The organism is Geobacter metallireducens GS-15, from assembly GCF_000012925.1.
Lineage (GTDB): Bacteria > Desulfobacterota > Desulfuromonadia > Geobacterales > Geobacteraceae > Geobacter > Geobacter metallireducens.
The window spans coordinates 2,864,971-2,921,826 of the sequence record NC_007517.1 but is presented as its reverse complement, the minus strand read 5'-3'; the positions used below and the strand labels follow the sequence as shown (position 1 = coordinate 2,921,826).

The 56,856-nt window shown below is 60.2% G+C and carries 51 protein-coding genes and 2 pseudogenes (2 of these 53 cut by a window edge); 33 read left to right on the top strand and 20 right to left on the bottom strand.

What is annotated here, in order from left to right:
- Positions 1-218, top strand: the end of a protein-coding gene (locus tag GMET_RS12920; protein WP_004513461.1) for a DEAD/DEAH box helicase. Its footprint begins 1,138 nt before the window's first position; the window shows 218 of its 1,356 coding nt (coding positions 1,139-1,356); its start codon lies beyond the left edge, outside the window; the stop codon is at positions 216-218.
- A gap of 217 nt (positions 219-435) precedes the next feature.
- Here GMET_RS12920 and GMET_RS12915 read toward each other — a convergent pair whose 3' ends face one another.
- The 3 genes from GMET_RS12915 to GMET_RS12905 form a co-directional block, all read right to left on the bottom strand.
- A complete protein-coding gene (locus GMET_RS12915) occupies positions 436-1,377 on the bottom strand; it encodes a methyltransferase domain-containing protein (RefSeq protein ID WP_004513462.1) in 942 nt (313 codons plus the stop codon).
- A gap of 13 nt (positions 1,378-1,390) precedes the next feature.
- A complete protein-coding gene (locus tag GMET_RS12910; protein ID WP_004513463.1) occupies positions 1,391-2,284 on the bottom strand; it encodes an ATP-binding protein in 894 nt (297 codons plus the stop codon).
- A 269-nt stretch (positions 2,285-2,553) separates the two neighbouring features.
- Positions 2,554-4,179, bottom strand: coding sequence for a fumarate hydratase (locus tag GMET_RS12905; protein ID WP_004513464.1), 1,626 nt, complete (start codon positions 4,177-4,179; stop codon positions 2,554-2,556).
- A gap of 175 nt (positions 4,180-4,354) precedes the next feature.
- On the opposite strand from GMET_RS12905, the gene GMET_RS12900 reads away from it, so the two are divergent.
- From GMET_RS12900 to GMET_RS12885, 4 genes are all read left to right on the top strand, one after another.
- Positions 4,355-4,597: an SAP domain-containing protein gene (locus GMET_RS12900; RefSeq protein WP_390139390.1), complete on the top strand. Its 243-nt coding sequence runs from the start codon at positions 4,355-4,357 to the stop codon at positions 4,595-4,597.
- A gap of 177 nt (positions 4,598-4,774) precedes the next feature.
- Positions 4,775-6,145 carry a replicative DNA helicase gene (dnaB, locus tag GMET_RS12895; protein ID WP_004513466.1) on the top strand — a complete coding sequence of 457 codons (1,371 nt, stop codon included), beginning with the start codon at positions 4,775-4,777 and terminating at the stop codon, positions 6,143-6,145.
- Positions 6,135-6,944, top strand: coding sequence for an acyl-ACP--UDP-N-acetylglucosamine O-acyltransferase (gene lpxA, locus GMET_RS12890; RefSeq protein WP_004513467.1), 810 nt, complete (start codon positions 6,135-6,137; stop codon positions 6,942-6,944). Before dnaB ends, lpxA begins: the two co-directional genes overlap by 11 nt.
- 17 nt (positions 6,945-6,961) lie before the next feature.
- Positions 6,962-8,269, top strand: coding sequence for an enoyl ACP reductase FabMG family protein (locus tag GMET_RS12885; protein ID WP_004513468.1), 1,308 nt, complete (start codon positions 6,962-6,964; stop codon positions 8,267-8,269).
- 334 nt (positions 8,270-8,603) lie between these two features.
- On the opposite strand, the gene GMET_RS12880 is transcribed toward GMET_RS12885, so the two are convergent.
- The 5 genes from GMET_RS12880 to dusB all read right to left on the bottom strand — a co-directional run bounded on the left by GMET_RS12880 (position 8,604) and on the right by dusB (position 14,101).
- The gene (locus tag GMET_RS12880) at positions 8,604-9,680 is read right to left on the bottom strand and encodes an IS110 family transposase (protein ID WP_004513469.1); all 1,077 of its coding nucleotides are present in this window, start codon (positions 9,678-9,680) and stop codon (positions 8,604-8,606) included.
- A 97-nt stretch (positions 9,681-9,777) separates the two neighbouring features.
- Positions 9,778-10,341: a hydrolase gene (locus tag GMET_RS12875; RefSeq protein WP_004513470.1), complete on the bottom strand. Its 564-nt coding sequence runs from the start codon at positions 10,339-10,341 to the stop codon at positions 9,778-9,780.
- 157 nt (positions 10,342-10,498) lie between these two features.
- Positions 10,499-11,941 (bottom strand): sigma-54-dependent transcriptional regulator, encoded by a 1,443-nt coding sequence (locus GMET_RS12870; RefSeq protein ID WP_004513471.1) that lies wholly within the window; start codon positions 11,939-11,941, stop codon positions 10,499-10,501.
- A gap of 97 nt (positions 11,942-12,038) precedes the next feature.
- Positions 12,039-13,130, bottom strand: a complete 1,092-nt coding sequence (locus tag GMET_RS12865; protein WP_004513472.1) for a two-component system sensor histidine kinase NtrB — start codon at positions 13,128-13,130, stop codon at positions 12,039-12,041.
- Positions 13,127-14,101 (bottom strand): tRNA dihydrouridine synthase DusB, encoded by a 975-nt coding sequence (gene dusB, locus GMET_RS12860; protein WP_004513473.1) that lies wholly within the window; start codon positions 14,099-14,101, stop codon positions 13,127-13,129. Before dusB ends, GMET_RS12865 begins: the two co-directional genes overlap by 4 nt.
- Positions 14,102-14,279: 178 nt before the next feature.
- Here dusB and GMET_RS12855 point away from each other — a divergent pair, with 178 nt between their 5' ends.
- Positions 14,280-14,471 (top strand): hypothetical protein, encoded by a 192-nt coding sequence (locus tag GMET_RS12855; protein WP_004513474.1) that lies wholly within the window; start codon positions 14,280-14,282, stop codon positions 14,469-14,471.
- Between the two features lie 10 nt (positions 14,472-14,481).
- On the opposite strand, the gene GMET_RS12850 is transcribed toward GMET_RS12855, so the two are convergent.
- Positions 14,482-16,143 (bottom strand): HD domain-containing phosphohydrolase, encoded by a 1,662-nt coding sequence (locus GMET_RS12850; protein WP_004513475.1) that lies wholly within the window; start codon positions 16,141-16,143, stop codon positions 14,482-14,484.
- 234 nt (positions 16,144-16,377) lie between these two features.
- Here GMET_RS12850 and GMET_RS12845 point away from each other — a divergent pair, with 234 nt between their 5' ends.
- The 9 genes from GMET_RS12845 (at position 16,378) to GMET_RS12805 (ending at position 26,243) form a co-directional block, all read left to right on the top strand.
- Positions 16,378-17,148 carry an enoyl-ACP reductase FabI gene (locus GMET_RS12845; protein ID WP_004513476.1) on the top strand — a complete coding sequence of 257 codons (771 nt, stop codon included), beginning with the start codon at positions 16,378-16,380 and terminating at the stop codon, positions 17,146-17,148.
- Between the two features lie 151 nt (positions 17,149-17,299).
- Positions 17,300-18,850, top strand: a complete 1,551-nt coding sequence (gene hflX, locus GMET_RS12840; RefSeq protein WP_004513477.1) for a GTPase HflX — start codon at positions 17,300-17,302, stop codon at positions 18,848-18,850.
- 88 nt (positions 18,851-18,938) lie between these two features.
- Positions 18,939-20,438 carry a lytic transglycosylase domain-containing protein gene (locus GMET_RS12835; RefSeq protein ID WP_004513478.1) on the top strand — a complete coding sequence of 500 codons (1,500 nt, stop codon included), beginning with the start codon at positions 18,939-18,941 and terminating at the stop codon, positions 20,436-20,438.
- 41 nt (positions 20,439-20,479) lie between these two features.
- Positions 20,480-21,211 (top strand): tetratricopeptide repeat protein, encoded by a 732-nt coding sequence (locus GMET_RS12830; protein ID WP_004513479.1) that lies wholly within the window; start codon positions 20,480-20,482, stop codon positions 21,209-21,211.
- Between the two features lie 80 nt (positions 21,212-21,291).
- Positions 21,292-22,506 (top strand): DUF401 family protein, encoded by a 1,215-nt coding sequence (locus GMET_RS12825; RefSeq protein ID WP_004513480.1) that lies wholly within the window; start codon positions 21,292-21,294, stop codon positions 22,504-22,506.
- A 54-nt stretch (positions 22,507-22,560) separates the two neighbouring features.
- A complete protein-coding gene (locus GMET_RS12820) occupies positions 22,561-23,439 on the top strand; it encodes an OmpA/MotB family protein (RefSeq protein ID WP_004513481.1) in 879 nt (292 codons plus the stop codon).
- Complete coding sequence (locus GMET_RS12815; protein WP_004513482.1) at positions 23,436-24,164, top strand: Smr/MutS family protein; 729 nt, start codon at positions 23,436-23,438, stop codon at positions 24,162-24,164. The genes GMET_RS12820 and GMET_RS12815 overlap by 4 nt, the downstream gene beginning before the upstream one ends.
- Positions 24,165-24,173: 9 nt before the next feature.
- Positions 24,174-24,596, top strand: a complete 423-nt coding sequence (locus GMET_RS12810; RefSeq protein WP_004513483.1) for a hypothetical protein — start codon at positions 24,174-24,176, stop codon at positions 24,594-24,596.
- Positions 24,597-24,602: 6 nt separating this feature from the next.
- Positions 24,603-26,243, top strand: coding sequence for an aspartate:alanine exchanger family transporter (locus GMET_RS12805; protein ID WP_004513484.1), 1,641 nt, complete (start codon positions 24,603-24,605; stop codon positions 26,241-26,243).
- 6 nt (positions 26,244-26,249) lie between these two features.
- On the opposite strand, the gene GMET_RS12800 is transcribed toward GMET_RS12805, so the two are convergent.
- The 4 genes from GMET_RS12800 to GMET_RS12785 all read right to left on the bottom strand — a co-directional run bounded on the left by GMET_RS12800 (position 26,250) and on the right by GMET_RS12785 (position 31,436).
- On the bottom strand, positions 26,250-27,452 hold the full coding sequence (locus tag GMET_RS12800; RefSeq protein WP_004513485.1) for a methionine adenosyltransferase: 1,203 nt from the start codon (positions 27,450-27,452) through the stop codon (positions 26,250-26,252).
- A 133-nt stretch (positions 27,453-27,585) separates the two neighbouring features.
- Entirely contained in the window at positions 27,586-27,879 is a 294-nt protein-coding gene (locus GMET_RS12795; protein ID WP_238378926.1) for a hypothetical protein, read from the bottom strand.
- Between the two features lie 282 nt (positions 27,880-28,161).
- Positions 28,162-28,989: a hypothetical protein gene (locus GMET_RS12790; RefSeq protein ID WP_004513487.1), complete on the bottom strand. Its 828-nt coding sequence runs from the start codon at positions 28,987-28,989 to the stop codon at positions 28,162-28,164.
- 26 nt (positions 28,990-29,015) lie between these two features.
- The gene (locus tag GMET_RS12785; RefSeq protein ID WP_004513488.1) at positions 29,016-31,436 is read right to left on the bottom strand and encodes an Rne/Rng family ribonuclease; all 2,421 of its coding nucleotides are present in this window, start codon (positions 31,434-31,436) and stop codon (positions 29,016-29,018) included.
- A 289-nt stretch (positions 31,437-31,725) separates the two neighbouring features.
- Here GMET_RS12785 and GMET_RS12780 point away from each other — a divergent pair, with 289 nt between their 5' ends.
- From GMET_RS12780 to GMET_RS18430, 11 genes and pseudogenes are all read left to right on the top strand, one after another.
- On the top strand, positions 31,726-33,651 hold the full coding sequence (locus GMET_RS12780; protein ID WP_004513489.1) for an ABC-F family ATP-binding cassette domain-containing protein: 1,926 nt from the start codon (positions 31,726-31,728) through the stop codon (positions 33,649-33,651).
- A 136-nt stretch (positions 33,652-33,787) separates the two neighbouring features.
- Entirely contained in the window at positions 33,788-36,112 is a 2,325-nt protein-coding gene (gene lon, locus GMET_RS12775; protein ID WP_004513490.1) for an endopeptidase La, read from the top strand.
- Positions 36,109-36,870 (top strand): MlaE family ABC transporter permease, encoded by a 762-nt coding sequence (locus GMET_RS12770; RefSeq protein WP_004513491.1) that lies wholly within the window; start codon positions 36,109-36,111, stop codon positions 36,868-36,870. Before lon ends, GMET_RS12770 begins: the two co-directional genes overlap by 4 nt.
- Before the next feature lie 4 nt (positions 36,871-36,874).
- Complete coding sequence (locus GMET_RS12765; RefSeq protein WP_004513492.1) at positions 36,875-37,663, top strand: ABC transporter ATP-binding protein; 789 nt, start codon at positions 36,875-36,877, stop codon at positions 37,661-37,663.
- Positions 37,660-38,742, top strand: a complete 1,083-nt coding sequence (locus tag GMET_RS12760) for an MlaD family protein (RefSeq protein WP_004513493.1) — start codon at positions 37,660-37,662, stop codon at positions 38,740-38,742. The genes GMET_RS12765 and GMET_RS12760 overlap by 4 nt, the downstream gene beginning before the upstream one ends.
- A gap of 342 nt (positions 38,743-39,084) precedes the next feature.
- On the top strand, positions 39,085-40,113 hold the full coding sequence (locus GMET_RS18435; protein WP_004513494.1) for a HAMP domain-containing histidine kinase: 1,029 nt from the start codon (positions 39,085-39,087) through the stop codon (positions 40,111-40,113).
- 172 nt (positions 40,114-40,285) lie between these two features.
- A pseudogene (locus tag GMET_RS12755) lies at positions 40,286-40,888 on the top strand (IS5 family transposase); the annotation flags it as partial.
- A gap of 77 nt (positions 40,889-40,965) precedes the next feature.
- Positions 40,966-41,991: an IS21-like element ISGme4 family transposase gene (gene istA, locus GMET_RS12750; protein ID WP_004514801.1), complete on the top strand. Its 1,026-nt coding sequence runs from the start codon at positions 40,966-40,968 to the stop codon at positions 41,989-41,991.
- On the top strand, positions 41,988-42,782 hold the full coding sequence (istB, locus tag GMET_RS12745) for an IS21-like element ISGme4 family helper ATPase IstB (protein WP_004514800.1): 795 nt from the start codon (positions 41,988-41,990) through the stop codon (positions 42,780-42,782). Before istA ends, istB begins: the two co-directional genes overlap by 4 nt.
- A 78-nt stretch (positions 42,783-42,860) precedes the next feature.
- Positions 42,861-43,343: pseudogene (locus tag GMET_RS12740) on the top strand (transposase); the annotation flags it as partial.
- A gap of 216 nt (positions 43,344-43,559) precedes the next feature.
- Positions 43,560-45,167: a hypothetical protein gene (locus GMET_RS18430; protein ID WP_004514517.1), complete on the top strand. Its 1,608-nt coding sequence runs from the start codon at positions 43,560-43,562 to the stop codon at positions 45,165-45,167.
- Positions 45,168-45,577: 410 nt separating this feature from the next.
- On the opposite strand, the gene GMET_RS12735 is transcribed toward GMET_RS18430, so the two are convergent.
- Together GMET_RS12735 and GMET_RS12730 are read right to left on the bottom strand one after the other, a co-directional pair.
- Positions 45,578-45,874, bottom strand: coding sequence for an addiction module antidote protein (locus tag GMET_RS12735; protein ID WP_004514518.1), 297 nt, complete (start codon positions 45,872-45,874; stop codon positions 45,578-45,580).
- 9 nt (positions 45,875-45,883) lie between these two features.
- Positions 45,884-46,174, bottom strand: coding sequence for a type II toxin-antitoxin system RelE/ParE family toxin (locus tag GMET_RS12730; RefSeq protein WP_011366069.1), 291 nt, complete (start codon positions 46,172-46,174; stop codon positions 45,884-45,886).
- 195 nt (positions 46,175-46,369) lie between these two features.
- Here GMET_RS12730 and cmoA point away from each other — a divergent pair, with 195 nt between their 5' ends.
- From cmoA to GMET_RS12695, 7 genes are all read left to right on the top strand, one after another.
- Positions 46,370-47,104 carry a carboxy-S-adenosyl-L-methionine synthase CmoA gene (cmoA, locus tag GMET_RS12725; protein WP_011366068.1) on the top strand — a complete coding sequence of 245 codons (735 nt, stop codon included), beginning with the start codon at positions 46,370-46,372 and terminating at the stop codon, positions 47,102-47,104.
- Positions 47,101-48,072 (top strand): tRNA 5-methoxyuridine(34)/uridine 5-oxyacetic acid(34) synthase CmoB, encoded by a 972-nt coding sequence (gene cmoB / locus GMET_RS12720; RefSeq protein ID WP_004514520.1) that lies wholly within the window; start codon positions 47,101-47,103, stop codon positions 48,070-48,072. The genes cmoA and cmoB overlap by 4 nt, the downstream gene beginning before the upstream one ends.
- A gap of 155 nt (positions 48,073-48,227) precedes the next feature.
- The gene (locus GMET_RS12715) at positions 48,228-49,712 is read left to right on the top strand and encodes a M16 family metallopeptidase (RefSeq protein ID WP_004514521.1); all 1,485 of its coding nucleotides are present in this window, start codon (positions 48,228-48,230) and stop codon (positions 49,710-49,712) included.
- An 18-nt stretch (positions 49,713-49,730) separates the two neighbouring features.
- Complete coding sequence (locus GMET_RS12710) at positions 49,731-51,170, top strand: M16 family metallopeptidase (protein WP_004514522.1); 1,440 nt, start codon at positions 49,731-49,733, stop codon at positions 51,168-51,170.
- Positions 51,170-51,277, top strand: a complete 108-nt coding sequence (locus tag GMET_RS12705) for an RCKP-type rubredoxin-like domain-containing protein (protein WP_004514523.1) — start codon at positions 51,170-51,172, stop codon at positions 51,275-51,277. Before GMET_RS12710 ends, GMET_RS12705 begins: the two co-directional genes overlap by 1 nt.
- A 223-nt stretch (positions 51,278-51,500) precedes the next feature.
- Positions 51,501-51,746: a hypothetical protein gene (locus tag GMET_RS12700; protein WP_004514524.1), complete on the top strand. Its 246-nt coding sequence runs from the start codon at positions 51,501-51,503 to the stop codon at positions 51,744-51,746.
- Positions 51,747-51,892: 146 nt separating this feature from the next.
- A complete protein-coding gene (locus tag GMET_RS12695) occupies positions 51,893-52,408 on the top strand; it encodes a thermonuclease family protein (protein ID WP_004514525.1) in 516 nt (171 codons plus the stop codon).
- A gap of 128 nt (positions 52,409-52,536) precedes the next feature.
- Here the strand turns inward: GMET_RS12695 and GMET_RS12690 are convergent, their stop codons facing one another.
- The 5 genes from GMET_RS12690 to fusA all read right to left on the bottom strand — a co-directional run.
- Positions 52,537-52,725 (bottom strand): hypothetical protein, encoded by a 189-nt coding sequence (locus GMET_RS12690; protein WP_004514526.1) that lies wholly within the window; start codon positions 52,723-52,725, stop codon positions 52,537-52,539.
- Between the two features lie 130 nt (positions 52,726-52,855).
- Positions 52,856-54,490, bottom strand: a complete 1,635-nt coding sequence (locus tag GMET_RS12685) for an ABC-F family ATP-binding cassette domain-containing protein (RefSeq protein WP_004514527.1) — start codon at positions 54,488-54,490, stop codon at positions 52,856-52,858.
- A 107-nt stretch (positions 54,491-54,597) separates the two neighbouring features.
- Complete coding sequence (locus tag GMET_RS12680) at positions 54,598-54,966, bottom strand: PilZ domain-containing protein (RefSeq protein ID WP_004514528.1); 369 nt, start codon at positions 54,964-54,966, stop codon at positions 54,598-54,600.
- 134 nt (positions 54,967-55,100) lie between these two features.
- Positions 55,101-55,538: a large conductance mechanosensitive channel protein MscL gene (gene mscL / locus GMET_RS12675; protein ID WP_004514529.1), complete on the bottom strand. Its 438-nt coding sequence runs from the start codon at positions 55,536-55,538 to the stop codon at positions 55,101-55,103.
- 113 nt (positions 55,539-55,651) lie between these two features.
- A protein-coding gene (fusA, locus tag GMET_RS12670; RefSeq protein ID WP_004514530.1) for an elongation factor G crosses the window boundary here: on the bottom strand, positions 55,652-56,856 show its 3' portion. It continues 862 nt past the right edge of the window; the window shows 1,205 of its 2,067 coding nt (coding positions 863-2,067); its start codon lies off the right edge, out of view — the gene reads right to left on this strand; its stop codon occupies positions 55,652-55,654.

Sequence of the window (56,856 nt, the reverse complement as noted above, 5' to 3'; positions counted from 1 at the left end):
ACACCGAGTTCGCTCGTCCCCCCCGGCAGCCCATGCCGTCCCGCCGTCCCACGGAGGCGAAGAAGGGGGGAGCCCGTCAAGGTGCATCCCATCAGCCGGGAAGCGCCAAACCCGCCGAGGGGAGGCGTTCCCAGCCCCAAGCTGCGAAGGCAAATCCAGCCCGCACCGCCGGAACCGGTGGCCAGCGCACCGGCCAGCAGCGCCGTCAGCCCCGCTGACCTGCACTGCTGTCACGGAAACGAAAGAGGGGGAAGCTGCGCTGGCGGCTTCCCCCTTTCTATTAAAAAGTCAGTTGAATAACACGGAGAGACGGAGAACACGGAGAAAATAAAATAGATTGAAATGCTACAGAGGCGAGAACATTGCTTTCAACGGGATTGGCTTGAAAGGGTTTTACTCCGTGCTCTCCGTTTCTCCGTGTTATTTGATGTCTTATTACCGCTCCGCCACCAGGAACTCGCTCCTGATCAGCTCGAAGTGGTTGCGGTGGGAGCGGATCTTCCACCAGACGCTCCCCTCCCGGGCGACGGTCCAGGGGGGGGCGATGATCGCCTCCTTCCCCCCCAGGATTGCCTTGACGTTGTCCATTCCCCGCCCCGAGTAGGGGCCCGACTCGGTTCCCCCAAGCCATTTCTCTTCCGGCGCGTTGGCCGTGGACCAGGAAAAGGGATCGGACAAGAGGAACGATGCACCAGACAGTCGGGCGACCCGGTTCATCTCGTAGAGGTGGGCCAGGGGGTAGGAGACCCGGTCGATGAGGTTCAGGGAGGCGGTCCGGTCGAAGGTCTCCCGGGCGAAGGGGATGGCCAGGGCGTCGGCCACGACGAACTCCACTTCGTCGGTCCGCCAGCAATCGGGGAGGGTAAGGCGGAATTCATCCCGCAGGTTCCCCTCCCGGGGAAGGGAGAAACGGATCTGTCTCTCCCGGGCAAGTTGCCGCGCCGCCCGGATGAAGGTGAGGGAGAGATCGAAGCCCACCGCGAGCCCGCTCCGCTGCCCCAGTTCGAAGGTGAGCCTCCCCACGGCGCAGCCGGCATCGAGGGAGGTTTCGGCGTTTCCGGCAAGGGCTGACGCCCAGGAGGCGTAGGCGTCACCCGCCTCCGGGTCCCCGGCCAGGTCCGCGAAGTGGCTCCAGAGATAGGTGGCCAGCGTCCCCTGCTCCTCGTACTTCCACTGTCCCCCCGACGGCCCCGTGTCCGGATCGGGAAGGAGCACGGCAATACCGTCCCGGATCGGGAACCGGCGCCGGCATCCCTTGCAGGAGAGGTGGCCCGCCGTGATGTCGCCGTCCGCTTCGGCGGTGGCCGTGAGCTCCAGGGGGCGCTCCTTGGGGAGGCAGGCGGGACAGACGAGGAGGGGGGCAATGCTCCGCTTCATGGGAGTCGGCGCCTCACGCGGCCTGTCTGGCCAGGAGGTACTTGCCGACCCAGTGCTTGGAGAACTGGTAGGCGGTGCGGCCGCAGCGCTTTTTCTTGTCGTGGGACCACTGGATGGCGTCGAGCCTTAGTTGCTCCGACCAGGGGATATCCACCTCCCGGGTGCGGGCCTCGCGCTCCACGCAGAGGCGCACCGCTTCCAGGTAGCGGTCCTGGGTGAAGACGTGGAACGGCACCCAGAGGCCGAACCGGTCCGAGAGGGCGATTTTTTCCTCCGTGGCCTCGCTCTCCTGCAGTTCGCCGTTGACCAGCTTCCAGCCGATGTTGTCTGATTCGTACTCGGGAAGGAGGTGACGGCGGTTGGACGTGACGTAAATCAGGACATTCTCGGGAGGGGAGTAGACCGACCCGTCCAGGGCGCTCTTGAGGATTTTGTAGGTCAGCTCCCCCGGCTCGAAGGTGAGGTCGTCGCAGAGGAGGATGAAGCGGTAGGGCTCGCCCTCCACGGCGGAGAAGATGTCCGAGAGATAGATGAGGTCTTCCTTCTCCACCTGGATGACCCGGAGCCCCTCGCAGGCGTACTCGTTGAGGAGCGCCTTCACCAGTGACGACTTCCCTGTCCCCCGGGATCCCCAGAGGAGGGCGTTGTTGGCTGGGAGCCCCTTCAGGAACTGGCGCGTGTTGCTGATCATGATCTCCTTCTGCTTCTCCACTCCCAGCAGTTCATGGAGGGAGGTGGTATCGGTCACCCTGACCGCCTGGAGAAAGCCGGAAAAGGAATGGCGGCGCCAGTTGGCGGCGTAGCAGGTGGACCAGTTGACCGGCTTTACGGCCCGGGGGAGGAGCATCTCCACGGAGCTGAGGACGCGTTCCAGCTGGGCAACGAATTCGGGTTTCATGGTAAGCATGGTTTTTCTCTTTTCGTGATGTTGATTATGCAAGTTTGTGAGACTGTAGCGACGTGTTCGCGGTAAAGCGGCTAACGGTTCGAAAAAACAAGATAAAACAGTGGTTGTTTTTGGTATACGTCATCCCAGCGCCCTCTGTCAAGTCCAAACCCCGGGCCTGTGGCCGTAAACGCGCTCCCCGCGCGGGTAGGGAGAATTCCCTTCCGCACACGGAAAAGCCCCCGGCCGCGAGATACGACCGGGGGCTTTTGCCACTTTCATGGGGGATACTACAGACCCAACTGCTTGAAGAAGTCATTCCCCTTGTCATCCACCAGGATGAAGGCCGGGAAGTTCTCGACCTCGATCTTCCAGACCGCTTCCATCCCCAGTTCGGGGAAGTCGATGCACTCGACCTTCTTGATGTTCTCCTCGGCCAGGACCGCGGCAGGGCCGCCGATGGAGCCCAGGTAGAAGCCGCCGTGCTTCTTGCAGGCATCGGTCACCTGCTGGCTCCGGTTCCCCTTGGCGATCATGATCATGGAGCCGCCGTTCGCCTGGAGAAGATCCACGTAGGAGTCCATGCGGCCGGCAGTGGTGGGGCCGAAGGAGCCGGAAGGCTTGCCAGCCGGGGTCTTGGCCGGTCCGGCGTAGTAGATCGGATGATTCTTGAGATAGTCGGGGAGCGGTTTGCCGCTGTCGAGAATCTCTTTGAACTTGGCGTGGGCGATGTCGCGCCCCACCACGATGGTGCCATTCAGCAGCAGCGGCGTGGAAACCGGGTGCTTGCTCAGTTCGGCCAGGATCTCCTTCATGGGGCGGTTCAGGTCGATCTTGACCCCGTGCTCATGCTTGCCGCGGTACTGCTCGGGAATGAGTCGGCTCGGATTGCGGTCCAGTTCCTCGACGAAGAGGCCGTTTTGGGTGATCTTGGCCTTGATGTTGCGGTCGGCGGAACAGGAGACCGCCATCCCCACGGGGCAGGAGGCGCCGTGGCGGGGAAGCCGGATGACCCGTACGTCATGGGCGAAGTACTTGCCGCCGAACTGGGCGCCGATGCCGAGCTTGTAGGCCTCTTGGAGAAGCTTCTCCTCCAGTTCCACGTCGCGGAAGGCCCGGCCGTGCTCGTTCCCCGTGGTGGGGAGGGCGTCAAGGTACTTGGCGGAGGCGAGCTTGACCGCCTTCATGCAGGCGTCGGCCGAGGTACCGCCGACCACGACGGCGATGTGGTACGGCGGGCAGGCGGCGGTTCCCAGGTACTTCATCTTGCCCACCAGGAACTTGAGCAGGCTGTCCGGGGTAAGGAGTGCCTTGGTCTCCTGGTAGAGCATGGTCTTGTTGGCGGAGCCCCCCCCTTTGGCCATGAAGAGGAACTTGTAGTAATCGCCGTCCACAGCCTGGATGTCGATCTGGGCCGGCAGGTTGGTGCCGGTGTTGACTTCCTTGTACATGTCCAGGGCCACGGTCTGGGAGTAGCGGAGATTTTCCTCGGTGTAGGTCTTGTAGACCCCCTTGGAGAGAAACTCCTCGTCCTTTCCGCCGGTCCAAACCTGCTGCCCTTTCTTGGCCACGACGGTGGCGGTGCCGGTGTCCTGGCAGAGGGGGAGCTCGAAGTTGGCGGCGATCTCGGCGTTCCGCAGGAATGCCAGGGCAACCCCCTTGTCGTTCTGGGAGGCTTCCGGATCCCGGAGGATCTTGGCCACCGACTCGTTGTGCTCGGGGCGGAGCAGGAAGGAGACGTCCCTCATGGCCGTGTTGGCCAGGACGGTGAGTGCCTCGGGATCGACCTTGAGGACCTCTTTCCCTTCGAAAGTTGCGACGCTGACATACTTCTCCGAGTCGGGAATCTTGTAGTACGACGTCTCATCTTTCTCGAGGGGGAAGGGTTCCTGGTAAACGAACGGCTTGGTGGACATACATGCTCTCCTTTCGCGTGGGTTTATGAGGAGTTTTCTGTATACAGTATGCAGGTCGCAATCTTATGTAATATTTTTCATTTTGTCGAGAGGGAAGTTGAACATAACCGGGAGATTGCAGTTGCGAACAGCCGATCTTCTGGTACATGTTGTAAGAACGTCATAACGCGGTAACATGACGATGATAATCGGAACAACAGAGGCCTCAGCAGAAAAGCTCATTCGGGAGGAAAGCACCATGAAGATGCAGGAGATCAAGGAAATTGCCAAGCAGCGGGGGGTCAAGGCCGGCACCCTGAAAAAGGCCGAGCTGATCAAGGCCATCCAGCGCATGGAAGGGAATTCCGACTGCTATGCCGAGGGAAAGGCCGCAAACTGTGGTCAGGACCAGTGCCTGTGGCGGGAGGACTGTGACTGAAACCCGGTGCTGCGCGGAGGAATGAAGGGCGGGGCGGGCTGTTTGGTCGCCCCGCCTTTGCTTTTGTGCCGATGGGGAGGCGGGTCAAAATCGTTGACCGGGTAGGCGGCGCGAGTTATAGTACCCCCTTCCCCCACTTGCTTCCGGCATTCGTTTTAAACATTCCCAAGGCAGGCCATGTCCGCAGTAGACCTGAGAAAAGTTCCTCCCCAGAGCATTGAGGCCGAGATGTCGATCCTCGGCGGGATTCTCCTCGAAAACGAGGCGATCAACCGCGCCCTGGAGATCATCGAGGCCGACGACCTCTACCGGGAGACCCACCGGAAGATTTTTCGGGCCATGGTGGACCTCTCCACCCGCAACGAACCCTGCGACCTCATTACACTCACCGACGTGCTCAAACGCTTCGGGGAGCTGGAGGAAGTGGGAGGGGCCGCGTACCTGGCCACCCTGGTCGATTACGTCCCCACTGCCGCCAACATCGCCTACTACTGCCGGATGGTGAAGGAGAAGTCCATCACCCGCCGTCTCATCACCGCGGCCACCGACATCGTCACCAAGGGGTACGACGTGGAGACCGGGGTGGAGGAGCTTCTCGACACGGCCCAGAAGAACATCTTCGAAATTGCCGACAACAAGCTTCGCCCCGCGTTCACGCTGGTCGGCACCATCCTCAAGGATACCTTCAAGCACATAGAGACCCTCTACGAGAAGAAGGAGCATGTCACCGGCGTCCCCACCGGTTTCTACGACCTGGACGAGATGACTGCAGGCTTCCAGCGGGGGGACCTCATCATCATCGCCGGTCGCCCCTCCATGGGGAAGACCGCCTTTGCCCTCAACATCGCTCAGCATGCCGCGGCCCACGCCAGCACGCCGGCGCCGGCGGCCATCTTCTCCCTGGAGATGAGCAAGGAGCAGCTGGTGATGCGGCTTCTCTGCTCCGAGTCCCGAGTCGACGCGAGCCGCCTGCGGACCGGCCATCTGGTGGATACCGACTGGCACAAGCTGACCAGCGGGGCCGACAAGCTGGCCAAGGCGAAGATGTTCATCGATGATACTCCGGCCATCCCGGTGCTGGAGATGCGGGCCAAGTGCCGGCGTCTCAAGGCGGAGCACGGTCTGGGGCTCATCGTGGTCGACTATCTGCAGCTCATGCGGGGGTCGAGCACCGAGTCGCGCCAGCAGGAGATCTCGGAGATATCCCGCTCCCTCAAGGCCCTGGCCAAGGAACTGGACGTGCCGGTGGTGGCCCTGTCGCAGCTGAACCGCTCCCTGGAGAGCCGCACCGACAAGCGCCCCATCATGAGCGACCTGCGGGAATCGGGCGCCATCGAGCAGGACGCCGACGTGATCATGTTCGTCTACCGGGACGCCGTCTACTGCGACGACTGCAAGAAGCGGGACGGCTCCTGCACCAAGGAGCACGACAAGGACGCCGAGATCATCATCGGCAAGCAGCGTAACGGCCCCATCGGAACGGTAAAGCTCCTGTTCAACGGCCAGTACACCAAGTTCGAAAACCTGGAGAAACGTCATGACTACTAGCATCCATCCTTCAGCACAGATAAGCCCCTCCGCCACCATCGCCGACGGCGTTGAGATCGGCGCCAACGTCATCGTGGGGGACCATTCCTCCATCGGCGCCGGCACGAAGGTGATGGCCAACGCCGTCATCGGCCCCTGGACGAAGATCGGCGAGAACAACACGATCCATTACGGAGCCATCGTTGGCCATGACCCCCAGGACTTCGGCTACAAAGGGGAGGAGAGCTGGACCATCATCGGCAACGGCAACATCATCCGCGAGGGTGCCACCATCCACCGGGGGAACCGGCCCGGGACGAACACGGTGGTCGGCGACAACAACTTCTTCATGGTCAACTCCCACGTGGGGCACAACTGCGTGCTGGGGAACAATATCATCCTGGTGAACGGGGTGCTCCTGGCCGGCCACGTGGTGGTGGAGGACCGGGCCATCGTCTCCGGCAACTGCGTGGTGCATCAGTTCTGCCGGATCGGAAAATTTGCCATGATGCGGGGGCTTTCCCGCACCTCCCGCGACGTGCCCCCCTTCTGCATCATGGACGACACCCACACGGTTAAGGCTCTGAACCTCGTGGGACTGCGCCGCAACGGCTTTGACCAGGCCCGCATCCGCGCCATCAAGAATGCCTTCAAACTCCTCTTCCTTTCGGGGCTCAATATGCAAAACGCCCTGGCCGAGGCGGAGCGCACTCTCACCATTACCGACGATGTCCGCTACCTTCTGGACTTCATCAAGAGCGCCAAGCGGGGGGTCTGCTTCGGACACGGCGTGATCGTGGACGTGGAAGAGAAAGACTAAAAAGAGGAGTTTCCCCAATGACCCAATACAATCCTTTGAAACAGATTCCTGCGACCGCCGGTTATGGTAAGGGCGACGTCTTCGTCCTATTCGGCGAACTCTTCGGCCGGGGGTACGCCAACGGCATCGTCGACGAGGCAAAAAAAGCCGGCATGACCATCATCGGTGCCACCGTGGGGCGCCGCGACAACAACGGACCGCTCCGTCCCCTCACTCCCGAGGAGCTTGCCGAGGCCGAGGCGAACCTTGGTGGGAAGATCATCAACGTGCCGCTGGAAGCCGGGTTCGACCTGGAGCCGGCCGCCGACGGCCTCACCCCCGCTGACCGCCTCAAGGGGGTAAAGCCCGACACGGTGGTGGAGACGCGGCTCGACATGGCCGCCATCGAGGAGTCGCGGCAGAAGGGGCTCGCCCGCTTCCGGGAGAATCTTGCTCTCTTCGCCAAAGATCTGGACGGACTCATCCCGGCCGGGGCCAACGTTCTCATTGCGCACACCATGGCTGGTGGCATCCCCCGGGCCAGGACCCTCATGCCAATCCTGAACCGGGTCTTCAAGGGGCAGGGAGACCGCTACCTGGCGTCAGGACCCTTCTGGAAATCCGATGTGGGGCAGCTCTGCTCCCTCTCCTTCGACGAGGTGACCGCCGACACCTTCGGCGCCCTCATCGCCGCCACCGCTGGGCTCCGGAGTCGGGTGGAGGGGGCCGGTTCCCGCATTTCCTATTCGGCCTTCGGCTACCACGGCTGCGCGGTGCTCATCGGCGGAGAATACCGGTGGCAGTCCTACACCCCCTACCTCCAGGGATGGGCCAAGATTCGCCTGGAGGAGGTCGCCACGAAGGCCTGGCAGGAGGGGGTGAAGGCCACGGTTTACAATTCCCCCGAGATCCAGACCAACTCCAGCGCCCTCTTTCTGGGGGTGGAAATATCCCTCTACCCGCTGCTGGCGGCCCTGCGGAAGGAAGGGGACGGACCCGCGGCCACGGCCATATGGGATGCCTGCCAGGGGCTCCTGAAGGAAGGGGAGACCCTTGACGCTCTCCTAGCCAAGGCCGATGCCTACCTCTCGTCGCCGGTCCTGAACCCCTTCGGGACCTATGAGCAGTGGCCCCACCACAATACCGCGGAGCAGGCGAGCCTCATGCTCACCGTCTCCGACGAGCTTATGACCATGAGCGCCGACCCCAAGAACGTGGTCTGCGCTGAACTCTCGAAATCGGTCTTCCAGGCGGTGGGACGCCTCATGTTCGATCATTCCTGGAGCCCCCAGGCGCCGGTAGTCTGGCTGAACCACGATACCATCGCCCGCCGGCTTATTAACTGACCGGCACCCGGATAGAAAACGCAAAAAAAGAGCCGTCCCCTCGGGGCGGCTCTTTCTTATGTGGCCATCTGTCAAATGATTTCAAAGATCGAAGGTGATGCAACCTTCTCAGGGGGCATTTTCCGTTATGGAAGATGCCTTTTCCTTATGTGGCCATCTGTCAAGATATTTTCAAAGAGCGTTCTTTCCAACCTTCTCTCCGGGCATTCTTTTTTATGAGAATGCCTTTTCTTATTCGCGCCTTAGGTGCGCCGAGTACCGATCCGGTACCTAGAGAAGGTTTCGCCATTTTTATTCCGCCACCACAGTGGCAAAAGAGCCGTCGCGACACCAATTAAGAAATGACTATTCGATACGGCCGCTGCTCAACGTATAGACGCCATAGAATGATTGCAAGTCGGCGGGCTACGACAGCTATTGCTTTTTGAGCGATACCCGTCTTGCCGAGCAGGCGGCGATACAAGTTTTCGGCGTATGAATCTCTGCTCCTCCACATCCAAGCCGCCTCAATCAATAGGCTGCGCAATCTGGTTTGTCCGGCCGGAACCAGTCTGCCTGATGATGACTTGTTGCCGCTTTGCCGAACTACCGGAGCCAAGCCGAGATAACTGGCGACCTCTTCCGGTCTTTTGAATCGTTCTGGGCGAAACAGCTCCATAGCGAAAGTTGTGGCAACTACCGGTCCGACGCCGGGGATCGACTGCAGGCATGTCATGGTGTTGGCTAGTTCCTCTGTTTTTGTCAGCGACTTTAACTGGTGTTCGATCCTGCGCAGCTCTTCCTGGTTAAACGTCAGCTCGCGCAGGTAGCTTTGCAGAGTCATGTGTGCAGCTGAGTCTATCGGCAGAGCAAGCAGCACTGCATCAACACCAATTTGCCAGTGTTCCAGCTCTTTAGGTTCATCGACGCCCAGGAACAGCAGAAGCCCCTTGATCCGCTGTTTGCAGCGTCTGACGTCATCGACAAGCATATGGCGGCGGCGCAGCAGGGTTCGGCGTGCTTCTTCCTGTTGTGTTGGGATGGCGATAGATTTGAGCATCCCCTTGGCGGCATAGTTGGCCAGCTTCAGGCAGTCAAGCCGGTCACATTTGGCGCCAGGAGTTACGGAGCGGGGGATTTTACTTGGAGCCGCAACAATAACCGGGAACCCGGCAGCAAAGAGCATTCTGGCGAGGGAGAACCCGGTTGGGCCGGATTCATAGGCTACAGCACCAACCCGGATGTTCAACCCGGTAAGTAGTTCGATTATGGCTTGAGGTGATGCCGGACTGACCAAGCTCAATGCTCGACCGTCGCAACGGTGCAAGGCAATGTGATAACTGCGTTTATGCACGTCGATGCCGACGTGGAAAGTCTCATCTTCAAACCCAACAACAAACTGCTGCAGACCTGCTAAACTGATCTTTGCCATGTTGGCCTCCTTCTCACTGATGGTATGAAGCGGTCACTTCAAGACTACCAGTAGATGGCCAGCATGGTATTTTTTGTGACAGCTGTGGACCGTTCGCCTATCGTACCAGCTTCGACAGCTTCTTGAACTCCTCGGTCCCTGCCACCCGCAGGAGCTGGAACAGGGCCGCCTCGGTGGAGGTGATGGCCGCGCCGGCCGCTGCTGCGGCGTTGACCCCCACCTTCCAGTTCCCTTTTTTGCGACTCATGACCGCATCCTTCACCAGGTGGACGTGATATCCCCGCTCCCGGAGCTCCAGGATCGTCTGGAGGACGCAGACGTGGGTCTCCATGCCGGTGACGATCACCTGCTTCCGCCCCAGCTCCGCCAACCGGTTCAGGAAGGCCTCATCGCCGCAGCAGCTGAAGGCCATCTTCTCGAAGGCTGCTCCCTCGAACTGTTGCCGCAGCTCCGGCACGGTGCAGCCGAGACCCTTCACGTACTGCTCCGTGGCCACCACCGGGATGCCGAGCTCCTTCGCGGCCTCCAGGAGGATGCCGGTGTTCTTCGTGAGTTGTGCCAGGACCTCCTGGTTCATGGCCGCGCAGAGCTTCTCCTGCACGTCCACGACGACGAGTACCGCCTGGTTCCGGTCGAGAAAAAACGTGTCCATGATGCCCATTGGTAATTCCTCCTTTCAGTCGGAATTCGGGACCGGGGACCGGGGACCAGGGACCGGGAAAACCCGGTAATGCTCCGTAGATGGCCATGGTACCGATTCGCTTGTTGCTGTTTTTGATTTTTCCTGATCCCCGGTCCCTGATCCCCGGTCCCGGCTTTCAGTCTCTCCTGATTTCGATGCCCAGTTCCTGGATCTTCTTCCGGAGTGTGTTCCGGTTGATGCCGAGGATTTCGGCGCCCTTCACTTGGTTCCCCCGGGTCTTTTCCAGGACGAAGCGGATGAGGGGGCGTTCGATCTGTTTGAGGACCAGGTTGTAGATGTCGCCGGTCTCCATCTTGTCGAGATTGGTGAGGCTCGCCCGCAGCTTCATGTCCACCAGGGCCTCAAGCGACAGCTCGTCGGTGGCGACGGCCTCGCCGGTGCGCTGGATGCGGAGCCCCGGAAAGTCTGCCGGCGTGAGGAGCGGGTCGGAGGAGAGGATCACGGCCCTTTTGATGGTGTTCTCCAGCTCCCGCACGTTGCCGGGCCAGGAGTAGGCGGTGAGGAGCGCCATGGTCTCGGGGGAGCAGGTCCTGCCGGGGACCTCCAGTTCGGCACAGGTCTTGTGGAGGAAGTACTCCACCAGGGCCGGGATGTCCTCCTTGCGCTCCCGCAGCGGCACCAGCTGGATGGGCACCACGTTCAGGCGGTAGTAGAGGTCTTCCCGGAACTGTTTGTTCCGGGCCAGTTCCTCCAGGTTCTGGTTGGTGGCCGCCACGATCCGCACGTCCACGGCGATGTTCTGGCTCCCACCGGTGCGGGTCACCTCCTTCTCCTGGAGGACCCGCAGGATCTTCGCCTGGAGGTCCAGGGGCATGTCGCCGATCTCGTCCAGGAAGATAGTGCCGCCGTTGGCCTGCTCGAACTTGCCGAGTTTGCGCTCCGCGGCGCCGGTGAAGGCCCCCTTCTCGAAGCCGAAGAGCTCGCTCTCCAGGAGTTCCTTGGGGATCGCTGCGCAGTTGAGGGCAATGAACGGCTTGCCGATCCGTTTGGAGTTGAAATGGATGGCCCGGGCGATGAGCTCCTTGCCGGTCCCCGACTCCCCCTGCACCAGCACCGTTACGTCGCTGGGAGCCACCTTGCCGATGGTCTTGTAGACCTCCCGCATGGCCGGGGAGTTACCGACGATGTTCTTCTCCAGGAGATAGCGGTCCTTCAGTTCCTCCCGGAGGATCGACATCTGGGAGGTGATCTCCCTGGCCCGGTTCACCTTCTCGATGATGGCGTCGATCACGTCCAGGTCGAAGGGCTTGGTGATGTAGTCGTAGGCGCCGCGCTTCATGGCCTCCACGGCGTTCTTCATGCTTGCCTCGGCGGTCATGATCACCATGAGGAGGTCGCTCTTCAGCTCCTTCACCCGGTCCAGGAGGTCGAGCCCCGAAATGCCGGGCATCTTGATGTCAAGGATCGCCAGATCATAGTCGCCGGACTGGATGAGGCGCAGGGCCTCTTCGCCGTCCCGGGCGAGATCCACGGAAAATCCCTTTTTCCGCAGGGCCTTGGAGAGGACCCAGCGCATGCTTTCTTCGTCGTCGGCTACGAGTATGCGGTGCAATAACATGATAAAACCTCGGAAATCCGGGACCGGGGACCGGGGACCGGTAAAACCGAAAGTCGCTTGACTTTGATTCCACTGGTCCCCGGTTCCTGGTCCCTGGTTACTGAATTAACGGCAGCATCACCGTGAACGTCGTCCCCGTGCCCGGGTCCGATTCCACCTTGAGCATGCCCCGGTGCTCTGTGACGATCTTCTGGCAGATGGCGAGGCCGAGTCCGGTCCCCTTGGCCTTGGTGGTGAAGAAGGGGGTGAAGAGCTGCTCCAGTTGCTCCCTGGGGATACCGGGGCCGTCGTCGCGGACATCGACGGCCACCATGCGGGAGCGGCGCTCCCCCTTCGGGGTCATGCTGTAGTCGGAGAGGACCCGGCTCGCGACCCGGATGGTGCCCCGCTCGTCCACCGCCTCCACGGCGTTCTTGATCAGGTTCAGGAAGAGCTGGGTCAGGAGCCCCTCGTCGGCCAGGATCGGCGGGATGCTCGGGTCGAACTGCTGCTGGAACGTGACGGACTTCCCTTCCGTGGCCCGTTTCCTGAGAGTGACAATGTCGCCGAGGATCTTGTGGAGGTTCACCTTGGTGAGTTGGAGCTTGCGGGGCGATGAGAGTGCCAGGAGCTCCTCCACGATCCGGTTGACCCGGTCCACCTCCCTGACCACGACCCGGACGTTGTCCCGCAGTTCGCTCTCGGGGGGGAGCTCCATTTCCAGAAGCTGGGCCGCCCCCTTGATCCCCCCCAGAGGGTTCTTGATCTCGTGGGCCAGGCCCGCCGCCAGGGTGCCGAGGGTGGAGAGCCGGTCGGCGTGGCGGACCGCATCTTCCAGTTCCCGGATGTTCGTCAGGTCCCGCAGCATGAGGATGGTGCCGATGGGCTCGCCGTCCTGCCGCAGGAGCGGAAACGTGGTGACCGCGACCGGGGTAAGCTGCTTCGCCTTCCTGATGACGATGTTCTCGTTGTCGGAGATGGTCATGCCGGTGGCGGCGGTCTTGGCGACCATATCCACCAGAATCTCCTGACTGCCGAGGAGGGCCGCGAAGGGGTGCCCCATGGCCTGGCGCCGGGAGATGGCGATGATCTCCTCGGCCGCAGGGTTCATGAGGGTGATCCGCCCCCCCAGGTCGATGACGATGACCCCGTCGCCGACGCTGTCGATGATGGTGGCAAGGAACGCTTCGTTGGGGCTTTCCGGGCTCATGGCGCCTCCGGCGCGAAGAAGCGGTGCAGCGCTTCGAGAAGGGCTTCCTTTCCCTCGATGATGTTGACGGCCTTGCGGAACTGGGCCGCGCCGGAGAGACCGTGGGAATACCAGCTGAAGTGCTTGCGCATCTCCCGCAGGGCCACCCGCTCGCCGGCGAGCTCCGTGAAGAGCTCCAGGTGTCGGAGCGCGGCGCGGAGCCGCTCCCCGGTGGAGGGTGCGTCCGGTTCCCTGCCGTCCAGGAGGGCCAGGGCCTGGCGGAAGATCCACGGGTTACCCAGGGCGCCCCGGGCCACCATGACTCCGTCGCAGCCGGTTTCGGCCAGCATGGCGGTGACGTCGGCGGCGGTGAAGAGATCGCCGCTGCCGATGACGGGGATTTTCACGCTCTGCTTCATCTCGGCGATCTGCTGCCAGTCGGCGTGCCCCTCGAACATCTGGGACCGGCTCCGGGGGTGGAGGGTGATGGCGTCGCACCCCTCCTCCTCGGCAATCTGGGCGATATCAAGGAAGTTGGCCTCGCCGCAGGCCCAGCCGCTGCGGATCTTGACGGTCAGGGGAAGGCGTGTGGCGCGGCGGGTCTCACGGATGATGGCCCGGACCTTTGCCGGCTCCCGCAACAGGGCGCTGCCGGCCCCGGTGCCGACCACCTTCTTGACCGGGCATCCCATGTTGATGTCGATGAGGTCGCCGTGCCCCTCCACCATCCGTGCCCCTTCGGCCAGAAGCTGCGGGTCGTCGCCGAAGAGCTGGATCCCCAGGGGACGGTCCTCCGGCACGCTTCGCAGAAGCTCGAAGGTCTTGCGCCCCTCCCGCACGAGGCCGTTCACGCTCACCATCTCGGTAAAGCAGAGGCTCGCCCCCTCCTCCCGGGCCAGAAGCCGGAAGGGGAGGTTCGTAATTCCCGCCATGGGGGCGAGGATCAGATTGTTTGCCAGGGTCAGGGGGCCGATGGCCAGGGGGTTGAGCATTGGTTATTTCTATTCGTGTGGCGATGATGTGCTTAAAATTTAAGCATGGTAGCACGGGGGGCAAAAAAGGCAAGGAATATTTCCCGGCTATGACAGGGGGCAGCCCCCTGCGATTGACATTCGGCGGAGCGGGAATTACCCTTCAAGAGCGGATGTCGGGCGATAAAAGGGGGGGAGCATGGAAATCGTTGGCGGTTTCATGGTGATGATGTGGATTCTCGGCCTGATCCTGACGGTGGTCTGGCTTGTCATGCCGTTCGTGGTTCTTGCCATAAAGGGGAAGGTGGAACAGAACCATGTGCTCCTGGAATCCATCGACCGGCGCCTTGCCGCCATCGAGGATCGGCTTCGGGAGGAGGTCCGGCAATGAAGGGCGAGGGCTACCCTCCCGCAACCTTCTTGAACGCCTCCGGAAAGTCTCCGGAGAGTTCCCTCCCCATGGTCCGTTCAAGGTAACGGCAGAAGCACTCCACCACCTTCGGGTCGAACTGTCTCCCCGCCTCCCTGCGCAACTCGGCAATGGCCTCGCCGATGGTATACCCTTTCTTGTAGGGGCGCTCCGACACCATGGCGTCAAAGGAGTCGGCAACCGAAACGATCCGTGCCGAGAGGGGGATTTCCTCACCCTTGAGCCCCTTGGGATAGCCTTTGCCATCATAGCGCTCGTGGTGGTGGAGGATGGCGGGGAGAACGTCATTCAACTGGGCGATGGGAGAGAGAATCGCAACCCCCTTCTCCGGGTGGGCCCGAAGCGGGGGGAACTCGTCGTCGGAGAGGACCGCCGGTTTTTCCAGGACCGCCTCGATTACCCCGATCTTGCCGATGTCGTGGAGGAGGCCGCCGAGCCGCACCTTCTCCACCTCCTGTTCGGAAAACCCCATTTCCTTCGCGATGCGGGCCGCGATGTGCATGACCCGCTCCGAGTGCCCCTTGGTCCAGGGGCTCTTGGCATCGATGGCGTTGGCGAGGCTCGCCACGGTGTTGATGAAGAGGCTCCGCATGTCTTCGTAGAGCCGGGCGTTTTCCAGAGCCACCGCCATCTGGGATGCGATCTTCTCGATGGTGAAGGTCTCGCCCCGGGCGAATTTCCCCGCCTCGGTGTCCCCCAGAAGGAGTACCCCCTTTACCTCATTCCGGACCACCAGCGGAATGGCCAGAACCGACCGGATGCCAAGGGAGTAGAGTGCCTGATCCACGGGGGGCATCCCCTCGGTTTTCTCCATGAAGACGACGCTCGTGCTGCGTCCGTTGCGACGGGCATTCCACGCGGCGCATCGCCCCCGGGGGAGTCGTGAACCGGCGCGGAGAATGTCGGGGACCGGAAGCTCTCCGGCGTGGGATGCCATGATCGCCATTTTACTCCCCTCCACCTGGAGGATCGCCACGAATTCGCACCCCGTTATCCGCTCCACATGCTCCATGGCGGTTCCCAGGACCTTGTCGCTGGAAAGGGACGACGAGATCGCCTTGTTGATTTCGTCGAGGGTAAGGATCACGTCGATTCGCCCCGCCAGATCCAGGGCCATGTCGAGGGATTCGTCGAAGAGTTGGATGTGGGAGACGATAAGGGCCGCGTGGGAGATCATGTCGCGGATCACCGCCACTTCATCGGGGGAAAAGGGGGGGAGTTCCCTGGCCCGGGCCACGAATACCGCCCCGATTACCTGGTTGCGGGCCACCATCGGCACGGCCAGCAGCGTCAGGTTGCGCAGGAGCTTTCTCAACTTCTGGGGAATGAGGTGCGACACGCTCGGGTCGGACAGGAGCAGATGCTGTTTCTTCTGGAGCAGCCCCTTGAGAAGGGGGATCTTGTCGGGGACAAGGGGCATATCCCGGAAGATGGGGACGAAGCGGGCAGGAAGGCCGTAGCTTCTGGCCGGTGCGAAATCGCGTCGCTCCCGGTCGAAGAAATAAACGGCAATCCATCTGCTCTTGACCAGCCTCTTGAGCAGCCGGGACAGGTCCTTCACTACCTCGTCCACGTCGGCGAGACCGCTCAGACGCTCACTTCCCTCGATAACCGCGTTGAACGTGTCGATCATGGTGATTACCCCTCCGAGTAGTTTGCCACCAAATACCCCATATGTCTTGCCAAAAATAGGTTTTTTTATTACTATCCCCCTCTGTTGTTGTGGCGCCCGAGTAGCCTGCGGGGCTCCCTTGACGGCTCTCGGACCGGGCGTCGAACTCCCTTGTCGCCGAGAAGATTATCAACATTGTCAGGAACGAAATGGATGGCGCCGGAAAGCGCCGTCTCTGTTTCAGGAGGAATCTGAATGGGGCTTTTGGATGGCAAGAAGGCGGTCATTTTCGGTATCGCCAACGAGAAGAGCATCGCATGGGCCATTGCCCAGGCGTTCCGTCGCGAAGGGGCCGAACTGGCCGTAACCTATGCCAACGAGACGGTGGCGAAGCGGGTGATCCCCCTGGCGGAGAGCGTCGGGGCGTCACTCGTGCTCCCCTGTGACGTGCGCAACGACGCGGAGATACAGAGTGTCTTTGAAGAGATAGGAAAGGCGTGGGGGGGGATCGATATCCTCGTCCATTCCATCGCCTTCGCCGGCAAGGAGGAGCTCAAGGGATCGTTCCTCAATACGACCCGCGAGGGGTTTGCCCTTGCCCTCGATATCAGTGCCTACTCCCTCATTGCCCTCATGAAGGCGGCCCACCCCTTCATGGCGGGAAGGGAGGGGAGTGTTCTCGCGCTTACCTACTATGGCGGCCAGAAGGTTTTCCCGAACTACAACGTGATGGGGGTTGCCAAGGCCGCTTTGGAGATGAGCGTCAAATACCTGGCCGAGGCCGTGGGTTCCGACGGGATCCGGGTGAACGCCATTTCTGCCGGCCCCCTGAAGACCCTGGCTTCATCCGGGGTGGGGGGATTCAATCAGATCGCCGGCCACGTGGCGGAAAAGGCGCCCCTTCGCCGCAATATCAGCCAGGACGAGGTGGCAGGGGCGGCCGTCTACCTGGCCAGCTCCCTTGCGAGCGGCGTTTCCGGCGAGATTCACTTCGTGGACAGCGGCTATAACATCATCGGGCTGTAATACCGGGAACCGGTAAAGGCGGAGAACGAATATCAAACAGCTGCACGGCAACCTCATCGGCCTGAAGCCGAATCAGATCGCATCCCTGGAGCGGCTCTACCGGCGCCGCGTCCCCCCCGACGAGCTCATCACCGCCGAGTTGGCAGGGCGGATGGTGGAGATCTCGCGGGAGATCCGGCGGCAGATCGGTGTTCTCATCGACCGTCACGGGGCCGTGGAGTATGTCATTATCGGCGACGAGAAAGGGATATTCATCCCCGAACTCTCCGATTACCCTTTGGGGCGCCGCCTGTTGCGGGGGCTCCGCTACATCCACACCCACCTCAAGGGGGAGTCCTTCTCCGAGGACGACCTGACCGACCTGGCGCTCCTGCGCTTCGACCTCATGGCGATCCTCCAGATTCACCCGGACGACCGCCGGGTCGCTATCCAGACCGCCTCCCTCACCCCCACCGCCGGCGCCGCTCATCCCTACCGGGTGGAGGCGTCCGAACCCCTTGCCACCTTCCGCATGGATTTCGGTTCCTCGGTATCGCACCTGGAGCGGGAGCTGGAGAAGGCGGTGGCCACCGAGGCGCGCGAGGTTGCTGCTTCGGGAGAGCGGGCCATTCTCATCTCGGTCACGAAAGAGTCCCGCGAGGAGGCCGAGGACTCCCTGGAAGAGCTCAAGGAACTGGCCCGCACCGCCGGGGTTGCCGTCCTCGACGTGGTGATCCAACGCCCCCGGCAGTTCAACCCCCGCTACCTCATGGGGGAGGGGAAAATGCGGGAGGTGGTGATCCGGGCGCTCCAGTTGGGGGCGACGATCCTCATCTTCGACCAGGAGCTTTCCCCGGCCCAGGTTCGCTCCATCTCCGAGATGACCGAACTCAAGGTCATCGACCGGAGCCAGCTCATCCTCGACATCTTCGCCCGCCGGGCCACGAGCCTCGACGGAAAGGTGCAGGTGGAGCTGGCCCAGCTCAAATACATCCTCCCCCGCCTCACCGGGCGGGGAGTGCAGATGTCGCGCCTCATGGGGGGGATCGGCGGCAGGGGCCCCGGCGAAACGAAGCTGGAGACGGATCGGCGGCGAATCCGCGATCGGATCGCGAAGCTGGAGCGGGAGCTTGAAGAGTTGTCGCGGGGACGCCAGCAGCGCCGCCAGAAACGGGTGCGGGCCGGGCTCCCCATCGTCTCCATCGTCGGCTACACCAACGCCGGGAAATCGACCCTTCTCAATGCCCTCACCCGGAGCCACGTCTTCACCGAAAACCTCCTCTTCGCCACCCTCGACACCTCGACCCGGCGGCTCCGCTTCCCCCGGGAACGGGAGGTGATCATCACTGATACGGTCGGCTTTATCCGCTCCCTTCCCAAGTCCCTCATGGGAGCTTTCAAGGCTACCCTTGAGGAGCTGCAGGACGCTGACCTCCTGCTCCATCTGGTGGACTGTACCAATCCCCGCGTGGAGGAGCAGATCCACCAGGTGGAGACGATCCTGGAGGAACTGGACCTGGGGGACAAGCAACGGCTCATGGTCTTCAACAAAGTAGATATTCTACCGGAGTTGAAGAAAAAGAGCCCCCTCGGCTTCATGAAGGTCCGCCAGCTATCCCGGCGCTTCAACGCCATCACCGTCAGCGCCACGAATCCGTCAAGCCTTGAGTCGCTTCTCCAGGAAATGGAGCGCCGTTTCTGGCCTTCATCCCCCCAATCTTGACACCAATGCCCCGATTCCCTATAATGCGGGTTCCGTCCGGCACTACTTCCCACATCCGGTCGTTATGGCCATGCGTGGAAGGTTTCTCATGAAAAAAGCTCTTCTCCTCCTCGTTCTATGTCTCTTTCCGGTTCTTCCCGCCCTGGCATCGGAACCCCGTAACTCACCCCTCAAGGAACTGGCCGCGCTGGGTAATTCCTCCTCGCTTCCCGACCTTTCGGGAGCCGTTCCCTCCGGGTTCGACTCTCGCCCCGGCCGCAGGTCCGGTTCCCTTGAGCCCTCCATGGGAGACCTGGTCGTCATCGAAGACCAGGGAGCCGCCGAAAACGACTTTGAACTGAAGATTCCCGAGGGTCCGCTCCCCGACTCGGATATTCCGCTTACCCTCAACGGCCAGGTGGAGTACTTCATCCGCTACTTCCAGTCATCCGGCCGCAAGTCTTTTACCCGCTGGCTTTCCCGCTCCGAACGCTATATTCCGATGATGAAGGAAGTCCTCAAGAAAAACGGCCTTCCCGAGGATCTGGTCTACCTCGCCATGATCGAGAGCGGCTTCACCCCCCACGCGGTGTCGGTGGCTAGCGCCGTGGGGCCGTGGCAGTTCATCTCCGGCACCGGGAAACGCTATGATCTGCGGATAGACCAGTGGATCGACGAGCGGCGGGATCCCCTCAAGTCGACGGTGGCGGCGGCCCTGTACCTGAAAGAGCTCTACGCCATGTTCAACAACGACTGGTACCTGGCGGCAGCAGGGTACAACGCGGGGGAGAACAAAATCCTGCGGGCCATTGATCGGTACAATACCCGCGACTTCTGGGAGATCTCCAAGGGTTCATATCTGAAGCGGGAAACCAAGGAGTACGTGCCGAAACTCCTGGCCGCCGCCATTATCGCCAAGGAACCGGCCCGTTATGGCTTTGCCGACGTTGCCTACCTTCCTCCCATCGAGTTCGACACGGTGACGATTCCCTCCCGCACCGATCTGGAGGTGGCGGCGAAGCTCTGCAATGTGGACTATCAGGTCGTCAAGGAGCTGAATCCTGAACTGCGCCGCTGGTGCACTCCCCCGGACTACCCCGGCTACGAGCTTAAGATTCCCGTTGGCAAGAAGAGGGCCTTTGAGCAGGCCTATGCGCAACTTCCCGAAGGTCAGCGCTACGCCGAGCGGGTTGTTTACACCCGCTACCGGGCCAAGAAAAGGGATACCCTCGCGTCAATCGCCAGCCGTTACGGCACCACCCCCCAGGCCCTGGCCGAGGTGAACAAGCTGAAGCTCTCCGCCAAGGTGCGGGGGCGGACCCTCCTTGTGCCGGTGGTTGCCGACAGGGAGCCGGCGGTCCAGACCGCGAAGGCCGATGTTTCGCGCAAGGAGAGCGCCAAGGGGTTCAACAAGTACTACACCGTGAAAAAGGGCGACACGATTGCGTCGCTTTCAAAGAAATTCAATATCTCGTCCCGCATTCTCACCGCCTGGAACAGCCTGAAGGGAAAACTTGCCCTTCGTCCCGGCAAGCGGATCATCGTTGCCAAGTACGTGGAGAAGAAGGGTTCCATGGTTCCGGTGTCCGGCGGCGACGACAACGGATAAACAGGCCAAGCTCTACGCAGCATGAAAGGACATGAATTTTTATGTATAACTTCCTGATCTCCGGCGGCATCGCCCTCATTGCAATCATCATCATCTTCATCGCTGCGGGATCGTCGGCCTGGTGGTGGGCCATTCTCGTGGGGCTCATCCTGTTCGGCGCCTCGTTCCTTCTCATCTCCCGCGTCATCATGAAGAAGATCCTGGAGATCATGGAGACCGCCAACCGCGACATCCAGGCCCAGCGGGTGGACAAGGCGATCCGCGAGCTTAAGGAGGCATTCAAGTACGGCAAGTGGCAGATGTACGTGGATGGTCAGATCAACTCCCAGATCGGCATGATCTATTTTCTGAAGCGGGACTTCTCAACCGCGTTTCCCTATCTGGAAAAGTCCTTCGCCAAGAACTGGGTCTCCATGGGGATGCTGGCCGTCACCTACATGAAGCGGAACAAGCGCGACAAGATGAAGGAAACCTTTGAGAAGGCGGTCCAGTGGAGCCCCAAGGAGTCCCTTCTCTGGGCGCTCTACGCCTACTGCTGGACCGAGTGCGACGACATCGGCCAGGCCAAGGCGGTTCTGGAACGGGGACTCAAGAAGCTCCCCGGCGACGAGAAGCTGAAGGCGAATCTGGAGTCCCTCGAAGAGACGAAGAAGATGAAGATGAAGGTCTACGGCGAGATGTGGCTGCAGTTCCACCTGGAGCGCCAGGGTGTCGTCATGAAGCAGCAGATGGCGGCCATGGGGGGGATGAAGAGGCGGGTGGTCAGGAGATAGCCGCTCTCGGAGGCATACAGTGTAATTACGGAAAAAGGGACGGTTTTGGCGTCCCTTTTTCCTTTTGATCGGTACGGTGCATGATTGATCTCCTGAAAACCCTCGCCGTCCTCGTCGCTGTGGTCGTGATGGTGCGCCGCAGGTGGCACCTGGGAGCGGTCATGGCCCTGGGGGCGGCGTTCCTGGCATTCTCCTACCTCACGCCGCCGCTCAAGTTTCTTGGCGGGGCATGGGTAGCCCTTGCGTCTCCGAAGTCTCTGGAGATGACGGCCACCCTTGTCTTTACCATGATCATGGAGCATATCCTCCGCACGACCGGTACCCTGAGGCGGATGGTGGCGAGCCTTTCGGAGGTTCTCCCCGATTCCCGCCTCATCATGGCCGCCATGCCTGCCATGATCGGGATGCTTCCTTCCCCGGGGGGAGCGGTCTTCTCGGCCCCCATGGTGCGGGAGGCCTCTGCCCACCTGACGCTCCCCGCTGACCAGAAGGCGTTCATCAACTACTGGTACCGTCACCCCTGGGAATACATCTCACCCCTCTATCCCGGCATTATCCTGGTGGCGGGGCTCTCGCGCATTCCCTACCAGAAGATCGTTCTGGCGAACAGCGCCTTTGCCGTTTCCGTGATCTTCTGGGGAGTCATCTTCTGCTTCCGGGGAGTCGGTTCCGCACCGGTGCCCGTGGGGGAAACGGTGGGCAAGCGACGGGCGCTCAGCACCTTTATCATTTCAGTGGCGCCCATTCTGGCGACGCTCATCTTTGTGGTGGTGCTGCAGGTCAATCCGGTGGTGGCCATGGGGGGAATGACAGCGCTTCTTTTTGCGGTTCACCGCTACGGACCGGCCAGAATTGTGACGACACTGAGGGAGAGTGTCTCCGTCAAGGCCCTTTCCCTTATTTTCGGGATCATGATCTTCCAGGAAACCCTGCGTCTCACCGGAGCCCTGGACGGGATATCGCATTTTTTCGTGGCGAGCGGCCTGCCAGTGCTCTTCATCATTACGGCCATTCCGTTCCTGGCGGGGGTCATGACGGGGCTTACCGTGGCCTTCGTTGGGATCACCTTTCCCATCCTGATGCCGCTCATGGGGGGAGACATTCCCTCCCTGGGGCTTCTTTCCCTCGCCTTTGGCAGCGGTTTCGCCGGGGTGATGCTCTCGCCGGTCCATCTCTGTCTCGTGCTGACGGGGGAATACTTCGGGGCTGACATGGCCCGGGTCTTCCGTCGTCTTTGGATTCCCCAGGCCCTAGTGCTTGCGGCGGCCGTGGTGCCGGTGTATATTTTCTCATGACCGTGCCGTGATGCGTTGCGCATTGCGGTTTTTTCCGTACCCGAGGAGGTTTTAATGGCAAAGCGGATTGTGATTCTAATGCTGCTGGCGTTCACCAGCCTTTCACTCTCAGGGTGCCTTGTGGCCGAGAGTACATACCTGAAGAAAGCGGAGGAGGCCGATACCCTCGGCCGGGAAGCCGCCACCCTTCAGGAAATGCATCAGAAACTCTCAGCCGAGAATGGCGCCTTGAAGGCTCAGCTTGCCAAGGTGAGGGAGGAGGCGGCCGGGCTGGCAAAGGAGAAGGAGAAGCTCGGCGCTGACAATAAAGAGCTTGAACAGGTGCTTCGCGCCAAGACCGATACCCTGTCACAGAGTGTCGCCGATCTGAGGCAGAAGGTGACGGACCTGGAGACCGAGAACACCCGGCTCAAGGCGGAGATCGCCGAAACCCGTAAAGCCAGGGAGGAGAAAGTCCGGGAGGTAAGCAAAACCTACGAAGATCTCCTTGACCGCATGAAGGGGGAGATCGCCCAGGGGCAGGTGACGATTTCCGAACTCAAGGGGAAACTGACGGTCAACATGGTGGATGCCATCCTCTTCGATTCAGGCAAGGCGGAGGTGAAACAGGGGGGGATGGAGGTTCTCGCGAAGGTGGTTGATATCCTGAAGGGGGTTCAGGACAAGATGATCCGTATCGAAGGACACACGGACAACGTCCAGATTGTCGGCAACCTGACAAAACGCTTCCCCACCAACTGGGAGCTTTCGGCGGCCCGGGCCATTAATGTGGCGCGCTATCTCCAGGGTCAGGGCATAGACCCGACGGTCCTCGTGGCGGTGGCCAACGGCGAATACCGTCCGGTGGCTTCCAATGACACCGAGGAGGGGAGGGCGAAGAACCGCCGGATCGAGATTGTCCTCGTTCCCCGGGATGCGCCTGACCGCCCATGAAAAAGAAGAGTTCGAAAACCGAACAGAAGCCCAGGGAGTTCGCGGCGCGTCCCTTCGCTGCCCTCAAGGGGCTCAAACCCGATGATGCCACAGCTCGGGATGCGGCACCGGCCAAGGCACCCGTCCCTCCACCACCAAAGCGAGCCGCCGAGCCCGACGATCTCTCCCTTTTCCTGCGCGAGATGGCCGACGTGCGGCGGATCCGTCCTGCAGCGGAACCCTCGCCGAAGAAGGGGGGAGAGAAGGCACCAGAGCCCCGCGAGCTGGCAGAGGCGGCAGAGATCCGCCGCCAGCAGGAGGCCGAAGAGCACCGTGTGTTTGCCAACGCCATTTCGAACCTGCGGCTCGATGTCACCTTCAGCGACCACCTGCCGGAAGAAAAGGGGGAGGCCCCCCGTCCGACGAGCCGACTCAAGCAGCTGAAAAGCGGCCAGATCCGCGTCGGCCTGGAGCTTGACCTTCACGGACTTACCAAGGAAGAAGCTTTGGAGAGTCTGGAGAGCTTCATCGCCGCTGCCCATCGCCGCGACCAGAAAGCGGTTCTCGTCATTACCGGCAAAGGGAATAACTCTCCGGGGGAGCCGGTCCTCCAGGGCGCGGTCCTTTCGTGGCTTCGGGAGCGCGGGAAGGGGAAGGTGGCCGAGTTCGCCCCCGCCCCTCGGGAACTGGGCGGTAGCGGCGCCATTGTCGTCTTTCTCAGGACGCCGGGCAAGAAGGGCGATTAAGGGGGAACCATGTTCGGGCTGTTCAGAAAGAAGGTCGGCGAGCCAATCGAGTTCGGGAGTACCGACGCGGCTTTTGACTATGCGTGCCGCAACCTTGAGAACCGGATTCTTCTGGAGGCGGTTATCCCTGCCCTGGTGGAGGAACGGCGGGGGATGAGCCCGGAAGGAGAGCAGCTTTTTTTCATACGGCTTGCCAACCGTGAGGGTGGCAAAGTGATCGAGGCCTGCACCCTCAAGGAATCGCTCCGACATCCTGCCGTGGGGGACCTGGTTGGCTACCGGGTGGTGAAGGTCGAACCCGAACTCCCCGAGCCCTTTGACCTCCTCGGCTTCATAGCCTGTCGGCTCCAACCGGTCTACGTGCCGGGAAGGGGGTGGCGGATCGCGGAAAGCTTCGTCCCCGACAACATCAAGCCGACCTTGCGGATGTGACCTCCCATGATCAAAATATTCATCGACAATCCGCTTCTTCTTCTCTTCGTCGTCGCCGCCATCGGGTATCCCCTCGGCCGGATCCGGATCAGGGGGTCGAGCCTCGGCGTGGCGGCGGTCCTCTTTGTCGGCCTTGGCATCGGCGCGCTCCATCCGGAGCTGAAACTCCCTGAAATTGTCTATGTCCTGGGGCTTGCCCTCTTTGTCTATACCATCGGGCTCGCCAGCGGGCCGGCCTTTGTGGCGTCGCTCAAGGAGGACGGGGTTCGGAACAACCTCCTCATTCTCGGCGTTCTTGTGCTCGCGGCGGCCCTCACCGTAGCTGCCCAGCGGTTTCTTGCCCTTCCGGCCACAATCACCGCCGGCCTTTTCGCCGGCAGTCTCACCAATACCCCGGCCCTTGCCGGCGCCCTTGAAACCATCAAGCACGTGGCGCCGCAAAATCTCATGGAACAGCTCCTGGCCGAGCCGGTCGTGGGCTACTCCATCGCCTATCCCATGGGGGTTATGGGGGTGGTGCTCGCCATCAGCCTCGTCCAGAAGCTCTGGCGGATCGACTACGCGGAAGAGGCGGCACGGACCAGGATCGCCGGCGCCGCCACCGAAAGCCTGAGGTCCAGAACAATCCGGGTCACTTGGCCCCAGGCCGGACGACAGACCGTTGCGGCACTCTCTCATCAGCAAAAGTGGGACGTGGTTTTCGGCAGAATCAAGCGCGGGGATGAATGTCTGCTGACCGGGCCGGAGGTCCGCTTCCGCCCGGGGGATCTGGTGCTGGCGGTCGGTACCGATGTGGAACTGCAGCATGTGGCGGAGGTTCTCGGCGAGGTGAGCGAAGAGGAGATTACCGTCGACCGGAGCGAGTTCGACTACCGGCGGATCTTCGTCTCCAATCCGCGGGTGGCCGGCCGGCGGCTGGGGAGCCTGAATCTCTTCGAACGGTTCGGCGCCACGGTAACCAGGGTCCGGAGGGGTGACGACGATTTCCTCCCCCACGACGACATGGTGCTGGAGTTGGGGGACCGGGTCCGGGTGGTCACCCACCGGGATCGGATGGGGGAGGTGACGGCCCTGTTCGGCGACTCCTACCGGGCGGTTTCCGAAGTGGACATCCTTACCTTCAGCCTGGGACTTGCTCTGGGGCTGTTGCTCGGCATCGTGCCGTTTCCCCTGCCGGGGGGGGTGACGCTCAAGCTCGGCTTTGCGGGCGGCCCCCTCATCGTGGCGCTCGTCCTCGGAACTCTCGGCCGCTCGGGAGGAATGATCTGGAGCCTCCCCTACAGCGCCAACATGACACTGCGCCAGATCGGTCTCGTCCTCTTCCTGGCCGGCATCGGCACCCGGGCCGGCTACGGCTTCGTCTCCACCCTTGCCAAGGGTGGCGGGTTCGCCATCTTCGCCGCAGGAGCGGTGGTCACCTGCTTTGCAGCCCTTACCACCCTATGGGTCGGTCACCGGATCCTCAAGATTCCCATGGGGATCCTCATCGGCATGGTGGCCGGCCTCCAGACCCAACCCGCGGTTCTCGGTTATGCCCTGGAGCAGACCGGCAACGATCTCCCCAACATCGGCTACGCCTCGGTCTACCCGGTCGCAACCATCGGGAAGATACTCATTGTCCAGGTGCTTTTGTCCTTACTGATGTGATTCCCTTCAGCAGACCGGATAGCGGCCAGCCGCCAGTTCCATGCAGAATCCGTTGATACCAGCCAGCCTCTGGCCGATGATCTCCTCGGCCTTTGCCGAAACATTGCCGAGCCGAATTCCCTTTTCCAGCAGCAGCTGGGCCGCCGCCATCCGGGGGCGGTCGATGGGGGTGCCGATCCGGCTCAACAAGAGAACGTGGGCCTCTCTGACCCCCTCCAGTTCCTCGCAAATCTCCTGGGCGAGCCGGTGGGCAAGGATGTTGTAGATTTTTCCCACATGGCTCACCGGGTTCTTGCCGGCGGCGGCCTCGGTGCCGAGGGGCCGCCCCAGGGCAATGATCCCGTTGACCCGGTTGCCGCGACCAACCTGGCCCGAATCGGCGTCTTCCGCCGAGGTGCCCAGGAGGCTCAGGTAGACGCCTCCAAGTCCCCGTCCCGGTTCGTCAAGGGCGTTGAGGCGAACCCCTTTTCGGCCGAAACCGGGGAGTCCCGTGAGAAACTCACCAATCTCTCTCTCAACCACGCCCTTTCTGGCGAAGTATTCCCCTTCTGATTCGATGAACCGCGCCAGGAACGGCATTGCCACGGTCAGCTCGAGATCTTTCCCCGAGCGTAGGCCCATGACCTTGATGTCTTCGCCGGTTTCGGGAAAGTGCTCCTTGAACTCCCGGGAATTCAGGTGCTGTTCCAGGGCGAGGACCGCCAGTTCCGTCGGCGAGAGGGGCCAGTAGCCCACGGCTGCCGAGGTGTCGTTGGCTGCCATGACTTCCCCCGGCCGGGCGAAGATGTCGGTGAGTTCTTCAGATCCCGGCGCCAGCACCACACGGAAATTTACGTGCAGCTCCGGGTCCACGAAACGGAGGTTCTTTCTGAACCACTCACGGGCGGCGCCCAGGGCGATCTCCGTCACCGGAATCTGCCGATCTCCCACGGAAAACGTGGCCCGGTCACCGATGATGAGCTCCATGGGACGGATTACCCGGCCGCCGCCGAAGCGCTTTTCCACGCTTCCCGCCGCAAGGAGGCTCTTGTCGATGTTGTGGTGGAGAATGCGGCCGAACTGCCGGATATACTCCTGGGACAGGGCCACGGAGACGGCGTCCATGGCCGCGTCACAGATGAAGTCGGGATGGCCTTTCCCCTTCCGCTCCACGATTTCCACCTGCTGCTCCTGAACAGAGTTCCCCTTGAATGCTTCGATGGTTATCATGGATTACACTGTATCATACCGGCGCGCAATTTCACGGAGGCGGACACTGGAAACAAGAAAGCCGTCCCCGCTGCCCGGGGACGGCTCTTGAAGCCGTGAATGGAAAAGCATCCGTCAGGTTTCTTGCCTCAATCTATTCCACTCCTTCGGCCGAAGGCCTTGTGTCGGGGCGGGGGAAGGAGTAGATGCTTCTGACCATCGAAACAAACAACAGCACTCCGGGCACCAGTTGGCAGGCGAAGGCAATGGTTCCCAGGCCGATGAAAAAGACCAGTAGGAACTCGTCGATGCCGAAGCAATTCAATATGAACGGGGAGGATATATCCTGAAGGAGGGGGAAACTGATTTCCACTAGCATAATGGTGGTCCTCTTTTGTTGTGAATCTGTAACCATTGCTAGACACCTGCTTAGTATTGCACCGTACATACCAATCCAGAGAGGGTGAGGGGTGTTTTGTGTAACTAGCCGACACTATTGTGTAAATGTCGCTTTGGACAGGATGGCTGGAAGAGTTGCGGACGCATAGCGTATGATTTTTTGATACACACACGCGGAGCGAATGGGACGACAGTCTGAAGGTGGAGTGTTGTAACGTGTTGCTATTGCGAAAGATTGGTCGAGGAGCCAGAGGGTGTATGCGAGAGATATACAGATATGCGGTAAAAAACGGGGCTTCGTGCGAAGCCCCGCGTCGAGGAATGAAATGATCTAACGGAAGGTGTATGCCAGGGAAATACCCACAATATCCGAGTCAGACGTGGGCTGGTGTATCTGGTATATGCCTCGTTGCTCAACGGGAGAGCGCCGGAAGCGGAATCCCTCGTAAAAGACGGCAGGGCGAAACGCCTTGTGGCGGACCCCCAGTTCGGCGAACGCCGACCAGTCGGAACGGGGTTCGAGGGTGACATCGCCGGCGGAGGTGTCCTCGGCCCTGTTGCGGGTGTAGAGGGGATACTTGGCGCCCGCCTCCAGGAAGATAGCCGTTTCGTTGCCGATAGGGAGTTCGCCCTTGAGCCCGTAGCGGGTGTAGATGGTATCCCAGTATTCGGTGGCACTTCCCACCGCAAAGCGTCTGCCTGTTTCGGTGGTGGCGGTGGAGCTGGCAATGTCCCTGAGCCACGTCCGGTAGCCGATCCCGAAGAAGGGCTCCAGCGATCCGCCACTGAAGGCGAATCGCCACCCCAGATCTCCTTCGATTTTGCCGCCGAAATAGCGGGTGTCGGAGTCGGCGGGCCGGTTATTTTCGGCAGGGTCGCTGGAGGCCTGCGTCTGCCCTGCGTAGTCGACCACCGTCCCGAACAGTTCGGCCTTGCCGTGCAGGATGAGGGATCTTTGGAGAAGGTCGACCCTCGCTGCGGCGCCGGCGCCGAAGATGGGACCGCTCTCCCTTACGATGCGGCTGCCGTCGTTAGTATACTCCTGCCAGGAAAAGTATCCGCCGTAGCCGTAGGCGCTGATCTCCTCAAGACCCGCTGCGAGGCAGGGGGAGACCATCAGAAGGGCGGCAAGCGCCGTTATCGCGATGTGGTTGATCATGATCGTTCCTCCTCACCGTCCGTTCGTCATGGAGTATCATTCTCAGGCGGAGCTTCAGGGGTTTCCTTCTTCTTGCGCGGTGCCCGCTTGCGTTTCGGTGCCTCGGCTTCCGGCGTCGGCTCCGGCGCGTGCGCCTCAGGGGCGATGGCTTCCTCCTCCGCGACGGCTTTCTTGCGGGGTGCCCGTTTGCGCACAGGCTTTGCCGGTGCCGCTTCAGTAGGTGCCGGTTCGGCGGATACCGCCTCGACGGTCTGTGGCTCCGCGGGTTCTGAAGCCGCAACAGCAGCCCTTTTGGTACGCGGTGCACGGGTCTTCTTCGGCTTCGGCTCTTCCGGTGCAGGCTCGACAGCCGATGCAGGCGCAGGCTCCGGCGCCACTGGGGCTGTTTCTTGCGGGGTGGCTGCCTCTTCGGCGGCCAGTCCCTCCTCCTCTCGCTTGCCGCTGCGGCGCTTGCGGCGGCGGCGCTTCTTTTTCGCCTCCTCTGCAGCCGGTTCTGCTGGTTCCTCTGCTTCCGCTGCGGATTCCGCATCAATCGGCGCGGAGGGTTCGACGGCCGGCTCGGGAGTCACAATCTCAGCGGTGACTTCAGCGGCCGGAACCTCGCCGGCTTCGCCGGCGCGCGGCTTCTTCCCGCGGCGCCGTCTCCTGCGCCGCTTTTTCTTGGCTTCTTCACCCGGCGCAGCCTCGACCCCCTCTTCGATCTCCTCCGGTTCCTCACCGGCTTCAGGCTCCCCGACGACTTCTTCCTCCTGCAAAGGCTCTTCGGCAAGGGAGACGGCCGGAGTTTCCTCTCCCTTTCCTTTCTTGCGGCTGCGGCGACGCTTGCGCTTTTTCCCTTCTCCGCCTTCCTGGAGAGCCGTCTCCTCGGGTTCCACGGCCTCGGCGGCTTCCATGACGGTTTCCGGCTTCTTTTCCGGCGCCTCCGCCGCTTCGGCCGGATGCTCGATGTGAGCCGGCTTTTCCCGCTTGACCGTCTCCAGTTCCAGCTCGTTCATGAGGAACGAAGTCCGCCCCTTGACCGTCACCACGATGTCGTAGTCGTCCTCGATCCGGGCCAGTTCTCGCTTCTTGCGGTTCAGGAGGTAGTAGGCCACCTCCAGGGGGAGGCCGCCATGAACCTCGGCCACGGTTCCCTTGGCTGCGGCGGCGTGGACCTTGCGGAGGAAGGAGAGGGCCATGCTCTCAACGCTCTTCACCTTCCCCCGGCCGCTGCAGTGGGGGCATTCGAGGGTGCTTCCCTGCTCAAGGGTCTGCTTGATCCGCTGGCGGGACATCTCCAGCATGCCGAACTGAGAGATGCGCCCCACCTCGACCCGGGCCTTGTCCTCCTTGAGGGCGGCCTTGAGAGTCTTCTCCACGGTGGCGTTGTGCTTGCGGTCCCGCATGTCGATGAAATCAAGGACGATGAGCCCCCCCAGGTCCCGCAGCCGCAGTTGCCGGGCCGCCTCTTCCGCCGCCTCCAAATTGGTCTTGTAGGCGGTATCCTCCACCCCCTTCTCCCCGGTGGTCTTGCCGGAGTTGACGTCGATGGAGACCAGGGCCTCGGTGGGCTCGATGATGAGGTAGCCGCCGGATTTTAGAGGGACCTTCTTCTCGTAGATGAGGTCGATCTGCTCCTCAATCTGGTAGCGGGAGAAGATGGGGCGCTTCTCCGTGTGGAGCTTCACCAGTTTCTCGTATTTGGGCATGGTCTGCTTGAAGAAGTCCCGGGCCTCCTTGTAGACCTCCTTGCTGTCCACGAGCACTTCGTCGATCTCGGCGGTGAAGTAGTCGCGGATGGTCCGGATGACCACGTTCATCTCCTGGTGGATGAGGGCCGGGGCCTTGAGGGCGGCCGCCTTTTCCTGGATCGACTTGTAAAGAGTGAGGAGGTTCTGGAGGTCCTTGTTCAGCTCGGTCTTGGTCTTGCCGAGGGCCTCGGTCCGGACGATATAGCCGATCCCCTCGGGGATCTCCATCTGGCTGAGCTTCTCCTTCAGTTTCTTGCGGTCGGCATCGCTCTCCACCTTGCGGGAGATGCCGGCGGAGTCGCTTCCCGGCATAAGGACCATGTAGCGCCCCGGGAACGACATGTACGTGGTGAGGGCCGCCCCCTTCATGTCCCGTTCACCCTTTTCCACTTGGACGATGAGTTCCTGGCCCCGGCGGATCACTTCCTGGATGCGGGGGCGGCGGTTGCGGTTCTCGGGGGGGACGTCGTCGCGCCACTGCCAGAAGGAGGGGTGAATCTCCCCCATCTGGAGGAAGCCGAGCCTTTTGGCCCCGATATCCACGAAGGCCGCCTGGAGCCCCGGCTCCACCCGGACCACGACCCCCTTGTAGACGTTGCCGCGGGTCTGTTCGCTCCCCGCGATCTCGATGTCCAGATTGTCCAGCTTGCCGTCTTCGACGATGGCAACGCGGGCCTCCTCCGGATGCATCACGTTGATGAGCATCTTTTTTGCCATAGGTTCCTGTCCTTTTGGGCGGCGGGGCGCACCCCGCGCCGCTGAAATGTCGGCCGCCCCAGGCACGGAGCCGGGCAGCCCGATTGATGTGTATTCAAAGGCCCGCTACGGAGTCGAAGGGCCTTGAAGTCGCGTAAAATCGATAAACTATACCAGAGTTTTTTGCTGTTAATAAGAAAAAACTGGCATTTGCGGTCATTGAGGGACGCGGAATGTTAGTGAGAACATTGACAAGGCCGATTTGCCCCCCCTACAATGGCGCCATCACTCCAACACGGAACGGAACTCCATGCTCCATCTCAAGAACCTCTCCAAGGACTTCGCGGGAAGGCCGCTCTTCACCGGCATCAACTGGCACCTGAAAAAGGGTGAGCGGGTAGGCCTCGTGGGGGAGAACGGCGCCGGCAAGTCGACCCTCATGAAAATCGTCGCCGGGCTCGTGGAGCATTCGGCCGGCGAGATGATCTTCGCCAAGGGTGCCACGGTCGGCTACCTCCCCCAGGACGGCATCGTCACCCGCGGAAGGCCGCTTCTGGCCGAGGTGATGACGGCCCTGGACGACCTCCAGCGGATGGAACGGGAACTGGCCGACCTTACCCGGCGCCTTGAGGAAATTCCCCACGATGACCCGGAGCACGGTGCGCTTCTTGATCGTTACGGGCACCTCCAGGAGGAGTTCCGGCTGCGGGGTGGCTACGCCATGGAGGCGGAGGCATGCCGGGTGCTGGACGGCCTCGGCTTTCTCCCCGCTGACCGGGGGCGCGACTGCGGCGAGTTCTCCGGCGGGTGGCAGATGCGGATCGCTCTGGCCAAGCTCCTCCTGAAAAAGCCCAACGTGCTCCTGCTGGACGAGCCCACCAACCACCTGGACATCGAGGCCCGCAACTGGCTGGAGGGGTACCTGTGCGAGTATCCCCACTCGGTGATTCTCGTCTCCCATGACCGCTTCTTCATGGACCAGGTCTGCCACCGGATCACCGAGGTCTGGAACAGCGTCCTCACCGACTACCACTGCTCCTACAGCCGCTATCTGGTCCAGCGGGAGGAGCGGGTGGCGGCCCTGCGGGAGGCGAAGCGGCGCCAGGACGAGGAGGTCCAGAAGATCGAGGACTTCATCAGCCGGTTCCGCTACAAGGCCGACAAGGCGTCCCTGGTCCAGTCCCGTATCAAGCAACTGGAGAAGATCGAGCGGATCGTCCTCCCTCCGGAGCGCAAGAAAATCCGCTTCCGGTTCCCCGATCCCCCGGCCAGCGGCCGGATCGCCATGGAGCTTGCCGGCGTGGTGAAGGCCTACGGCCCCAACGTGGTCCTGAACGGCGTTGATCTCACCGTGGAGAAGGGGGAGCGGATCGCCCTGGTGGGGCACAACGGCGCCGGCAAGTCAACCCTCATGGGAATTATGGCGGGAAAACCCTTCGAGGGAGGCGAGCGGATCGTGGGGCACAACGTGGCCCTCGACTACTTTGCCCAGGACCAGGCCCAGGTTCTCGACAGCGACAAGAGCGTCCACGACGAGCTCCTTGCCGACGCCCCCTTTGCCATGGTGCCGCAGCTGCGGGACATCCTCGGCGCCTTCCTCTTCTCCGGGGACGACATCCACAAGAAGGTGGCGGTCCTCTCGGGGGGTGAACGGAACCGCCTGGCCCTGGCCAAGATGCTCCTGCGCCCTTCGAACCTGCTCCTCATGGATGAGCCCACCAACCACCTGGACCTCTTCAGCAAGGACGTGCTCCTGGACGCCCTCAAGACCTTCCCCGGCACTGTGGTCTTCGTCTCCCACGACCGCTACTTCATCGACGGCCTCGCCACCCGGGTGGTGGAGGTGGCAGGGGGGCAGCTCACCAGCTACCACGGCGACTACGAGTACTATCTCCAGAAGAAGGCCGCGGTTGATGGTCAGATTTCCCCGGTCCCCGGTCCCCGGTCCCCGGTCCCGGATTCCGTGCCGGAATCAAAAGAAGAGCGGCTGCGCCAGCGGGAGGAGGAGAAGTCCCGTCAGCGGGACGAGAAGCGGCGCCAGAAGCGGCTGGAAGAGCTGGAGACGGCCATCGCCGCGGAGGAGGAGCGTCTTGCCGAGTTGGAGGCGCGGATGGCCGACCCCGCCTTCTTTCAGGATCTGGAAGCGGCCCGGCAGGGTGGGGAAGAGCACGCCGCCCTGACGGCACGGATTGCCGGATTGTATGAGGAGTGGGAAACCGTCGGTGCCGAGGGGTAGAGCCGCTCTCCGGCGCTATCCCCGCGACAGGGCTCGTTTCCCGCGTCGTTCCTTGACAGGAGCGGCCTCAGCGGCTAGTCTGATTATGTAGCCGCCAGCCACCCCGAGCCCCGTTCGACCCGAGGATCCGATAACTATGTCCGAAACCGTGTCGATAACGATACCTGCCGTCGTGCCGCTTTATCCCGTCCGGGAGATCGTGGCCTTTCCCTACATGATTTTTCCCCTGTTCCTGAAGGACGAGGAGCTTGCCCGTTTCGAGGAGATGCTGGAAGATGACCAGCTCGTGACCCTCGTCCGCCCCCGAGATGAGGCCGCTCCCGGCGGTATCCCCCCTTTTTTCGAGGTCGGGACCCTCTGCAAGGTCAACCAGATTCAGCATCTCTCCGAAGGGGGGGCGAAGATTGTCCTGGAGGGGGTTGCCCGGGTCCGGGTGACGGAGGTGGTAGAGTTCAACCATCACCTTCAGGGCCACTGCGAGCCGATCCACGAGTTCGTGGAGCGCTCCATGGTTTCCGAGGCCTTGGTCCAGAGCCTCAATGCCCTCCTCAAGATTGCCCTTTCCTACGGCCGCCCCCTCCCCGAGGATGTCATGAAGATGATCGATCTCATCGACAACCCTGCGCGGCTGGCGGATCTCGTGGCCCTCTACGTGAATCTTCCCCTGGATGAGCAGCAACAACTTCTGGAGACCATCGACCCCCTGGAGCGGCTCAAGAAGGTCTACATGCACCTGACGAGCGAGGTGCAGCGGCTCCAGGTGAAGGGGGAGGTCCAGGCCGAGGTGACCAAGCGGGTCGGCAAGAGCCAGAAGGAGTACCTGCTGCGGGAGCAGATGAAGCAGATCCAGGAGGAACTGGGGGAGGAGGATACCCGCGCCGCCGAGATGACCGACCTTCGGAAGAAGATCGATGCGGCCGGCATGCCCTCGGAGGTGCGCAAGGTCGCTGACAAGGAACTGAAGCGGGTCGAGCGGATCAATCCCGCTTCCCCCGAGTACACGGTCGCCCGCACTTACCTGGACTATCTGGCCGGCATGCCCTGGAAGAACGCCACCAGGGACAATAACGACATCAACAAGGCCGAGGCGGTGCTGGACGAGGACCACTACAACCTCAAGAAGGTGAAGGAGCGGATCCTTGAATACCTGGCGGTCCGGACCCTGCGGGAGAAAATGAAGGGGCCGATCCTCTGCTTCGTGGGGCCGCCGGGGGTGGGGAAGACAAGCCTCGGCAAGTCCATCGCCCGGGCACTGGGGCGGAAATTCATCCGGATGTCCCTGGGGGGGATGCGGGACGAGGCGGAGATCCGCGGCCACCGCCGCACCTACATCGGCGCCCTCCCGGGCCGGATCATCCAGGAGCTCTACCGCTGCGGCACCAACAATCCGGTCTTCATGCTGGACGAGGTGGACAAGATCGGCCTCGACTTTCGGGGGGATCCGGCCAGCGCACTCCTGGAGGTGCTGGACCCGGAGCAAAACAACACCTTTACCGACCACTACCTGGATGTCCCCTTCGATCTCTCCAACGTCATGTTCATCACCACGGCGAACCAGCTTGACCCGGTCCCCGCTGCCCTTAAGGACCGGATGGAGGTGATCCGGCTTTCGGGCTACACCGACGAGGAGAAGGAGAAGATCGCGGTCCGCTATCTGGTTCCCCGGGAGGTCGAGGAGAACGGTCTGGCGAAAAATCCGCCGGCCTTTGCCGACGAGGCGCTCTTCAAGATCATCCGGGACTACACCCGGGAGGCGGGGGTGCGGAACCTCCAGCGGAACATCGCCTCGGTCTGCCGCAAGGTGGCCAAGGAGATCACCCAGGGGAAGCCACTGCGGGAAACCATCACCCCGGCGGTGGTGGAGGAGTTTCTTGGCCCCCGGACCTTCTTCAACGAGGTGGCCTCGGAGAAGGACCGGGTGGGGGTCGTCACGGGGCTTGCCTGGACCGAGACCGGCGGCGACATCATCTTCGTGGAGGCAACCCGGATGAAGGGGAAGGGGGAGCTGATCCTCACCGGTTCCCTGGGGGATGTCATGAAGGAATCGGCCCGGGCGGCCCTCTCCTTCGTGCGGGCCAATGGCGCCGAGTGGGGGGTGGGCGAGACCGCCTTCGCCGACACCGATATCCACATCCACGTGCCGGCCGGCGCCATCCCCAAGGATGGGCCGTCGGCGGGGATCACCATGGTGATCGCCATCGTGTCGCTCCTGTCGGTGCGGCCGGCCCGCCGCGACGTGGCCATGACCGGCGAGATCAGCCTCACGGGGCGGGTCCTGGCCATCGGCGGGCTCAAGGAGAAGGTGCTGGCGGCCCGGCGCGCCGGGGTGAAGACTGTGGTGGCCCCTGCCCGTAACCGGGAGAACCTGGAGGACATCCCCGACGACGTGAAGGGGGAGATCGCCTTCGTCTTTGTGGATGACGTGCGCGAGGCGGTTCAGGTGGTGCTGCAACCGGTATGAACCCAGAGCGCACGGTCAAATGGTTTCTCCAGGAATTGCAGGCGTTCTTCGTCCTTTCGGCCAGGGCCGTCGTACGGATTTTCCGCAGGCCCTGGTACTATCGGGAGTTCATCACCCAACTGGACAAGATGGGGGTCGGCTCCCTTTTTATCGTCTGCCTCACGGGGCTCTTCACCGGCATGGTCATGGCGCTCCAGGCCCTCATCCAGCTGAAGCCCTTCGCCGCCACCAGCTACGTGGGGGGGATGGTGGCGGTCACCATGGTGAAGGAGTTGGGGCCGGTCCTCTCCTCCCTCATGGTGGCAGGGCGGGTCGGCTCGTCCATTACTGCCGAGCTGGGCACCATGGTCGTCACCGAGCAGGTGGACGCCATGCGGGTGGAGGGGACCGACATCATCACACGGCTCGTCACCTCGCGGCTCAAGGCAATGCTCGTGGCCATGCCGCTTCTGGCCGTCGTTACCGACGCCCTGGCGCTCCTGGGGGGATACGTCATCGCCTCCGGCTACGACATCAACCTGCTCATGTACTGGAAATCCCTCTCCCAGTTCATGGTCTTCCAGGATCTCGTCGAAGGGGTGGCGAAACCCTTTGTCTTCGGCTTTCTCATCGCCATGATCGGCTCGTACGCGGGGCTCACCACCAGCGGCGGGGCCGAGGGGGTGGGGGCCGCGGCCAAGCGGGCGGTGGTCGTCTCGTCCATCATGGTGCTCGTCTGCGATTTCTTTATGACGAAGATTTTCATAGTTTTCAGGTGATCGAGTGACTGTCGAACGTGGCATACGGATGGACCAGGTTTCCTACGCGGTGGGGGGACGCACGATCCTCGACCGCTTCGACCTCTTTCTGGAGCCGGGGGTGAACCGGACCATCCTCGGCATGAGCGGGGCCGGGAAGACCACCATCCTGAGGCTCATGCTGGGGCTATTGAAGCCCGATGGTGGAACCATCTCCATCGACGGCGTCTCCATCTGCGGGATGCGGGAGCGGCAACTGATCCAGGTCAGGAAGAAGATCGCTATCGTCTTCCAGGGGGGGGCCCTCTTCGACTCCATGACCGTGGGGGAAAACGTGGGGTACCGCCTCTTCGAGGAGGGGCGTCTTTCCGAGAAGGAAATCGAGCGGATCGTGCTCGAAAAGCTCTCCTTCGTGGGGCTCGAACAGACCATCGACCTCTATCCGGCCGAGCTCTCCGGCGGTATGAAGAAACGGGTCGCCATTGCCCGGGGGTTGGCGGCGGAGCCGGAGTACATCTTTTTCGACGAGCCCACCACCGGCCTCGACCCCGTCGGGGTCTACAACATCCGGCACCTGATGCTCCGACTCCAGGGGGAGGGGAAGACCACCCTCATGGTGACCCACGACCTGGAGACCGCCTTTGCCGTTTCCCGGAGGTTTTCGTTCCTCCACCATGCCCGGCTCGCCTTCGAGGGGACGGAAGAGGAGATGAGGCGGTGCGATACACCGGAAATACGCGAGTTTCTGACACCGACGGACCGTTCACTGTTCAGGTACACCACTAACAATCACACGGAAACAACAACGACATGAAACGAAGCGACAACGTATCGTGGTCCCAACTCAAGGGTGGAATCTTCATCCTGGTGGCCTTGGCCTTCTTCGCCGGCGGCGTTCTCCTCATGGGGGACAAAACCAAGTTCTTTGTCCCCAAGGGGAGGCTCTCGGTCATCATGGCCGATGTGGCAGGGCTCAAGGCGGGGGCGCCCGTCTGGCTCGCCGGGGTCGATGTGGGGGTCGTGACCCAGATCCATTTCGAACGCCCCGAGGCCACCAACGAGGTGGAGATCGTCCTAGAGGTGGACCGGGAGGCCCTGAAGAAGATCGGCGCCGACTCTGTCGTAACCGTCAAAACCCGGGGGCTCATGGGAGAGAAATACGTGGACATCACGCCGACCCGGGAAATCGTGGCGAAGCCGGTGACGAGGCTTCAGGGCACCCCCATGCCGAAGCTGGACGACGTGGTGCAGAAGGCGGGCAGGGCCTTCGACCGGGTGGACGCCATCGTGGCCAAGACCGAGCGGGGGGAAGGAACCCTGGGGCGCTTCGCCAGCGACCCGAAGCTTTATGACAGCTTGGTGCGCCTCACCACCGAGCTGAACGCCGTCGCCGTATCCGTCAACCGTGGCGAGGGGACTCTCGGCATGCTTAACAAGAGCCGGGAGCCCTACGAGAAGCTCATGAGCATCCTCAACCGGGCCGACAACACCCTCACCGACATCCAGTCGTCGGAGGGGACCATGAGCAAGCTCATCCACGACCGGGAACTCTACGACAAGCTTGTGGCCGTGGCCAGCAAGGCCGGCACCGCTGCCGACGAGGTCCGGGAACTGAACCGCAGGCTCCTCTCCAAGGATGGCACCCTGGGCAAGCTCGTGGCCGACCGGGAGTTCTACGACCGGGGACTCACCCTCATCAACCGGGCCGACACCTCCCTCAAGTCCCTGGAAGAGGTCACCGCCCGGCTCCAGAGGGGCGAGGGGACCGCCGGCAAGCTCCTGTCGGACCGGGAACTCTACGACCGACTCAACCGGACCGTGGACGACCTGGATCTCCTAGTGAAGGACATCAAGGAGAATCCCAAGCGGTATGTGAAGTTTTCGGTGTTCTGAGGTTGGTGGTGAGCCCTGTAAATTGAAAGGCTATCTATCAATATGCAGGGATGCTTGCTGCAAGAGGTTGAAAACTCAAGAGCGCATGGGGGAGTTAGCCGTTTTTCTGCTGAGCAGGGGCAGAAAAGGGGCCAGGCTGCTTTTTGAGAAGCATTGAAGGCCATATAATGTGGTGGAAAAGTAGCCTGTCCCTTTTTTCGTACCTGAAGAATTAAGTATGATGTCCCCAGAATTAGCTTAAGAATTAAGTATGATGTCCCCAGAATTAGCTTCCAGAATTAGCTTCCGGTCCAAAAAGCTGCCCGGTCAACTCTCGCCCGTTGGGCAAAGAGGAAATATTAAATGGATAATTCTGTAACGGTTCAGGTTCCCGCGCGTCTCGACATTGAAAATGCAATATCCTTCATTCATCAAATATACGAACTTCCACCTGCAAAAGAATACATATTCGATTTTATATTGTTATCGTGGGTAGAGCCTTTTGCTCTCTTGTATGTATCATACCATCTTGCAAATTTTCTAGGTGACACACCTGGCATCACGTTGAAGGTCGCTCGCTTTAATATATATAACGCTCATCTTTATGCTGCACATATGGGATTTTTTAAATCCTTTGGTTTAGATTTTGGGAACAACGCTGGTCAGGCCAAAGGCAGTGCTTACTATATACCAATCACTATTTTCAATGTGGATCAAATAAGATCTGAATCCCATACTGAAGGAGTACATATTGGTGATGTATTAGAAAGTAAAGCAAGAGACCTCGCTAAAATGCTGACCCGGAGAAATGATGGCGATTTAGTCGACACACTTGAATTTTCATTACGTGAGATGTTCCGAAATGTTGTTGAGCATAGTGGAGCAAAGAGAATAGGCATCTGTGGCCAGTACTGGCCTACTAAACATATGGTAGAGATTGCCATTCTGGACAACGGAATAGGAATAAAAGAAAGTTTGAAAAACAATCCTTTTTTACTTATTGAAACTGATAAAGATGCCCTGAATTGCGCTCTACTCCCTGGTGTATCAGGAAAGGCGTACAGGGGCGCTAAGACAAATAAAGGCAAGGGACACTGGAGCAATTCTGGGTTTGGGCTCTTTATGACCAGCGAATTATGTCGAAATGGAGGAAGTTTTTTTATATGCAGCAAATCGAGCGGAATAATGCTCAGAGAGCGAAGCAAGCGGAATGTTGTAACGCAACTTGATGGGACTGCATTGCGGCTAATAATAGACACTTCTTCTTTACGTCAAGTTACCGAATCATTGTCAGAATTTAGAGAAAAAGGCTATAGAATCGCGAAGGAATTAAACGGTGCTGTTATAGATCCTTCAGCAGCGTCATTAATGTTGTCAAGAGACTTTCAATGAGGGGCAAAAGTAGACCAGCCTTTGAAAATGAACATTTGAGACAAAGTTCCCAACCACGTCGTTAGGCGCCGCCCTAACAGGTTGTTGAAAAACTAACCCTTTTTGATTCAATAAGTTAGCGAATTGTGCTATATTTTGGCGCGTAACAATACGAATTTACAGGAGAAACGTTATGCGCGGCAGCGAGACAAAAACCGAAGCCCTGTTCTTCTATCTGTCCCTTGAATCGTACGTCCCGAAGGACCACCCCCTGCGTCCGATCAAGACGATGGTCGACAAGTCGCTTGCAGAGCTCAACCCTCAATTCGAGGCTATGTATTCCCACACCGGCAGGCCCTCGATTCCGCCGGAGCAGTTGCTCAAAGCCCTGCTGCTCCAAGCGCTGTACACCATCAGGAGTAACCGTCTGCTGGTGGAGCAGATCAGCTACAGCATCCTGTTCCGCTGGTTTGTGGGACTGGCCTTGGACGAGAAGGTCTGGGACCACTCATCGTTTTCCACCAACCTGGAGCGGTTGATCGATACCGACGTGGCACGGTTGCTCCTGGCCAGGGTGGTTGAGCAAGCCCGAGGGGCAAAGCTGTTGTCCGACGAGCACTTCAGTGTTGACGGCACCCTCATCGAGGCATGGGCTTCCATCAAGAGCTTCCTGCCCAAGGATGGGCCACAGCCTCCCGTAGGTCGGAACACGGAGCGTGACTTCCACGGCGAGAAACTCAAAAACGACACCCATGCCTCCACCACTGATCCCGATGCGCGGATTGCTGTTAGCGGCAATGTAAAAATGACCCACCTCGGAAATTGAAAATTGACCCACTCTTCCTGATAACCTAGCCGACCTGGAGGGTCGGCATGATCGGAAAGGAAGAGTGTATGGAAGTCAGAATTCTCAAGAAACAGGGCAAAAGCATCCGGGAGATCTCGCGGATCACCGGGCTATGCCGAAACACGGTCAGGAAGTTCCTCAGATCAACGGCCGATCCCAGATACAAAGAACGGGCGAAGCGGCCGGGGAAGCTAGATCCATTTAAAGCCTTTCTCGAAGAGCGGGTGAAGGCGGCGCTGCCACACCGGATTCCTGCTCCGGTGCTTGCTCGGGAAATTGCCAGCTTTGGCTACGATGGCTGCGAGCGCACCGTAAGAACGTTTTTGGCGACACTTTACTCCCGTGTCACTCCGGAGCCGGTTGTCCGGTTTGAAACGGAGCCCGGCAAGCAGATGCAAGCCGACTGGTGCGAATTGCGCAGGGGTAAACACCCATTGTACGCGTTCGTTGGAACCCTTGGTTTCAGCCGCGATTCGTTCGTCGTCTTCACCACCAGCCAGGCCTTTGATGTCCTTCGTGAGTGCCATGAGATGGCATTTTCCTTCTTCGGCGGCGTCCCGCGTGAAGTGCTCTATGACAACATGAAGACTGTGGTTCTGGAGCGAAACGCCTTCGGCGAGGGCAAGCACCGCTTCCACTCCGGCCTGTGGGACACAGCCAAGCATTTCGGGTTTATCCCCCGGCTGTGCAAGCCGTACCGCGCCAAGACCAAGGGAAAGGTCGAGCGGTTCAACCGCTACCTGCGGTACAGCTTCTACTATCCGCTGGTCTCGCGCCTTAAGCAGGCAGGATTAACTCTCGATGTCGCGACCGCCAACATCGAGGTCCGTAACTGGCTTAATGACGTAGCCAACTGCCGAATCCATGGCGAGACCAGCGAGCGCCCCTGCGATCGTCTCAAGATCGAGCGCGCGGCAATGTCGCCGCTGCCGCCAAGGGTTAAGGTTGAGCAGGGCAAGCCGGAAGTCATCACTCCCATGCCGTGGCCGGTGATCCCACTTCAGCGCCCCGCCTCCTTCTATGATCAGATCCTTCAGGAGGGGCGGCTATGAGCGACATCCAGCACCAGCGTATGGTCACCCTCTGCGACGACTTGAAGTTTCTGGCGGTGACCGATGTGTACGCCGACCTTGCCGATGCTGCGGCAAAGCAGGAGTCGTCATACATCGACTATCTCGAGCAGGTACTCAAGGCCGAGAACGACGTCCGGCAGGGGCGCTCGCGCCACACCATGGCAAAGCTCGCGGGCTTTCCCGCGATCAAGACCCTTGAGGATTATGACTTCGATTTTGCCACCGGCGCCCCGAAGCAGCGAATCCTGGACCTATCGGCAATGGCGTTTCTGGAGCGTCGGGAGAATGTAATCCTGCTCGGTCCCAGCGGTACCGGCAAGACTCACCTCGCCATTGCCCTCGGCTACCGGGCAACCCAGTGCGGCGTGAAGGTGCGCTTCATTTCCGCTGCGGACCTGATGCTGCAACTCGAAAGCGCCCAGCGCCAGGGGCGGTACAAGGAAGTAATGCGGCGCAGTGTCCTGGGGCCGAGACTACTCATCATCGACGAGATTGGATACCTTCCGTTCAGCGAAACACAGGCAAACCTGTTCTTTCAGGTGATCGCCAAAAGGTACGAAACAGGTTCCGTCATCCTCACCTCGAACCTGAGCTTTGGGGAATGGGAACAGGCTTTCGGCGGCAACACGGCACTCACATCAGCAATGCTCGACCGGTTGCTGCACCACGCCCATGTCATTCAGATCAGGGGTGACAGCTACCGATTGAAAGAGAAGCGCCGAGCTGGCATTCTCGGGCAGCAACTGCCGACACCCCAGATGGATGATTAACCCAGGAAGGTGGGTCATTTTTCAATTGCCGATCAACCGGTAAAGTGGGTCAATTTTCGATTGCCGTTGACAATTGCCAAGAGAAGCGCGGGCAAGGAGGCAAAGCTCAGCTACCACGGGCACGCCCTCATGGAGAACCGCCATGGGATCATTGTCGATGCCAGAATCACTCAGGCCACCGGCACCGCAGAGCGGGATACCGCAGTCGAGATGATCGCCGACGTCGCCGGCGGCAAGCGTATCACGGTAGGGGGCGACAAGGGCTACGACACCAAAGAATGCGTCGAAGAACTGCGGGCTCTCAACGTAACCCCTCACGTCGCCCAGAATACCACTAACCGCCGCTCAGCCATCGACGGCAGGACCACCCGCCACGAAGGCTACAAAACCAGCCTGAGAATTCGCAAACGGATTGAAGAAGCCTTCGGTTGGCTCAAGACTGTCGGCAATCTCCGCAAGACCCGGCACCGGGGAGTAGCGAAGGTCGACTGGTACTTCACCTTGACCATCGCGGCATACAATCTGGTCCGGCTCCGCAATCTCGGGATGAAAACGGCATAAACAGGGAAGTAGTGCGGCCCTGGGCCGCAGAATCCGCCTGAAAAGGCAAAATTAAGGCGAAAAAGCAAGGTTTCAAAGAACGAATAAGACGAAATCAATACAACAATCAGCCGGAAATGCTCTCCTTGAAGGAAAGTGCCCTTGGAGCAGAGGAGTTTTTCAACGGCCTGCTAAAGACGGGCGGGTCAACGCCGACCCCGTTATCCGAAGGATGAAATGGAATTACTTCAGAACATACTTCAGAACTCTTTGTTTCGACAGGTTCATGACCGTAGACGTTCTGAACTCAGAAATATCTTTGCGGACCTCGAAGGCTGCCCCCACAAGCATTTTCTCTCCCTCCATAAGTATACTAATGGTACACCTCAGCGATTTTATTGTAGATCAAGTTACACTAAATACCTCAAATGGCTGCAAAGTATCGATCTTGATCAACGCGACAAGCTTCAAGAGTACTTTAGAGATTTTATGGTTGAGTTAAATCATGCCTTTCTCCATCTTACAGAAATAAACCAATTCGATTGGCATGATCAACTTGATACGAGTGATAATTATGAATTGACAAGATTTATTGACCAAAATATACATCCGACATATCTGAGGCTCATAGAAGCTGTATATAGTCCAATGCTTCGCATACCTGCGTATTTTTCGCGTCTAAAACGCGGGAAGGGCACAGAAAAACTGGATGTATTTAATATAGTTGAGGAACTTAAGACGTCTGATTTAAATGAATTAACAGTGCATTATCGCCACGTGGTCAGGAATGGCATAGCGCACGGAGGCATCAAATTTTTTGACAACTCAATTTCCTATAAAGACAAGCAGAGAAACGAGGATGTGTTGTCAGACAGGACAATGGTAAATGTATGTGACAACATAATCGATACCTGCAATGCAATTGTTTTGGCATTTTCAGTGTTTGTAATTGCCAACCAGCATCATGGGTATGAAATTCCAAACCAGCTTCTCATCGACGAACTTAAAGAAGAAACAAAAACACCTTGGTGGGAAATCATCGGGTGCACACCCTCAGAGTACACAGATCTTAATCAGCTTATTGTGCATGTCCGGGCGAGGACGTACGACTTTTTTAAGGTACAGGTATCTGTTTTCCAATCGGGCTACCTTGCTGAGCTTTTTGCCCCAGGATATAGTCGATATTTTTTCTCTATTCGTTCCCCAAATGCATGGCCAGGTTTTACCGTTTTTGACGGCGAAAAGCTAAGACTACTTCGACAGTCTGGATGCCCCCGGCTTGAGGATTACCAAGGTGTTGTAATAGAAAATTTGATTTTCTTTGTTCCTCGTCTAAAACTGCCCCGCTTTATACACCGTATGGGAACCATGTATTCGTATTTTCGAGTAAACATGCCGATAATTGCAGCAGATTTCAGAAAAAGCATGCGGCTTCCCTCTCTCAAAGTGCGAGACGCGAAGATACACCGAAATTCTTGGGGACTGGTTCTCTCTGGAACTGTCCTTATTCAAGATCAATCCGACGATTTAATTAGTGATATAAGAAAAGTTTTACGCCGCATAATAAGCAAGTCCCTGTCGCATGCACGGCAACACACATCTCGGTTGGACCTCTTACGTTATTTGCCATTAGGCTATGCACGTATTTCTGTATATTGCGGAGACCATCGACGACGGCAATTCGGCGGGCTTGGAAAGGATCTAGTGTGTACTGTGCAAGTACAGAGAATTATACGTATTCAAGCACCTGATATATTCGGGTCCACGATTGAAAAACGAGGACGTTACAGAATTGCATGGAATCGTGCGTGGCTTGAGGATATGGACGGCCAACCAGCGGTTTGAGCAGCCTTCGCTGCCCACCCTCAGCCCCGTTGCCCGCGAAAAGATCATGAGAAACCACTTCCGGCCTGGACAACAGACTTCCCGCTTTAGAAGTGAAAAAGGGGACAGAAGTGAAAAAAGAGTGAAAAAGGGGACAGGCTACTTTTTGAGGTAGTGTGATGCCAAGAATCGCACAAGGACATGCTGGCGGAGAGATATACCACCTTATCAACCGTGGTAACGGTCGCCAGCAGGTGTTCCACAAAGATCAAGAATAAGACGTAAGGGGACGTAGTTGATTTGTTGAGCAACGAGAGCCTTAGAGGAAGAAGTCAACAGGCCAACTACGTCTCATTTTGGTCTCCCGAGGTGTGCCAGAAGTTGAGACCTGATCACAAAAGACTCTTCGCTCTACTACAAAAAACAAAAAACTAGTGAGCGGCCTCTGCGTGAAGTTTGAGTCCCAGTGCTGAAACGATTTTTAAAATAGTATCAAAACCAGGAACACGCTCACCTGAAAGTGCCTTATAAAGACTTTCGCGAGAAAGGCCAGCATCGCGCGCCACTTGAGACATACCTTTAGCGCGTGCTATGTCGCCAAGAGCCTTTGCAATGAAAGCGGCATCGCCATTGGCCTCTTCAAAGGAGGCTTCTAAATAGGCCGCCATTTCCTCAGGAGTACGGAGATGTTCTGCAACATCATAACGACTGGTAGCTGTTTTGGTCATTTTAAACTCCTATAGGTTCTGAGCAAGCCGGACAGCTGCCTTGATATCCCGAGACTGGCTGCTCTTGTCGCCACCAGCCAAAAGGATGATCAATTCGCTGCCACGTTGGATAAAATAAACTCGATAACCGGGACCGTAGTTGATCCGCATTTCCGAAACACCTTCACCCACAGGCTTAACGTCGCCTGCGTTTCCAGAAGCAAGACGCTCAATCCTTACAAGGACACGAGCCTTCGCTTGAATATCACGTAAGTTATCGAGCCAGTTGGCAAAATGTTCGGTTTTGCGGATTTCGATCATAAACAAACTGTATCCCACTGGCTACATTGTGTCAAATGGAAAGTCGAGAAGAATGCAGCTCAACCATCGTACAGCTTGCTGCGCCCTGCTCCGGCCGGTATGTGCTGTGTCAGCTAACAAGGGTTGATGTCCGGCAGCAAACCCGATATCTTCACCTTATTTACGAATAACCAGATTGAAAAGGACCAGGAGACCGTGACCCACAAGACTGATGCCATCTATGCGGCACCCCTTCAGAAAATGATCGATTTTCAATTCGATGAACGGGTTGTCGCGGTCTTTCCCGACATGATACAGCGCTCGGTCCCCGGCTACGGCATGATAATCTCCAATATCGGCATCGTTGCCGCGAAATATGCCCAGGCCGGGAGTCACTGCTATGATCTCGGCTGTTCCCTGGGGGCGGTCAGCCTTGCCATGCGCCAGCGGATCACTCAGCCGGACTGTGACATTATTGCGGTGGATAACTCCCCGGCGATGATCGCGCGGGGCCGTGAGCTGCTGGCCCTCGATACGGCACCGACGGTGCCGGTGACCATGATCTGTGCCGATCTGCAGGAGGTCGCCATTGAGAACGCCTCGGTCGTGGTCCTCAACTTCACCCTGCAGTTCATCCCCCCGGCAGAGCGCCTGGCGCTGCTTGAGCGGATCCATGCCGGGCTCAGGCCTGGCGGCGTGCTCATCCTCTCCGAGAAGATCGCTTTCGGCGAGCCGGGGCGGCAGCAGTTCCATGAAGAGCTGCATCACGATTTCAAACGGGCCAACGGCTACAGCGATCTGGAAATCAGCCAGAAACGGTCGGCGCTGGAAAAGGTGCTGATCCCCGAGACCCTTGCCTGCCATCATGAGCGCCTGCAGGCGGCGGGCTTTTCGTTCTCCGAGCTCTGGTTCCAGTGTTTCAACTTTGCCTCTCTGGTGGCGATGAAATGAGCTGGTACGACGCTCTCTTTCCGCACCTTGCCGCCATGGGGCAGGAGCGCTGGGCCGAGCAGTTGCAGGTGACCCTGTCCGAGAGCCAGCTCCTCCAACGGTACGGCGATATGCCGGGCTGGCTGAGCGCGCTGCAGGCGCTGCCGGAGCTGCACCCATCCCGGATTGCACTGCAGGACACTGTCACCATCGGTTCCGGCGCCGATCTCTGCTCAGTCACTCGCGAAGATCTCATCCTCGGGCTGCAGGCCTTTCACCCCTGGCGCAAGGGCCCCTACAGTGTCTTCGGCATCGAGATCGATACCGAGTGGCGCTCCGACTGGAAGTGGGAGCGCCTGCTGCCGCACATTCAGCCGCTCGCCGGGCGCAAAGTCCTGGATGTCGGCTGCGGCAACGGCTATCATGGCTGGCGTATGCGCGGCGCCGGCGCCGACTTCGTCCTCGGCATCGAGCCCTTTCTGGTTTCGGTGATGCAGTTCCAGGTGATGCAGCGCTACCTGCGGGATCCCCGGCATCATGTCATCCCCATCGGCATTGAGGATGTCCCGCCGAATCCGGCCTGCTTCGACAGTGTCTTCTCCATGGGGGTCCTCTACCATCGGCGTTCTCCCCTGGATCATCTTCTGGAGTTGAAGGGGTGCCTGCGCCCGGGAGGGGAGCTGATTCTGGAGACGCTGATTGTCGAGGGGGGGCAGGAGACGATCTTCATGCCGCCGGGACGCTACGCCAAGATGCGCAATGTCTGGTTCCTCCCGTCGATTGCGGCGCTGACCCTTTGGCTGCAGCGCTGCGGCTTCACGGAGATTGCCTGTGTCGACGCCACCCGCACCACCTGCGAGGAGCAGCGCGCGACGGAGTGGATGCGCTTCGAGTCGCTGGCGGATTTCCTTGATCCGGATGACGGCGGGAAGACGATGGAAGGGCACCCGGCGCCGCTGCGGGCAATCTTTACCGCGACGAAGCCCTAGGGGTGCGGGGGGGCCCCCTTCGCGATACAATGGAAACCATCGCCCGTCAGTACGGCTGCGAGGACTTGGTACGGGTATCCGGCAACGACGTGCCGGTGCGCCGTGCCGGCCAAGGGAATATCCGGGTTCAATAGAGGGAACGAAACGAGGTGCTGATGAAAACGGTACGATTTGTTGTCTGCTTCATGGTGATGCTCTTCTCCCTGCCCGCCTTCGGGGCCGGCCTGGAGGAGCGGGTGCGGGAGCATACCCTGAGAAACGGCATGAAGCTCCTCATGGTGGAGCGCCACACCTCCCCCACGGTGGCCGCCTGGATCCGCTTCCGGGTGGGGAGCGTGGATGAGCGGAGCGATGAGCGGGGGCTTGCCCACCTCCTGGAGCACATGCTCTTCAAGGGGACCAAGACCCTCGGTACGAAGGATTACGCTGCCGAGAAGCCGCTCCTGGACAAGATCGAGGCGACGGCCCTCCCCCTTGTGGCGGAGAAGGCCAAGGGGGACAAGGCCGATCCGGCCAGGGTGGCCGAACTGCAGAAGAAGCTCAACGAACTGGAGGCCGAGGCGGCCAAGTACGTCATCAAGGAGGAGTTCGCCGAGATCTACGCCCGAAACGGCGGCACCGGCTACAACGCCTTCACGAGCAAGGACGGCACCACCTACCTCATCAACATGCCGGCCAACAAGCTGGAGCTCTGGGCTGCCATCGAGAGTGACCGGATGCAGAATGCCGTGCTTCGTGAGTTCTATACGGAGCGGGACGTGGTGATGGAGGAGCGACGCCGCTCCTACGACACCGAGCCGGGGTCGAAGCTCTGGGAGAACTTCGTGGCCTCCTCCTACCACGCCCACCCCTTCGGCCAGCCGACCATCGGCTGGATGTCCGACATCGAGAACCTGACCCGGACCAAGGCGGAGGAGTTCCTCACCAGGTACTACAAGCCCAACAACGCCATCGTGGCGGTCGTGGGGGACATTGATCCCGAGAAGACCATCGCCCTGGTGGAGAAGTACTTCAGCACCATCCCCCTGGGGACCCCTGTGCCTCCCGTGGCGGTGGTAGAGCCCCGCCAGGAAGGGGAGCGGCGGGTGGAGATTATTGCCGATTCCGAGCCTGAGCTCCTCATGGGCTTCCACAAACCGAGCCTCCCGGCCGCGGATGACTATGTCTTCGACGTCATCGACATGGTCCTGGCCGACGGCCGCACTTCCCGTCTCTATAAGAAACTCATCGTCGAGAAGCAGCTGGCCACCGAGGTTTCCAGCTTCTCGGCGCCGGGGAACCGCTATCCGAACCTCTTTGTCATCGCCGCCACCACCCGCGCCCCCCACACCGTGGCCGAGGTGGAGGCCTCCGTCTACGAAGAGCTGGAGCGCTTGAAGAAGGAGCCCATCACCGAGCGGGAACTGCAGCAAATCCTCAATAAGCTGGAGTACGAGGAGAGCCGCCAGATGCTTTCCAACGGCGGACTCGCCCGCAATCTCACCGAGTACGAGGCGGTGGCGGGCACCTGGCGCTACCTGATCGAGCACCGGAGCAAGGTGGCCAAGGTGACCCCCGACGACGTGATCCGCGTGGCGCGGAAGTATTTCACGCGGGAGAACCGGATCGTGGGCTTCATCACCAAGAAGACAGAGAACTAAGGGTAACGGGGACAATCCATGATCATCGTGAAACGATTTGCACTCATCATTCTTGTAGCGCTGCTGCCCGTTGTCGCCTTCGGGGCCGAGGCGAAGAAGGCCGATCCCCGCACCATGACTTTCCCGCCGCTTGTTTTCGAGGTGCCGAAGACCGAGCGGGTCGTGCTGAATAACGGCATGGTCGTCCATATGCTTCCCGACCGGGAGCTTCCCCTGGTGAGCCTCACCGCCTACGTGAACGTGGGGAGTATCTACGAGCCGGCCGACAAGACGGGGCTCGCCGGCCTCACCGGCGCGGTCATGCGGAGCGGCGGCACCAGGGAACTTGCCCCCTCGGCCTTGGACGCGGAGCTTGAGTTCATGGCCTCGGGGGTGGAGTCGAGCATTGGCGCGGATTCGGGGGGCGTCTCCCTGACCTGTCTCAAGCGGAACCTTCCCCGGACCCTGGAGCTTTTTGCCCAGGTGATGATGGCCCCAGCCTTCAGCGAGGACCGGGTGGCCCTGGCCAAGAAGCGGACCATCGAGGCCCTGCGCCGCCAGAACGATGATTCCAAGGAGATCGCCGACCGGGAGTTCCAGAAGGCCGTCTATCCCAACCACCCCCTGGGGCGGGTCCCCACCGTCGAGACGGTCACCGCCATCACCCGCGATGACATGGTGGCCTTCCATAGGGAGTATTTCCATCCCAATAACGTGATCCTCGCCGTTGCCGGCGACTTCGACAAGAAGGAGATGATCGCCCTCCTGGAGAAGACCTTTGCCGGGTGGAAGCGTGAGGAGATCGCCTTCCCCTCCGTCCCAGAGCCGGCCAGGGAGGTGAAGCCCGTCGTGCTCCTGGCCAGAAAGGCCGTGCCCCAGTCGGCCATCCGCATGGGGCACCCGGGAATCGACAAGAACAACCCCGACCTCTATGCCATTCGGGTCATGGACTACATCCTGGGGGGCGGCTTCACCTCTCGTCTCATGACCGAGATCCGCTCCAACGAGGGGCTTGCCTACAACGTCCACGCCTCCTTCGACATCGGCAGACGCTTCATCGGCACCTTCGAGGCCGAGACCGAAACCAAGAGCGAAACCACCGCCAAGGCCATCGGCCTCATGCGCGCAATCATCGCCGGCATGACGAAGGAGCCGGTCACCGACGCCGAGCTGACCCTGGCCAAGGACTCCATCATCAATTCTTTCATCTTCGGCTTTGCCCGCACCGACGCCGTGGTGGCCCAACGGGCGCGGATTGAATTTTACGGTTACCCCGAGGGATATTTGGAGAACTACCGGGCCAACATCGCCAAGGTCACGAAGGACGACGTCCTCCGGGTGGCGCGGAAATACCTGAAGCCCGACCGGATGGTGACTGTCGTGGCCGGTGACGACAAGACCTTCGACAAGCCCCTCTCCACCTTTGGCACGGTGGAGGAGATCAAGCTGGAAAACGGAACCGAGAAAGGAGCGAAGTGATGGCAACCTGGAAATGCAGCACCTGCGGCTTTACCAAGGAGGGGCGGTGCAAGCCCCAGAAATGTCCCCAATGCCAGGAAAAGGGGAACTTTGAGAAGCAGGAATAGTCGAGAAGGGGCGGTCGATGTGGTCGTTCCGTTCGATTTTTTTGCAAATACCTCAAATAAGGTACGGTGTGGAGAATTTAAGGTTGCCTTTAAGTGTCATGCTGGTTGGGCAAGGTGAAAAATAGTAGTAAAATCAATTTGTTGTAAATGTTGATATGCTGGCATGATAGATGCTTTTACCACGATAGATTCACCAAATTCCGGAATAGGAGGATTCAACAAAATGAAAAAAGTTCTCTCCACCATCACCGCTGCTCTCGTCGCCATTTCTTTCGCCGGTATCGTCTGCGCTGCCGAGCCCGTCAAGACTGAGGCTCCTGTTGCTCCCGCCGCTGGCGAAGTGAAGAAAGAAGAGAAGAAGCCGGCTAAGGCCCACAAGAAGCACAAGAAGGCCAAGAAAGCCAAGAAAGCCGTGAAGAAGGAAGAAGCTCCGGCTGCTGCTCCTGCTGAAGCTCCTGCCGCGAAGTAATTCCGTTTTCAGCCGAACAAAAAAAGCCGCTTCTTCGGGAGCGGCTTTTTTTCTTTGATGATTTGTCCCCGATGTATGGATTCCATGCGTTACAGATTTATCAACCGCAGGCAGTTGCATCATTAATCCTGCACAGCGAGTAACTTATGCGTATTGTGACGATCATCCTGGCCCTTGCAGTTTTCACTGCCGCCTCTTCCCTCTCGTACGCATCACCCTCGAAGACCCTTGAGGGGACTGTTGCCAAGGTTCTGGACGGTGACACGCTCTTGCTGCTGTCCGGTGCAAGAACCGTAAAGGTCCGGCTGTTCGGTATCGATGCTCCCGAAGTTCGTCGAAAGTTGCGGCCGGGGCAACCCTTCGGTTCGGAAGCCAAGCAGGCTCTGGAGAAAAAGGTTGCCGGGAAAAAGGTCGTCGTTGATGTGGTCGATGTGGACAAGAACCTTTTGGTCATCGGCGTGCTCACAACTGAGGGGCGGGATATCGACCGCGAGATGATAGAAGAGGGGTGGGCCTGGGCCTACCGGCAACGCCTCAGGGAGCCCTTCACGTCACGGTATGTTTCCGCCGAGAATAAAGCGAGGAAAACGCGCCTGGGGCTGTGGAGGCAGGAAAACCCCCAGCCCCCCTGGTCCTTCAGGTTTGAGCAGAAGATTCACTGAGCATCTGTGGTTTCGCTGATGAGGGCGGTGAAAGCCGAGGAAGTATCCCACTGTCGATAGATGTGGTGACTCGAAAAGCAGAAATGCTCTTGGGGCGGCCCGTGAGGTCGCCCTTGACGTTTGTAGGCTCACGGATTCCCATGGGGTATCGCCGTGAGACTTTCTTTCAGATCGGCAATAGCCTGTTCAAGCGTGGCGATGTGCGCCTCAAGTTCCTGGAGCTCGCAGTTCACGTTCAGCATCTGGGCGGTCTCCTGAATGGTGCCGATGTGCAGTCCGATCACTTCATTAACACGTGTGGTTTCGATATGCGTCATACTGTCCTCCCGTTACCTGTCAGGGTTCTCGGATGCTTCCCTTTGCGAGGGTTTGACTGTAGATAACGGTAACAGTTACCACCTGAATGTCAATCACCATGCCCGCGACGGAATGGGTGTGCAGCGGGAATCAGGGTAGGCCGTGCAGCTCGTGGCTCTTGCGAAGATAATAGGAGTAATCCCCCTCGTAGACCCGCATCTCGCCGTGATCCACCTCGAAGACCCGGTCCACCAGGGAGCGGAGGAAGTGGCGGTCGTGGCTCACGATGACCACGGTGCCGGCGAAGTTCCGGAGGGCGTCCAGGAGGATCTCCCGGGAGCGGATGTCCAGGTGGTTGGTGGGCTCGTCCAGAACGAGGAAGTTGACGGGGCGGGCCAGGAGCGTTGCCAGCACCACCCGGCTCTTCTCCCCGCCGGAGAGGTTTTCGACCCGCTTGTCCACGGTATCCCCCTGAAAGAGGAAGGCCGCCAGGAGGTTGCGGATGACGCCGATGTTCGCCAGGGGCATGGCCTCCTGCACGGTCTCGAAGACGGTCTTCTTCGGGTCGAGAACCTCCATGGCGTGCTGGCTGAAGTAGCCCAGCTCCACGTTGGCCCCGATGGTCACGGTGCCGGTCGTGGGCTCGGTCTGCCCCGCCAGGACTTTGAGGAAGGTAGACTTCCCCGCGCCGTTCACCCCCACCACAGCGATCTTGTTGAGCCGCCGGATGATGCCCGAAACGCCGCCGAAGACCGGTTTCTCCCCCCCGTCCGGGGTCTGCCAGACCTTCCCCAGATTCTCCATCACTACCACGTCCTCGCCGCTTCTCGGCGGCTCGCTGAACTCGAAACGGACCATTCGCTCCTCGGCGGGGATCTCGATCCGTTCGATCTTCTCCAGCTTCTTCACCCGTGACTGCACCTGGGCCGCGTGGGAGGCACGGGCGGCGAACCGGGCGATGAATTCCTCCTCCTTGGCAAGCATCTCCTGCTGGCGCTTGTGGCTTGCCAGGAGCTGCTCCCGCCGGATGTCCCGCTCCCGCTCGTAGAAATCGTAGTTGCCGCCGTAGGTGGTGACCGTCCTGTTGGCCACCTCGATGATGCGGGTCACGATCCGGTTCATGAAGTCCCGATCGTGGCTCGTCATGAGGAGCGCCCCGTCGAAGTCGTTGGCCAGCCACTCCTCCAGCCAGATAATGGACTCCACGTCCAGGTGGTTGGTGGGCTCGTCCAGGAGAAGGACGTCGGGCTTGAGGGTAAGGATCTTCGCCAGGGCGATCCGCATCTTCCACCCGCCGCTGAAGGACTCCACCGGGTGATGGAAACGGTCCGGCCCGATGCCGAGGCCGGTGAGAACCGTCTGGGCGCGGGTGTCGAGGTCGTAGCCTCCCCGGTGCTCGAACTCCTCCTGGGCCGCGCCGTAGCGCTCCAGGAGCGCCGCCATTTCGTCGTCGGATTGGGGCTCGCACATGGCCGCCTCCATCTCCTTTAGCTCGGCGGCGAGCCTGACCGTCTCCGCCGAGCCGGCCATGACCTCCTCCAGGGCAGAACGGCCCGCCATCTCCCCCACGTCCTGGGAGAAGTAGCCGACGGTCGTCTTCTTCGCGCAGGTCATCTCGCCGGCGTCCACCTCTTCTTCGCCGGTGATGATCCGGAAGATGGTGGTCTTGCCGGCGCCGTTGGGGCCAACCAGGCCGGTGCGGGTGCCAGGGAGGATCTGGAAGCTGGCGTCCCGGAACAGGACTTGGGCGCCGTGCTGTTTGGTGATGTTCGAGAGGTGAATCATGGGGTGCTCCCGTGCGTGAAATGGAAAGGAGAAGCTGTTAGCACGGGAGCACCGGGGGAGCAACTTAAATTTCGTCAAGGAGGGGAAGCGGGTGACGGAAACCCGGATCATTCCTCGCGGTAGAGAAAGGAGAGTTCCTTGCGGACCTGGTCGGGATCGGCGGTGTTGAGCTCCACGATATTGCGCAGGTGGATCATGGAGTCAATGTCAATTTTCAGAAGTTTGACACCGAGGAACTGGTCACGGAGGTGGGCAACCTCTGCCTCGAAGTGGACGACGATATCCGAGTTGACGAGGACGAAGGAGACGGTACAGGCATCGCCACGCCTGCATTGCGGAGGCCCGGAAAGCTTGAGCAGCGCGCCTTTGAGGCAGATGTCGACCACCTCGGCCCCGTGCTGCTTCCCTCCAAATTCAATGGTGGATTCCGTGGTGAATGGTACCCTCTGGAAATGCCTCTGCTCAGTCACATCCATCCCTCACCCCCTACGAACATGTCATTTCATGAATGGTTGTAATGCACAGTTGATGCCTTTGCAACAGAAGAGATGAAAAAAGGCGATGCCTCCGGAGGAGCATCGCCTTGGGCTGAACTATGAAACCGTGCAGCTTACTTGATGTCAGAAGTGCAGAAAGCGCATTTGGTGGCCTTGATGGGAACGGCCGACAGGCAGTGGGGGCACTCCTTGGTGTTGGGTGGAGCGGGTGCCGGCTCTTTCTTGAAACGGTTGATCTGCTTGATGACCATGAAGATGACGAAGGCGATGATAATGAAGTCGATCAGTGTGTTGATGAAGACGCCGTAGCTGATGACCGGGGCTCCGGCATCCTTGGCGGCCTTGAGGCTGTCGAAGGGTTTGCCGGAAAGGTTTATGAACAGGTCGGTGAAGTTCACCTTCCCCATGATAAGCCCGAGGGGAGGCATGACGATGTCGCTGACGAATGACGTGACGATCTTGCCGAACGCACCACCAATAATCACACCGACCGCCAGGTCAACCACATTCCCCTTGACCGCGAACTCCTTGAACTCTTCCATCATTCCCATGGCTAACCTCCTTGTTGACGTATTGTTGCTGGTATTGCCGCAAAATTATTAATGAGATACTATCAGCCGTTTCCCTGCAAGTAAAGCAGGTTAACTAATTTTTTTGCATCTACTCACGCCAGACCGAATTGCTGGAGCACTGAAGCGGGGGCCTGGTCGAAGCGGGAGAACTCCATGGTGAACCCGCCGCGCCCCTTGGTGGCGCTCCGCAGCTCGGTCATGTAGCCGAACATCTCGGCCAGGGGGACGAGTGCCCGGATCGCCTCGGTGTTCCCCTGGGTGATGATTCCCTCTACCCGTCCCCGCTTCTGCTGGACCGATCCGAGAACCTTGCCGGCATACTCGGTGGGGGTGATGATCTCCAGATCCATGAGGGGTTCCAGGAGGGTTGGCGCACCGTCACGGGCTGCGCGCATGAGTCCCCGGCCTGCGGCAGCCCGCACCCCGCCCTCGGTGGTGACGCCCTGTTCCACCGGCACGGTAATCACCCGCACCTCCAGGTCGGTGAGGGGGTAGCCGGTGACGCAGCCGGTGGAGGCCCCCCGGGTGAGGCTTTCGGTGAGCGCTGTGTGCAATTCCCTGGTGATGCCGAGAACCTCTGCCGGCGGTACCACGATCCGTACCCCTTCTCCCCGGTGAAGGGGGGCCAGCCGCAGGTGCACTTCTCCCCCCTGGACCTTCCCCTCGAACTCGGTCCGGAAGACCTCTTGGCGTTCCGCCGGACGGGTGATGGTTTCCCGGTAAACCACCTGGGGACGGCCGGTCTTCACCTGAACGCCGAACTCACGTCCCAGGCGGTCGGTGACCACCTCCAGGTGCAGTTCCCCCATTCCCGTGAGGATCGTCTGGCCGGTCTCCTCGTCCTCGTGGACCCGGAAGGTGGGGTCTTCCCACTGGAGCTTTTCCAGGGCCGGAAGGAGCTTGTCCCGGTCGTCGACCCCTCTAGGCTCAACGGCCAGGGCCACCACGGGCTCCGGCACCGTGAGGCCGGAGAGGAGCACCTTGTGGGCCGGATCGCAGAGGGTGTCGCCGGTGAGCACTTCCTTGAGGCCGATGGCGGCCACGATGTCTCCGGCCAGGGCTTCGTCGATCGGCTCCCGCTTGTGGGCGTGCATCCTAAAGAGGCGCGCCGCCTTCTCGAAACAGCCGCGGTTGCTGTTCCAGAGGGCTCCTCCCGCCTTCACGGTCCCCGAATAGATGCGGAGATAGGTGAGTTTTCTCCCTTCGTCCGCCTGGACCTTGAAGGCGAGGGCGCACAGCGGGCCGGCCGGATCGCAGGGGAGGGAGTCAACGGCTTCGCCATCGGGGCGTTGCCCGG

Bases quoted from the DNA above. Each gene is read 5' to 3' on its own strand.
- cmoB (WP_004514520.1), top strand. From the start codon at position 47,101: ATGAGCTGGTACGACGCTCTCTTTCCGCACCTTGCCGCCATGGGGCAG.
- GMET_RS12780 (WP_004513489.1), top strand. From the start codon at position 31,726: ATGCTCCATCTCAAGAACCTCTCCAAGGACTTCGCGGGAAGGCCGCTC.
- GMET_RS12700 (WP_004514524.1), top strand. From the start codon at position 51,501: ATGAAAAAAGTTCTCTCCACCATCACCGCTGCTCTCGTCGCCATTTCT.
- GMET_RS12915 (WP_004513462.1), bottom strand. From the start codon at position 1,377: ATGAAGCGGAGCATTGCCCCCCTCCTCGTCTGTCCCGCCTGCCTCCCC.
- hflX (WP_004513477.1), top strand. From the start codon at position 17,300: ATGGTGGAGATCTCGCGGGAGATCCGGCGGCAGATCGGTGTTCTCATC.
- GMET_RS12695 (WP_004514525.1), top strand. From the start codon at position 51,893: ATGCGTATTGTGACGATCATCCTGGCCCTTGCAGTTTTCACTGCCGCC.
- GMET_RS12735 (WP_004514518.1), bottom strand. From the start codon at position 45,874: ATGACCAAAACAGCTACCAGTCGTTATGATGTTGCAGAACATCTCCGT.
- istB (WP_004514800.1), top strand. From the start codon at position 41,988: ATGAGCGACATCCAGCACCAGCGTATGGTCACCCTCTGCGACGACTTG.
- GMET_RS12795 (WP_238378926.1), bottom strand. From the start codon at position 27,879: ATGTACGGTGCAATACTAAGCAGGTGTCTAGCAATGGTTACAGATTCA.
- GMET_RS12910 (WP_004513463.1), bottom strand. From the start codon at position 2,284: ATGCTTACCATGAAACCCGAATTCGTTGCCCAGCTGGAACGCGTCCTC.
- GMET_RS12845 (WP_004513476.1), top strand. From the start codon at position 16,378: ATGGGGCTTTTGGATGGCAAGAAGGCGGTCATTTTCGGTATCGCCAAC.
- GMET_RS12820 (WP_004513481.1), top strand. From the start codon at position 22,561: ATGGCAAAGCGGATTGTGATTCTAATGCTGCTGGCGTTCACCAGCCTT.
- GMET_RS12800 (WP_004513485.1), bottom strand. From the start codon at position 27,452: ATGATAACCATCGAAGCATTCAAGGGGAACTCTGTTCAGGAGCAGCAG.
- lon (WP_004513490.1), top strand. From the start codon at position 33,788: ATGTCCGAAACCGTGTCGATAACGATACCTGCCGTCGTGCCGCTTTAT.
- GMET_RS12785 (WP_004513488.1), bottom strand. From the start codon at position 31,436: ATGGCAAAAAAGATGCTCATCAACGTGATGCATCCGGAGGAGGCCCGC.
- GMET_RS12850 (WP_004513475.1), bottom strand. From the start codon at position 16,143: ATGATCGACACGTTCAACGCGGTTATCGAGGGAAGTGAGCGTCTGAGC.
- GMET_RS12875 (WP_004513470.1), bottom strand. From the start codon at position 10,341: ATGGGCATCATGGACACGTTTTTTCTCGACCGGAACCAGGCGGTACTC.
- GMET_RS12815 (WP_004513482.1), top strand. From the start codon at position 23,436: ATGAAAAAGAAGAGTTCGAAAACCGAACAGAAGCCCAGGGAGTTCGCG.
- GMET_RS12680 (WP_004514528.1), bottom strand. From the start codon at position 54,966: ATGGATGTGACTGAGCAGAGGCATTTCCAGAGGGTACCATTCACCACG.
- GMET_RS12880 (WP_004513469.1), bottom strand. From the start codon at position 9,680: ATGGCAAAGATCAGTTTAGCAGGTCTGCAGCAGTTTGTTGTTGGGTTT.
- dusB (WP_004513473.1), bottom strand. From the start codon at position 14,101: ATGCTCAACCCCCTGGCCATCGGCCCCCTGACCCTGGCAAACAATCTG.
- istA (WP_004514801.1), top strand. From the start codon at position 40,966: ATGATCGGAAAGGAAGAGTGTATGGAAGTCAGAATTCTCAAGAAACAG.
- GMET_RS12870 (WP_004513471.1), bottom strand. From the start codon at position 11,941: ATGTTATTGCACCGCATACTCGTAGCCGACGACGAAGAAAGCATGCGC.
- GMET_RS12805 (WP_004513484.1), top strand. From the start codon at position 24,603: ATGATCAAAATATTCATCGACAATCCGCTTCTTCTTCTCTTCGTCGTC.
- GMET_RS12715 (WP_004514521.1), top strand. From the start codon at position 48,228: ATGAAAACGGTACGATTTGTTGTCTGCTTCATGGTGATGCTCTTCTCC.
- GMET_RS12790 (WP_004513487.1), bottom strand. From the start codon at position 28,989: ATGATCAACCACATCGCGATAACGGCGCTTGCCGCCCTTCTGATGGTC.
- GMET_RS12710 (WP_004514522.1), top strand. From the start codon at position 49,731: ATGATCATCGTGAAACGATTTGCACTCATCATTCTTGTAGCGCTGCTG.
- GMET_RS12835 (WP_004513478.1), top strand. From the start codon at position 18,939: ATGAAAAAAGCTCTTCTCCTCCTCGTTCTATGTCTCTTTCCGGTTCTT.
- GMET_RS12730 (WP_011366069.1), bottom strand. From the start codon at position 46,174: ATGATCGAAATCCGCAAAACCGAACATTTTGCCAACTGGCTCGATAAC.
- GMET_RS12830 (WP_004513479.1), top strand. From the start codon at position 20,480: ATGTATAACTTCCTGATCTCCGGCGGCATCGCCCTCATTGCAATCATC.
- mscL (WP_004514529.1), bottom strand. From the start codon at position 55,538: ATGGGAATGATGGAAGAGTTCAAGGAGTTCGCGGTCAAGGGGAATGTG.
- GMET_RS12865 (WP_004513472.1), bottom strand. From the start codon at position 13,130: ATGAGCCCGGAAAGCCCCAACGAAGCGTTCCTTGCCACCATCATCGAC.
- GMET_RS12900 (WP_390139390.1), top strand. From the start codon at position 4,355: ATGACGATGATAATCGGAACAACAGAGGCCTCAGCAGAAAAGCTCATT.
- GMET_RS12690 (WP_004514526.1), bottom strand. From the start codon at position 52,725: ATGACGCATATCGAAACCACACGTGTTAATGAAGTGATCGGACTGCAC.
- GMET_RS12685 (WP_004514527.1), bottom strand. From the start codon at position 54,490: ATGATTCACCTCTCGAACATCACCAAACAGCACGGCGCCCAAGTCCTG.
- GMET_RS12705 (WP_004514523.1), top strand. From the start codon at position 51,170: ATGGCAACCTGGAAATGCAGCACCTGCGGCTTTACCAAGGAGGGGCGG.
- GMET_RS12770 (WP_004513491.1), top strand. From the start codon at position 36,109: ATGAACCCAGAGCGCACGGTCAAATGGTTTCTCCAGGAATTGCAGGCG.
- GMET_RS18430 (WP_004514517.1), top strand. From the start codon at position 43,560: ATGGAATTACTTCAGAACATACTTCAGAACTCTTTGTTTCGACAGGTT.
- GMET_RS18435 (WP_004513494.1), top strand. From the start codon at position 39,085: ATGGATAATTCTGTAACGGTTCAGGTTCCCGCGCGTCTCGACATTGAA.
- GMET_RS12810 (WP_004513483.1), top strand. From the start codon at position 24,174: ATGTTCGGGCTGTTCAGAAAGAAGGTCGGCGAGCCAATCGAGTTCGGG.
- lpxA (WP_004513467.1), top strand. From the start codon at position 6,135: ATGACTACTAGCATCCATCCTTCAGCACAGATAAGCCCCTCCGCCACC.
- GMET_RS12905 (WP_004513464.1), bottom strand. From the start codon at position 4,179: ATGTCCACCAAGCCGTTCGTTTACCAGGAACCCTTCCCCCTCGAGAAA.
- dnaB (WP_004513466.1), top strand. From the start codon at position 4,775: ATGTCCGCAGTAGACCTGAGAAAAGTTCCTCCCCAGAGCATTGAGGCC.
- GMET_RS12760 (WP_004513493.1), top strand. From the start codon at position 37,660: ATGAAACGAAGCGACAACGTATCGTGGTCCCAACTCAAGGGTGGAATC.
- GMET_RS12885 (WP_004513468.1), top strand. From the start codon at position 6,962: ATGACCCAATACAATCCTTTGAAACAGATTCCTGCGACCGCCGGTTAT.
- GMET_RS12855 (WP_004513474.1), top strand. From the start codon at position 14,280: ATGGAAATCGTTGGCGGTTTCATGGTGATGATGTGGATTCTCGGCCTG.
- GMET_RS12825 (WP_004513480.1), top strand. From the start codon at position 21,292: ATGATTGATCTCCTGAAAACCCTCGCCGTCCTCGTCGCTGTGGTCGTG.